Here is a 57671-nt window from a genome sequence, read left to right as displayed (position 1 = left end):
ATGATGAAAATCGGAGGAGGTGTTTGGTTTGCCGAATATTAAGTCTGCTAAGAAGCGCGTTCTGGTGTCTCAGGCCAAGGCCGCGCAGAACAAGGCCGCGAGATCCGCGCTGAAGACCGACATCAAGAAGTTTGAGGCCGCGGTGGCGGAAGGCAACCGCAGCGAGGCCGATATCGCTTACAAGGTGGCCGTCAAGGCTGTCGATCAGGCCGCTGCCAAGGGTCTGCTGCACCGCAACAATGCCGCCAACAAGAAGAGCAAGATGACCATCAAGCTGAGCAAGCTGGCTTGAGTACGGGCAAAGGGAAAGCCGTCTGATAAACAGACGGCTTTTTTCGTATTTGTTTTTACGGCAATGTGTGGTATAGTCAACACACCCGAAAAAGCGCAAGGCTGGTTATGGGGCCTTTTGAGCGTGAAAGGAGGCGGCTGCCTATGAAAAAAATTTTATCTCTGCCTCCTGTATCCTTTGTGGTGGAGGCGGCGGCGCTCTTTATGAAGGTTGGGGCCTCCCGGTCGGCGGCAGCGCTGTCCTACTTTTTGATTCTCACCCTGTTCCCCCTGCTGGTATGTGTCAACTACTTTATCGGCCTGTTCCACCTGGACCTGGAGGAGCTGCTTCGCTCCCTGGACCAGATTCTGCCCGCCGGCGCGCTGGCGGTTATGGGGGACTACCTGCGCTATGTAACGGACAGCCAGTCCTCTGCCCTGCTGCTGGCCAGCCTGATTACCATTCTCATCTCCGCCTCAGCGGGACTGCGCACCCTGCTGGCCGCTATGGACGAGCTCCACGGCCGGGCGGACGCCCACCCCTTGGGGCGGGTAGCGCTCAGTGTGGCGCTGTCGGTGCTGTTTCTGCTTACCATCTACCTGTCTGTGGTAGTCATCTTTACCGGCGAATGGTTTTTCCGTCTGTTGGAGGACCATCTGCCCCCCTACATCACCGAGCTGATTCCCCTGGCTGATCTGTCCGGGCTGTGGCAGTGGGTGCGCTATCTGCTGCTGTTCTGCTTTGTACTGCTGCTGGTGCTCATTGTCTACCGGGTGGGGACGCCCCGGGGGACCATGCGTCTGCCTGTGGTAATGCTGTCCTCCCTGCTGGCCGCGCTGGCTATCTCAGCAGCTTCGGTGGTGTTCTCCTGGTTTATCGGGATGTCCTCCCGCTACGCCCTGGTCTACGGCTCCCTGGCCTCGCTGATTATTCTGCTGGTGTGGCTCTATCTGTGCGGAAATCTGCTGCTGCTGGGGGCGGTGGTGGGCCGGGTGCTGGAAAACCGCCTGAAATAGCCCCTCACCACAGCTCCCCCACCTGGGCCCCGGTATAATACCAGGTGAGGATATCCTCAAAGGAGCTTCCGCTTTTGGCCATGGCGTTGGCCCCGTACTGGCTCATGCCCACTCCGTGGCCGTAGCCGGTGACATCAAAGGTAAACTGCGCCCCATCCCAGGTCACGGTGAAGGTGGCCGACCGCAGGGAGAACAGGGACCGCGCCTGTCCCCCGGTGAGGGTGACGCCCCCCAGCAGGATGGAGATGACCCCGCCCCCATCGTTGCGGCTGGCCTCCCCAAACCAGCCCGACGGGTCCCCGGACAGGTCCGCCCCCGGGTAGGCGTTCAGGGTGAGGGACCTCACCTCCTCCGCCCCCAGGACCACCTGGGTGCGGTAGTTGGGCACCTCGTCCCCCTCGGGGCTGTCCACACTCTTCAAATAGTCCACCGAGTTGCCCCATACCTCCACTGCGTCCACCGTCTTTCCGGCGGCGGAGGAGAAAAACAAAGCCTGGATAGGCTTTCCCTCATAAAGTATGCCCAGGCCGTCGGTGGCGGCCACCGCCCGGTCGATTTTTTCCCCGTACTCCCCGGCGTTAAGGCCCCAGCGGGCCTCCGCCGCGGAGCGCTCTATGTAGGCCTGACAGCAGGTGCTGTCGCCGCAGATGTCGGCGTCCGGGTGCTTTTCTGAACCGCTGTTTTGGCGGATGACCGTGTAGGTCCGGGCGGCGCAGGCCTGGGCCTTGAGGGCCTCCTCCTCAAAGGAGGCGGGCATCTCCGCCGCCACCACCCCCCACAGATACTCCTCCATGGTCAGCTCCACCACCTCCCCCTCCTTGGTCTGGAGGCGTACCGCCCGGCCCTTGTCCCGTGTGCCGGTGGTCATGACAGAAGGTGTGCGGTTAATGGGCAGCGCGCTCTCCCCGCCGGGCAGGTCGCCCACCTCTGAGCGCTGGTAGACCGGCTCTCCCCAGACCACCAGGGCGGGAAGAAAAAACAGCGCCACCGTTAAAAGTAGCGCCGCGCTTACAATCTGGCGCCTGCCTCCCCCTGTCTTCTTGCCGTCTCTGATCATGCCGGCCGCCTCCTTCCAGATCCTGGTGTTTTTATTCTTTGAATGCCGCCCCAAGGGCGGCTGTTACAGTCTATGGGACAGGCCGGGGAAATATGATTCCTTTGCAGATTGTGTTCTTGCGAAACGGCGTTTGATATAGTATAATTCCTGTGACAAGGTGTTTTTAAGGAGGAATTCATATGGACACCCACTTTGAATGGCAGGAAGAATATAATATTGGAGTAGATGCCATTGACAAGGAACACCAGCGCCTATTTAAGATTATCAACAAATTATTTGTCTTCCGGGAGGAGGAAAAGGACAGCCAGTGGACATGCCAGGAGGGAATCAAATATTTCAAGGGGCATACCATCAAGCATTTCGCGGACGAGGAGGCCTACATGGCCTCCATCGGCTACGAGGGGCTGGAGGAGCACCGGCGCATCCACAGAGGCTTTCGGGAGCATACCCTCCCGGCCCTGGAGCAGGAGCTGGAGCAGACCAATTACGCCCCGGACTCGGTGGATCACTTTCTGGGCGTATGCGCCGGGTGGCTGATCGGCCATACCCTGACAGAGGACCAGGCCATCACCGGCAAGCGCGAGGACATATGGGAAAACCTTCTGCCCAGCGAGATGCAGTCGTCCATTAAACAGGTTATCGTTCAGCTGATATTTGATATGTTTCATCTGGAGTCCCAGCTCATCAGCGACACCTACAGAGGAGAAAAATTCGGAAAAGGAGTCTACTACCGCCTGGTCTACGGAACCCCGAAGGATGAGGCCAAGCAGGAGATCATTCTGGTCTTTGAGGAAAAGCTGCTGGTCAATACCGTGGGAAAAATTCTGGGCGTTCAAACCAACAAGCTGGACAGCATGTTGATTCACGCCTCCCGGTATACGGCCCAGCAGTTTGTGGGCCGGGTGCTGGAGCACCTGCCCGCCGCCAAGGACTACAGACTGAAAGAGGAAAATCTGCTGTCCTATGAGCAGTTTCAGCGGATTTTCCAAAAGGAGAAGTTACAGATCAGCCTGCTGCTCAACACCGGCGGCGCGGGCTATTTCGCCTACTGCGCCATAGCGCCCCACCTGCTGGAGGAGGGGATCGCCACCCCAATCGGCCAGGAGAACGCATTGGCAGAAGTGGAAAAATATCTGAAGAGCCGGGAAACCCAGGAAAAGAAGGAGGAGGCTGAGCACAAACCAAAGATACTTGTGGTAGACGACTCCATGACGGTCCGTCAGAGCATGAAGGAACTGCTGAGCGGCGACTACGACGTCTCACTGGCGGAATCCGGAGTGGCCGCCATCCGGACCATCACTCTGAACCAGCCCGACCTGGTCCTGCTGGACTACGAGATGCCAGTGTGCGACGGAAGGCAAACCCTGGAAATGCTTCGCTCAGACAATTCCTTTGCCAAGCTTCCGGTCATTTTCCTAACCGGAAGAAGCGATCCGGAGAGCGTACAAAAGGTAATGGCCCTAAAGCCGGCGGGATATCTGCTGAAATACTTAAAGCCGGCGGATATCAAGTGCAAGATCGACGCGTTTTTTCAACGCGCCACAGGCCAGGCCTGATATAGTCGATCCAAACGGTGTAAAAGGGACCGGTTCTGAGGAACCGGTCCTTTTCTTTTGTGTTTCCTTGGGCGGCCTTTGGCCATGGCGCGCAGCCGTTCCCCGAACAGCCTGCGGCAGAGAATAGAAGGTGGGAGTCTAAACCATGCAGGGAGCAATTTACGGATATATTCGGGTATCAAGCATTGACCAGAATGAGGACAGGCAGATGATCGCGCTGGGGACCAAGGCAGTTCCGGTTCAGAACATCTATATGGATAAGCAGTCGGGCAAGGATTTTGACCGGCCGCAGTATAAAAAGATGGTAAAGCGGCTCAAGGCGGGGGACCTGCTCTACATCCTGAGTATTGACAGGCTGGGCCGCAACTACAAGGAGATCCAGGATCAGTGGCGGGTGCTCACCAAGGATATCGGCGCGGATGTGTGCGTGATCGATATGCCGCTGCTGGACACCCGCAGCGGCAAGGACCTGATGGGCACCTTTATCGCCGACCTGGTGCTGCAAATTTTGTCCTTTGTGGCCCAAAATGAGCGGGAAAACATCCGCAAACGCCAGGAACAGGGCATCGCCGCCGCAAAAGCCCGGGGGGTCAAGTTCGGCCGCCCCGCCCGGCCCCTTCCCCCCAACTTTCAAAGCACCTACCAGCGGTGGAAGTCCAAAACTATTACCGGCACCCAGGCCGCAAAAGAATGCGGAATGCCGCTTTCCACATTCCGCTACCGGGCCGGGATTTATGAAAGAAACAAGTGATTGCAATGAGAGTACTTATCATGATGGTTGAATATTGTTTGTACTTATAGTATACTTTGGGGCAGTATTTCGAAAAATCGAGATTTGTAATTTCGCCCCACAGACACTTCAGAACACGAAAGGAGGTATCCTTCTATGCACCAAAATCCATCTATGCCCCCGGCGGGCGAAGCCATCTTATCCGGGGATATTGAAGCCGTGCGCCGCATGGCGGAGGACGGGAGCCTGCTCTTTAAGAAGGGCAGAACAGTTGAGCTGCGGAGGAATATCCCAACGGTGGTAAAGCTGGATGGGAAGGAAATTATCACTTACTCCGACGCCTTCGGCTTTGCGCTGGACCATGGCCAGACGGAAATCGCCAAAATGCTGATTGACCACAATCTGGTGGACCTGAGCCCCAAAAGCGACGCCCTCTATATGACTATCCACAGGAAAAATTTTGCTCTGCTGGACTATATGCTGGACCATGGCGGGCAGTTTGGCCGGGAGAAGCGGGACATCACCCGCCTGATCCTCAATTTGTCGGATGTGTGGAGCGAGTACTGTCCGGCGCTGCTGGACCGGCTGGATTTGCCGGTTCGGGAACTGGGCGGAACAGCCCTTTGCCACGCCGCCAGCGATAACCGCCGGGCCGTTGTGACGTATCTGCTGGAAGCCGGGGTGGATGTGAACAGCCAGAACGGCGGTCAAGGCACACCGGTTCTGCGGGCGGCGACCGAAGGACATACGGAGATGGTGCGCTTTCTGGTAAAGCGCGGGGCGGACCTGACCATCACGGACGAGTATGGCTACCGGCCTTACACTGCTGCCAAGGCCAACGGGCATCAAAAAACGGCAGAGTACATTAAGACCATAGAGCCAGCGGTTACAGAAGCGGAGCAGGATGCGCTGTTTAAACGGTATCATGTACCAGCAAAGATGCGGGACTACTTTAAAACCGGCCCGCTGCTGCTGGAGTTCCCCCAGGAGGAGCATCTGAGCTGGGTCCGGCTTTTTGCCTATACAGACGTGTCGGAGATCAACTACCGGGGACAGCGGCTTCTCTCTCTGGTGGAGGACAGCGAGGACTTTGCGGTGATGCTTCTGTGGGAACCGAAGTCGAAGCAGGTCTGGTTCCTGGACATGGAGCATGACGTGTTCCATGCGGTTGCGGTTTGGGAAAAATTCATCAAGAATCCAGGCTATTATATCAATCGGGCCGTTATGTGGGAATTTGACTGACAAATGTTCTCTATCCTTGGAAACACGACCTGGGAATAATGTCCTAAAAGCTGGGCAGACTAGAGGAAAACACCGGCTAAGGATGTGACAGAACATGGTAAAGGGTATCACCCGGCAGGTGATCCTGGTTAAATCTCCCGACCCCCGCCTTTTTGAGGAGGCCATCTTTATCGTCAAGGAGGAGGCCCTGGCCCGGGAGGGGGTGAGCGCCGACAGGGTGCTTCGGGAGGCCCGTCAGGCCGCCGACGGCTATCTGAAGCAGGGCAAGGCCTGGAACCGCCGCCTGGAGCGGGCTCCCGCCGCTGTCTGGGGAGTGCTGGGGGCGGCGCTGGCCTCGGCAGGCTGGGCGGTTTGGCTGTTTTTGCTGTAACCATTTTCCCTCCGGCGCATAGTATGGAGTGAGGGGGCCGGCGGCAGGCCTCCTCACCGCAGACGTCAAGGGGCGTTTTCACCACGGACAAGAGGTTTTCTTCTTTTTCCTCCTGAATAAATGGCAGCCCGGCGGGCAGTCCGCCGGGCCGCTTTGTTATGGTCAAAGTACTTCAAAAGAATCAAAACGATTCTTTTGATTCTTTTTTGAGCTCCGGAACCGCCTCCAGGGCCAGCACAGCCCCTCCCGCCGCCGTCAGCAGCAGCCCGTCCTTCCAGGCCCCTCCGCAGGATCGGAGGAAGAGGGTGACAGGGTTCCACCGGATCATGGGGCCCAGGGCGGGAAAAATCAGGGACAAATCCAGCAGGACCGGTGACAGGAGCAGCCCCAGCACCGGGGCAAAGGGGAGCACAGCGGGCAGTGCGGTCCAGCCGGGCCGCCAGCGGGCCAGAGCCAGGGCGGCGGCTCCCCAGAACAGCAGATAGGGGAGCAGGGCCAGGACACAAACCGGGACGGCACCCGCCGCCAGCAGGGCCAGAACCCCGGCGCACAGAGCCGGGACCAGCGCCGCCGCCAGCCGGGGCAAAAGCAGGGGAAGGCTCCCTTGCAGTGGGGCCAGACGCCGGACAAAGGGGGATTCCAGCCACCGGCCCAGGTCCATGGCGGTGAGCAGGGCCCAGATGAGCAGGAAAATAGCCGTCAGCCCAGACAGAAGATTGGACACCCCGCTGTCCGCCAGAATCAGGGGGTCCAGGGGCTGGCCGTCCACTGTCTCCATAGACACCAGTACCCGGTCCTGGTCCAGCAGTACCTGGTTCAGCCGGGGACGGGTGGCCACGGTGCCCTCTGTGTCCATAATACCGCTGTCCAACAGGTATTTTTCCGCCATACCGGGGGAGACCAGCTCCGCCACGCAGGCGGATGCCGTCTCCCGCACCATGGGGTAGACGGCGGAGCCGGGACCAATGAGCAGGGTAAACAGCCCCTCCAGCTCCTGGCCGGCCAGACGGGCCTCAAAGTCCTCCGGAAGGATCAGCGCGCAGTCCCACTGCCCAGCGGCCACCTGACGCTCCGCCCGGGCCAGGTCTGCCGCATGGAAGGTGACCACCAGGCCGCTTCGCTCCGCCAGACGGTCCCAGAAGTCCTCACCCCCCGCCTCCGGAAGGACTACCCCCACCTGAACGGGGGTGGACACCTCCCTGGCGGGAAGAAGCCGGGCGGCGGCAAGGGTTGTCAGGGGCAGAAGAAGCAGAATCCAGCCCCGCCAGCCGGACAGCTGAGCGCGGAGGCTGTTTTTAAACACAATCAGAAAAAAGCTCACAGTGCCACCTCCTGACGGTCCACCCGGCGGCGGTACAGGGCCAGGGCCAGAGCTGCCATCCCGGCGGCGGACAGGCCTAAGCAGACCCAGGAGGACCAGTCCACCGGATAGCCCATAGGCCCGGCGGCCAGCTGACGCAGCCAGGTCACCGGTGAAAGCCAGCTCAGCCGCCGCACAGAGGCGGGCAGCAGCACCGGCGGGACAATCCCCCCCGCCAGGGCCAGGGACAGCACCGCAACAGTAAAAGCTATTACCCCGCAGCTTGCGGCATTTTCTGAAACCAGACAGCACAACGAGCAGAACACCGAACAAAACAGGGCCATTATAAGGCAGCTGCCAGCCGCGGCCAGGGGACTGCCTTCTCCCTCCAAAAGCAGGGTGGGCAGGGACAAAAGGAGCAGCGCCGGCACCCCGGCGGCCACGCCGCTGAAATATCCGGCCCACACCCCCCGGCCCGCGCTGCGCAGGCGGCGCTGAACACACAGCCAGTCCCCGCTGTAGATGGGGACAAACAGCGGAGCGGCGGCCAGAGAGAAGTAGGCGGTCAGGCTCAGGGCGTAGTGGAGGGGGATAGGCAGGGCCTGGGTGGCGGAGACCGTCTGAGTTTGAAACAGGCTGTTCCGGTCCATTGCCAGGGCAATATAGCGCAGATTGATATCAAAGACCACCTGATCCCGGGTGAGGCCGGGGGGAGGGGCCTGCTCATACAGCTCCAGCACGGCGTACACCCCGCTTTGAAAGGCAGACAGAATGTCACAGGCGCTCTGGCCCACCCAGAGCAGCAGCAGAGACTCCAGCGGCCTGTCTCCGGACACCACAAGGCGCAGGTCGGGGTTGTCCCCCCACATGACTCCGTGGATGAAGTCCGGAGGGAGAACCAGCACAGCGGTGACCTCCCCCCGCTCCAGGGCAGACATGGCCTCCTCCTGGTCCATGGCGGCAATCTTGCAGTACTGGGCAATGTCCTCCATATCCCCTATAAACTGCTCTAGCAGCTGGGGGACGTTGTCCCCCTCCGGAGCGGTGACGGCCAGGGTCACGCCGTTGAAGTCCACCCCCTGAGACAGCAGATCACCGGCCGTCCGGCCCCCCGCCAGGGGGAGCAGAAAGCACAAAAGGGCAAGCCCTGCCAGCAGCCATCGCTGTTGGCAGAGCCTGACCAAAGTCAGCCTGAACCACTGAATAAAATACCCCATAGCCGTTTAATAGCCGCCCATGATGGCCCACAGCACATCCTCAGGCAGGCGGGCGGTAAACAGCTGCTGCATCTGAACCACCCAGGTCATTGCCCTGTCCTGGATATCCATGGCCGCCTGTTCCAGCTCCTGCGGGCTCATCTGGGTAATCAGCGTGGGATTGCTGACACCCAGCTCGTTGGGGTGGCAGTCCACATAGTAGTCAAAGGCCAGGGTGCAGACCTCCACACCCATTACCCGCAAGGACACATTTTCAGAGCTCAGCGACAGCAGGTCAGCTTCCGCCTGATAATCGCCCTCCATCTCCAATACAAAAATGCTCAGCCCGGAGCTGTCCACCCCCAGCTTCCATTGGAAATTGTCCGCGCTCTTCCCGGGATCCAGACTCATGTCGGAGGTCACCCGGGCCAGGGTGGCGCTGTCCTGACGGACCCGGGCAGTAGTCTCGTCGGTGTAGACGCCGCTTTTCAGGCCGTGGTCGCCGGTGGACTTTACCTCAATAGAGATATCGTCGGCCTCCACATTTACGCTGAGGTCGTCCACATACATCTCCCCGCCGCCCAAACGGATGTCAATACTCAAATCAGTGCCGTCCACGCGGTCCTCATAGAACACCGCGGACACATAGCCGCCGCTGAGGCAGACCTCCAGCTCCACGTCGCCCAGCTCGTCCACGGCGCGGTGGAGGTTATCGGCTAGCTCACCATAGAAGTCCAATTCCTTCAGGACGGACATAATCTCATCAATCTGGTCCTGAGGCATCCCCATAGCCTGGTAGAGGTCTGAATAGAGGTCGTAGTAATTTACCGAGGAGAGAACCGCCGCCAAAGCGTCCGCATACTGGTCCATGGCCTCTTCGGGGATGACGACCTGATAGGCGGTGGTTTTGGCCTCGGTGCCGTTGATGTCCAAAGTCCGGGCCCCCAGCTTTTTAACCTTCGCTGCCTCCCAGAGGGCCTTGCCGGCCTGCTTAAAGTCTTCCTCCATGGCCTCCTGGTCAATCTTCTCCATCACCATGTCCACCAGCTCAAACATGTTAAAGCTGAGGTCTTTCACAGAGTCGTCCCCGGTCATTTGGGCCAGGTCGGCTCCCAGAGTCTCGGTGTTCAGGCCATAGCAGGTGCCGCCAAAGAATTGATTGGACTCCAGATACATCTCGCTGTCAAGAGCGCTCATCCCAAAGGAGAGCAGGTCCTCCTCCCCCCAGTAGGCGCCCAGTCCGGCATACAGCTGCCGGTCCGGGCCGTTGTAGTCGGTGTCCAGCCGCAGGCCCAGGCCGTTGAGGGCGGACAGGTCCATGCCCACCAGACTGCTGTTGATGCCCCTCAGCTCCAGGGCCATGTGCTGGCGGATGGTCCGGTCCTTCTGCCACTGCTCCATATCGGGCACATCCAGCTTCTCCTGGGAAGATGCATAGGCGGCAACGCTTTTGGCGATGGCTTTTTCCACCGTCCCCTTGCCGGAGGAGAAGATCCCGCCGGCAAACACAGCCACAACGGCAATCAACGCCGCAGCTGCCAGGGCGGCGGCAGCGAAAAGGGCAGTCTTTTTCTTTTTGCCGCCGCCTTCGGGGCCCTCCCAGGCGGGGGTGGCGGTGGGACTGCAGGGGGCGGCGCCCTGGGGCAGGCCGCCGTCCGGTCCGGGGGCGTTCAACGCGCCGCAGTTGGGACAAAATCGGGCGTCGTCCCGCATCTCATTTCCGCAATTTCTGCAAACCATAATAATTCCTCCATTCTGTATCTTTTTTCAAAGGGCCCGCCCTGAGGGCGGGGACCTTATGCAATCAATTTGCCCTCCTCCAGCCGCAGCACCGCGCCGCACAAACGGTCCAGCTCCTGGGGATGGTGGCTGCACCACACCAGACTGCCCCCGCCGGAGGTGTACCCCTCCAGCCAGTCCAGCAGCCGGGGGACGTAGTCCCGGTCCAGGCCGCTGGTGGCCTCATCCATCAGCAGCACCCTGGGCCGGGCCAGCAGCGCCAGGGCGATACTCACCCTCTGGGCCATCCCTCCTGACAGGGCCCGGATAGGCTTTTTCAGCAGAGGTTCCAGCCCCAGCAGCTCCAGAATATCCCCGGGCGGAGGTCCGGATACCCCGCAGGCGCTCTGCCACAGAGCAAGCTGCTGGTGTACACTCAGGTCACGGGCCAGCTCCGGGGTTTGGGGGACATACCCCAGCGCCTTTCGCAAAAACTGCCGGTTCCCCAGCACGCAGCGGCCCCCATAGAGAACATCCCCGCCGTCCGGCCTTTCAATCTGGGCGATAAGCCGCAGCAAGGTGGACTTCCCGGAACCGTTGCTGCCGGCCAGTCCCAAGCACTGCCCCGGTGGAAGTACAAAGCTGACGGGAGAGAGCACCTGCCGCCCCTGGTAGCTCTTATAAAGCTGCCGTATCTCCAGCATTTCCATCTTCCTCCCTTCTTCTGATATAATCATCAGTTTTGCCCTTATGCAGAGACGGCCTGTGGCCGTCCGCAGAAACAAATGGGCCTGCCTGTAAAGAGAACCGGCCCAAGGCCGCTCCGGTATCGGTCAATTTATCACATCCACAGGGGATAAACCGAATCGGCCTTCTGGTTGTTGGACCAGACCCGCTCCGCGTCCTGGGCGATCTGCCGGTTCTCTTTGCCGTCCCACAGCCAGAGGCCTCCGCCGCCCAGGTACAGCAGCCTTTGGCCGTCCAGCACAATGGGATAGCGCATCAGTTGGCTGAGCTCCCCGCTGATGAGGTAGGGCGTGCCCTCCCGGATCAGGGACAGGGACCAGTCACCGAAGGCGGGGGAGTGGATGGCATACGTGGTCCCGTCCTCTGATATCAGCACCTCGTTGATGCCCCGGGCCACTGTCTCCGCCGCCCCGTCCCGCCAGCGGACCAGATTTCCGCTGGGCGTAAAGTCCGTATTGTCCACATTGGTGTAGTAGTAGAGGCAGTCCTTGTCCCTGGGGCCGCCGCCCCGCTGGGGACAGGCATAATCTCCCTGTGCGGCGCGGGAGGAGAAGGTAAATCCCGCCTCTGTGCGGCGGTAGAGGTCCAGACAAGATTCGTTATCACGGTAGAGGTCCAGCACCGCCCAGCCCCCCTCCAGAACAAAGAAATGCAGGACACAGGCCGTGTCCTCCCCCAAATCAAGGGTGTTTTCCACACCGTCTACGCACTGATACCAGGCCGGGCGGCCGTCCGCCTTCCGGTACACACAGGCGCCCGCGTCAAAATCCACGGTCCAGGTCTCCGGATCGATCTCCCCGGCGGCCAGAACGCTCTTTCCCCCCGCGTACCGATACAGATTCAAGCAGCGGTTCCCGCCGGCTGACCAACCCTCCACGGTGTAATAAAAGCTGACCGCCCCGCCGTTTACACTCACGTTAAAGGGGCCCGGGTACTGACAGATCGGCTCCGGAAGCCGGACAGGCTCGCCGCCGGGCCTGCTGATGTACACGGTGACATTGTTGTCAAGTCCCTCGCCGCCTTCTTGACTGAGCTGCCCATAGACCAGGGTGGAGGCGGTATAGTCTGAGTAGATGCCACAGGCGTTCTCCACCAGAAGTTCGGGCCGGGCCCCCTGCCGCAGAGGCATTTTGTAAAGGGTGTACAGGTAGTTTTCCCCATCTATGGACTCCTCCGCATAGTAGATGGTCCTCTGATCTTCGCTGAGCTGATAGCCGCCATAGGATTTGGCAATAGAGAAGTCCTCCTTGCCGCTGTGGCAGTGCAGCTCCAGGCGGCTGTCCACGTTTTTTCCATAGAGGGCTGCCCCGTTGTCCAGCACGTGGACCCAGGCCGCATTTACAGCAATGCGCTCAGGCCGCCCACCCCGGCTCAGAGCGGGCAGGTTTACCTTGTACAGAGACTGACTGCCATCCAGGTAATAGAGGGTTTTGCCGTCGGGACTAAACTGTGCCCCGGCGCCCGCGTTGACATTTTCGCCAACCAGAGCGGGAGCCTCTCCCTCCAGGCCAGGCAGGTACATCAGCTGCCCCCCAGAGGTCACATAGGCAAGGGACTCTGTCCCGGATGTCGGGACAGGCATTCCCGAGGCCAGCCAGCCCAACAGAAACACCGCAGCGGCGGCCGCCAGAGCTCCGGCGGCCAGACGCAGTTTCTTCCGGTTCAAGAGCGCTGAAAGCATGTTGTTTCTCCTTTGGCTGTATAAATTGGCATCAGAGCTGTAGGGGCGGCCTGCGGCCGCCCGTCTGTTACAGGCAGGCCCATTTGTTCCTGCAGGCGGCCAAAGGCCGCCCCTACATGTGACAGCAAATCTGATGATTATTAAATATAGTATGGCACACCTTTGAAACAAATGCAACCCTTGTCGGAAAAAGGACACAGAAATCAACGTTCAAAAAATCTCGCCGTATTTGCAGCGCGGGACGGCCTCGACCCGCCGTTGGGTGGCAGCTTTGCAAACGGCGCGCCGGAGTCGTCGCGCCCTACGGCGTCAAAATTGAATTTCCTGGAAAAAGGGACAGGTCTGCTTTCTAGAAAATTTTAAATAAACCTTAATGAAATCATCAGGATTCCTTTAGAGCATTTACCACAACTGTATGATATGCTTTAGTACAGTTAACGGAAAGGAGCATTTTTATGCCTGAGATTTTAACGGTAACCGACCTGAAAAAGGTCTATGGTAAGGGCGGGTCGCTGACCCGGGCGCTGGACGGCGTGTCCCTGTCTCTGGAGGCAGGGGAATTTGTGGGGGTGATGGGCCCCTCCGGGTCGGGCAAGACCACCCTGCTCAACTGTGTTTCCACCATTGACCGGCCCTCCGCCGGCTCCATTGTCATTGACGGCAGGGAACTGACCCGGCTCAAGGGCAAGGAGCTGGCCAAATTCCGCCGGGAACGGCTGGGCTTTATCTTTCAGGACTGCAATCTGCTGGACACCCTCACCACCTATGAGAATATCGCCCTGTCCCTGTCCATTATCCGGGCCCCGGCCCAGAAAATCGACAGGCGGGTGCGGGAGATGGCGGAGTTTCTGGGCATCACCGACTGCCTGAACAAATACCCCTATCAGATGTCCGGCGGCCAGCAGCAGCGGTGCGCCGCCGCCCGGGCCATGGTGACCCACCCCGCCCTGGTGCTGGCCGACGAGCCCACCGGCGCGCTGGACTCCAAGTCCTCCCAGATGCTGCTGGACCGGCTGGACGCCCTGAACCGGGACCTGGGCACCACCATCCTTATGGTCACCCACGACGCCTTTACTGCCAGCTGCTGCCGCCGGGTGGTCTTCCTCCGGGACGGGAAACTGTTCCTGGAGCTCCACCGGGGAAAGGACAGCCGGAAAGCGTTCTTCCAAAAGATCATCCAGGTGGTCACCGAGATGGGAGGAGGGATGGCTGATGTTCTCTAGGCTGGCCCTGCGCAATGTGCGCCGGTCCTTTCGGGACTACGGGGTGTATCTGCTCACCCTCACCTTCGGCGTGGGCCTGTTTTACACCTTCAATTCCCTGGACGGCCAGGGGGCGCTGGTCTATCTGACCAATGTGGGCAACCCCATTGTGGAGGCCATCACCATGCTGATGGATATCTTTTCCGTCTTTGTGGCGGTGGTGCTGGCCTGCCTGATTCTCTACGCCAACCGCTTCCTCCTCCGCCGCCGCAAGCGGGAGCTGGGCACCTACCTGCTGCTGGGGCTGAGCCAGGGGCAGGTGTCCCGGCTGCTCTTTCTGGAGACCGGCCTCATTGGCCTGATCTCCCTGGCCGCCGGGCTGGCCCTGGGGGTGGCGGCCAGCTTTGGGATGTCCGCTCTCACCCTGTCCATGTTTGAAATAGACGTGTCCGCTATGCTGGCCATCAACTTCTCCCCCCGGGCGGCGGGGAAGACGGTGATCTACTTCGGCGTCATCTTCCTGCTGGTAATGGCCCTCAGCGGAGTTCAGGTGTCCAAGTCCAGGCTCATTGACCTGATTCACGGGGAGCGGAAAAATGAGGTCTTAAAGCCCCGTCCCCTGGGAGTGGCGGTGTTCCAGTTTGTTCTGGGTGTGGCCTGCCTCGCTGCCGCCTACGCCATTTTGCTGTACTTTGGCATGGCGCTGGCTATCGCCATTCTGCCCCTGTGCATCGTCATGCTGTCCCTGGGGACGGTGGGCACCCTGCTGATCTTCCGGTCCCTGTCCGGCTTTGTGATGAAGTTTGTCCAGGGCCACCCCGGGCTGTACTTTAAAAATCTGAACGTCTTCACCCTGCGCCAGTGGATCAGCAAGGTCCACACCACCTACATGGCCCAGACGGTGGTATGCATCCTCCTGCTGCTGGCTATCGGCATCACGGCCAGCTCCTTGGGCCTCAACTCCACCCTGTCCGCCATGACCGACCAGGAGGCCCCCTTTGATATCACCATTCAAAACCGCTCCGCCGACGATTCGGGCGCGGTGGACTTTACCGCTGTGCTGGAGAACGGGGGGTTTGACACCGGCTCCCTTCTGTCCGGGGAGGTGGACTTCTGCGTCTACTACAACGACACCGCCCTGACCGGGGTGGAGGACGTATCCGGCATCCTGGCCCTGTCTGATCTGAACACCCTGCTGGCCCTCCAGGGGAAGGCCCCCATTGCGCTGTCCCCCGGGGAGCACAAGCTGCTGGACGCCTGGGGAGACGGGCTGGTTACCGGAAGCCTGGGCATCTACACCGCGGTGGTGGAGGACGCCGCCGCCCGCCAGCTGGAGGTCCGCCGGCAATACTGGTCGGCCAACTACACCGGTGACAGCGCACGGACGGAGGAGCAGATTCTCCAGCTGATCCGTCCTCTCCAGCTGGAAAACCAGCTCCGGGTGGAGAGCCGCCTGTCTATCTACGCCGACATGGTGGGCAACAAGATCCTGGCCCTGTTTTTGGGGCTGTACCTGGGCTTTACCTTCCTGCTGGCCGCCGCCGCTGTGCTGGCCCTTCAGCAGCTGAGCCAGGCCGCTGACAACACCGGCCGGTACGCCATTCTCCGCCGCCTGGGAGCGGAGGAGAGGCAGGTGAAAAAGTCTGCCACCCAACAGGTGGCGCTGGCCTTCCTTCTGCCCCTGGCGCTGGCCCTGGTCCACTCCGTGGTGGGCATGAAGGCGGCCAACGACATCATCTTTACCGTGGGCAAGGTGGACAGCACCACCAGCTCAATGATTACCGCCGGGGTCATTCTGGTGGTCTACGGGGGCTATTTTCTGGCCACCTCCCTGGCCTGCCGCCGTATGGCGAAAAACGCATAAAAAGGACCCGCCCGCCCCTGATGACCGGGCGGGTCTGCTCTTTCGTCCCGCCGCAGTGAAAAAGCCTCCTGTTCTAATGTGAATTAATTGCTGTCCTTTGCCCCACAGGCATACCGCGATCAGCTCCTCATCTGTAAAAAAGCTGAGGCGGCACTGATTTCTCAGTGCCGCCTGGTTCTTTATAAATCCAGAATCACAACCCCAGAATCCGGGTGGCAATGGCAAAGTAGACCAGCAGGGACAGGGCGTCCACCACGGTGGTAATAAAGGGGGAGGCCATCACCGCCGGGTCAAAGCCCAGCCGCTTGGCCAGCATGGGCAGAGTACAGCCAATGAGCTTGGCTATGACAATGGTAAAGACGATGGTCAAAGCCACCACCAATGCCACGGTGGCATCCTTCCGGTCCACCGCCATCACCTTGCCAAAGACCACCACCCCCAGGGTAAGGGCGCACAGAACAGACACCCGAAGCTCCTTCCAGATCACCCGCAGCCAGTCGGAAAACTCCACGTCCCCCAGGGACATGGCGCGGATAATGGTAACCGACGCCTGCCCGCCGGAGTTGCCGCCGGTGTCCATAAGCATGGGAATAAACAGGGTGAGGGCGGCGTTGGCGGCCAGGGCCTCCTCAAAAAAGCCCAGAATGGTGCCGGTAAAGGTGGCGGAGATCATCAGCAGCAGCAGCCAGGGGATGCGGTGCTTCCAGGTCTCCACCACGCCGGTCTGGAAGTAGGGCTTGTCGGTGGGCAGGATGGCGGCCATCTTTTCGATATCCTCGGTGGCCTCCTCCTCCATAACGTCCATGGCGTCGTCTACAGTGATGATGCCCAGCAGCCGGTCGTCACTGTCCACCACGGGCAGGGCGGTCAGGTCGTACTTGGAGAACATCTGGGCAACCTCCTCCTTGTCCTCGTGGGTGGTGACGGACAGGACGTTGGTTTCCATGATGTCGCTGATTTTAGTCTCGTAGGTGGACATAAGCAGCCGCTTCACGGTCACCACCCCCAGCAGCACCCGGCTCTTGGTGACGTAGCAGGTGTACACCGTCTCCTTGTCCAGGCCCACCTTGCGAATGCGGGCGAAGGACTCCTCCACCGTGTTGTTGGGGTGGAGGTAGACAAACTCCGTGGTCATCAGTGACCCGGCAGAGTCCTTGGGGTAGTTGAGCAGCTGGTTAATCTGGCTGCGGGTGGAGGCGTCGGTGTTGCGCAGGATACGGCTGACCAGGTTGGCGGGCATGTCCTCAATCAGGTCCACCGTGTCGTCCATATACAGCTCGTCCAGCACCTCCCGCAGCTCCTTGTCGCTGAGGGCGCCGATCAGTTTCTCCTGGTCCTCCTCCAGATAGGCGAAGACCTCCGCCGCCACATCCTTGGGCAGCAGGCGGAACACCAGAATCTCCTGTTCCACGTCCAGCTCGTCCAGAAACTCGGCGATGTCCACCTCGTTCATATCGTTTAAAATTTCCCGCAGGGCGCGGAATTTCCGCTCCTGAACCAGCTCAATCAGCTGATTCAGATCATAATTGTCGTGCATATTGCTCTCCTCCTCTCGTTTTTTGGAAAACGCCAGGGGCGAAAAGCCGCAAAGCCACAGGCGTACCACACCTCTCTGGGGCGCGGCAAGCCTGTGGCTGCGCATGACAAGGAGAAGGAGGTCTTCCTCCCGGATCAGCTCCGGCGGCGGGACCGGGACCCGTTGGGGGCCAAGTCCGCCGCCCCTCGTTCGTGGCAGCTTTCCGCTTGATGACGACTTCGGCCTTCCATGGTGGGTCCCACTTCCTTTCGTCCAAAAATTCTGGGATTCATAACATCCTATGCCATTGTACCACCGGTTGCCCCATTTTGGCAAGAAAAAGTTCCCCCGGCAAGGCCGGAGGAACCAGGTTTTTATTCCCAGGTGACTTGAGCGGAGGTCCCCACGATATTGATGTAGCTGGATCCAATGGCCAGAGGGGCGGGCTGGCCCGAGGCGTTAAGGAAGGAGTAGTTGTCCGTCCGGCTGTCCCGCTTCCAGGTGATCTCATAAAACAGGCCGTCCCGGAGGAGAAGACCCTCCCCCTCCCCGGTGGTGCGCACCGACATACGGCCGGCTGTGTCGCCCTTAATCCGGCTTACGTCGGTATACAGCACCAGCACGTTGCTGAACCCCACCTCCTCATCAGCGGCCCCGTCCTCATAGGGGATGAGGTCGGAGCCGTCCAGGCTCTGGGCGGCAAAGTACTGGTTTGTCCCGCTGTCGTAGGTAAAGCGGCCGGTTTTGTAGCTGGAGAAGGGGACCGTCAGCGTGTGTGCCGAAATCGCGTCGGCGGGAGGCGGGTCCTTGGAGAAGGTCCAGCCCACCTCATAGCCCTCCTCGTGGTCCAGGCGGAAACGGCTGGGCATCTGCTCCAGAATCAGCTCGCTGGAGGTAAGCAGGGAGTGCTCCAGTCCGGCGGTCTTGCGCCGCTCCGGGTCCCGCCAGTACATCTTGTCGTAGGGGCCGTTGACAAAGTCGATATGAGTGACGCCCCAGCTGTCAAAGGCGTCGTAGGCCTGGGGACTGCCCCCGGCGTGGATGTAGATGGCGTCATGCCCCAGGGCCAGGTTGACGTAGTAGTCCCGGGCGGAGCGGACGCTGCCCAGATCGCCCACCCCCTCCAGGTCCTGAAACACACCCATAATCCGGGTGATGCCCCCTTCGGCCACAATCTCATACAGAACGTCCGCCCTGGACACGCCAATCTGGGGCAGAGCCTTTTTCAGGTTATTGAACATCACAGCGGCGGGACGTTTGCCGCTGATATCCTCGTTCAGCCCCTCGCCGGTGAGAGGGTTGGCGTAGGGATAGACCGGCTCAGGGGCGGGCTCCGGCTCCACCGGGGCCATGACAGAGACGTCAGGCTCGTCCGGAGGCTCAGAGGCGCTGCCCGGCTGGGAAGAGCTCCCGCCGCCGCAGGAGGCCAGCAGCGAGAAGGCCAGTACACTGGCCAGAAGCGCGGTCCACCGTCCTTTGTTCATCCAAATCCCTCCAATCGTCCCTCCTATCATACGACATCAGTTGTGGAAAGTCAACAAAAAGAATCTTGCCGTACCATGTTCAAACAGGTGTCTATCTGCTTCTGAAGGGTCTGGCTGGTGTTGGCCAGATAGTCACAGATTGCGTCAAAGCCGTCTATGCAGGGGCCCGTGTGCGGTCCAGGGCCATGGACATGAGGGCAACCGCGTTTATACCCCTGGAAATCTGGACAGCTGTTGCGTCTAAGTCAAGTAACTGCTCCTGTAAACTCATGATTCCTCCTTGATTTTTCCCCGGTGATGTGGCATAATCAGATTTGCCATTCCTCCGGGGTTGGTTTTATAGAGTGTTGGAGCTTGTCGAGGGCAACCAGCACTCTATTTTTTGTTTTCCAAAAGCAGATGTAGCCCACGGCGAAACGCCTCTCCCCGGGTAATACCGCGCTCTTGACAGTATTCCCGCAAGCGCTGTTCCGTCTCCATATCTAGTCTAACACTGTAATTGACACTTTTGGGCTTTTCCACTTTTGGTCTCCCCGTGCGAGGACTCAAATCACCACCTACTTTCTGACACGCATTTATTATAGCAAGTGCGTGGCAAAAAGTCAAGAGATTTCGCATAAAAGTAAGCCGCCTGCCGACGCAGACGGGGCAACAGCATTTAAAATATCCGCAGTTCAAAGATTTTGTGTCAAAATCTTAAATACTACTGCCCTGCAAAATTTATGATTGTCATTTTCCCGCTGATGTATTATTATATATAAAGGAAGACCATAGGCAGACGCCGGAGGCGGCTGCCCCATCTCATAGGGAGGTGTGATTATGAGCAACTATGTAATCTCCATCAGCCGTGAGTTCGGAAGCGGAGGCCGTCTGATTGGCAAGCGGCTGGCCGCTGAGCTGGGCATCCCCTGCTACGACCGGACTATCATCCAGAAGACATCGGAGAAAAGCGGGCTGTCCCCCGACTTTATTGCCCGGGCGGAGGAGCGGGCCCGCAGTCGGTTCCACCTGTCCATCGCCCCGGCAGGTATCGGCACCCCCGCCCTGGCCCACCAGGGGGTACCTGTGAGCCATCAGGCGTTTTTCGCCCAGGCGGAGGTAATCCGGGAGCTGGCAGACGAGGGCCCCTGCGTCATTGTGGGCCGGTGCTCCGACTATGTTCTGGGGGAGCGGAGCGAGTGTTTAAAGGTGTTTATCCACGCCGACCTGCCCAGCCGGGTGGAGCGCTGCGTGGAGGAGTACCATATCCCCTCCGACGACATGGAGCGGCGCATCATCCAGATGGACAAGGGCCGGGCCAACTACTACAACTACTACACCGGGCATACTTGGGGGGACATGCGGCGCTACGACCTGACCCTGAACTCCGGAATCATCGGGGTGGAGGGGGCAGTAAGCCTGATTGTAGCCCTGGTGAAGGCCCGCGCCGCTCAGGATGGGCAGTGATATGGACAAGCTGAACATACAGGTATCCGGAGAGGCGGGCTATATGGACAACTACTGCGCCGCCCTCCGGGGGGCGGGGTGCGAGCCTGTGGCCGGTTACTGTCCAGCCCCCGACCTGCGCTGCGGCGGCCTGCTGCTGTGCGGCGGCGGCGATATAGAAAGCGCCCTGTACGGCCAGGAGGACCGGGGCTCCCAGCCTCCGGACCGGAACCGGGACCGGGCGGAACTGGAGCTGTTCCGGGCCTTCTTTGAGGCAGGCAGGCCCATTTTGGGCATCTGCCGGGGGATGCAGCTGATTAACGTGGCCCTGGGGGGCACCCTGATCCAGGACCTCCCGGCCCAGGCGGTGCCCTTTCACGGCGGCGGCAAGGGGGACCGGGTCCACACGGTGCGCGCCCTGGAGGGCTCCCTGCTCCACAGGCTCTACGGTTCCGTGTTTTCGGTCAACAGCGCCCACCATCAGGCGGTGGACGCGCTGGGCCAGGGCCTTCGGGCCGTGGCCTGGGCGGAGAGCGGCTTTGCGGAGGCCGTCGATTTCCCGGGCTGCCCCGTGCTGGGGGTCCAGTTCCACCCAGAGCGGATGTCCTTTGGACGGCGGAGGCTGGACACGGTGGACGCGGCCTCCCTCTTCACCTGGTTTCTGGGGGTGTGCAGAGGGGAGGATTCCGCCTTTTTTGACGGTCTGGACAGCGGCTGACCTCCGGAAAACAGATCAATCCATTGAACGCTTACATAAGAAAGGACCATAGCGATGCACAAGTTTAACATTCGGCGGGGATTAACGCTGCTGCTGGCGGCGGGAATCTGTCTGGTGACATTGGCCACAACAGGGGCTGCGGGACAGTCGGAGGGGGCTGTCACGCCGGACTCCGGGCTCAAGGCGGGCCAGGAGACGCCGGTCAGGCCGGCGCAGGCCCCGGCGTCCTCCGTCCAGGAGGAGGAGGATACCGCTCAGGTGGAGGCCCGGCAAAGACGGGCGGCCGCCCTGCTGGCCCGGCAAGGGGTAACCGGACAGCAGCGGGAGGTCCTGTGCGCCCGCATGGGGGCGGACAAGGACCTGTTCCAGCGGCTGGAGCAGGGGGAGCTGAGCAAATTTGAGCTGACCTGGCTGGGCATGGCCAACGCCCGCCCCGACCGGCTAGACCGCTACCAAGCCTGGCTGGGGGAACACCCGGAGGACAGCGAAGAGACCGCCGTTTTTCAGGTGAACATGGACATGGACCAGGCCTTTTACAGCCTGATATGGGAGGTGGCCGACCCGGCCAGCCTGGCGGTGCTGGTGAACAAGCACTACACCCTGCCCGCAGGCTATATCCCTGAGCTGGAGGCCTTGGGCAAGAGCTACGGCGCCGGCTCCCTGCGCCCGGAGGCGGCTCAGGCCTTCCGGACCATGGCTGACGCTGCCAAGGCGGACGGCATCTCACTGCGCAGCGTATCTGCCTACCGGTCCTACAAGACACAGCGGAGCACCTATGGCCGCTATCTCAAGCTGTATAAGCAGGCTGCGGTGGACACCTTCTCTGCCCGGCCCGGCCACTCAGAGCACCAGACCGGCCTGGCCCTGGACATCAATGTGGCCAGCACCAAGGCCCACTTTGAGAACACCCCTGCCTTCGCCTGGCTGAAGGAGCACTGCGCTGAATACGGCTTTATCCTCCGCTACGACTTGGGGAAGGAGGCCATTACCGGCTACCGCTTTGAGCCCTGGCACTACCGCTATGTGGGGGTGGAGACTGCCAAGGCCATTATGGAACAGGGCCTTGCCTACGAGGAGTACCTGGCCCTCCAGCCAAACTGAACAACATGGAACGGCCCCCGGCAATGCGCCGGGGGCCGCTTGCGTCTATTCACAGTACATTCGCACCACCAGATAGACATTTTCCTCCCGCTCCGGCGGGAGTTCTTTGCCTGGGGAATAGGTTCCGCCGTTCGGGCCGCCGATGGAAATGGTCAGCAGGACCAGACCCTCCTCCCGGTCTACGACCCCCTTGTCTCTCAGGGGAGCCCAGCACGCGCCGCCGCTGACATAGGGGTTCGTGATGGTATCCAGCGTTCCTGTATAGCTGAACCCCGCGAAGTTGACCCCGGAATCAAACCACACCTGTGTCCAGCGCTGCTCCTCCTCCGACCATTCCGCGCTGTGAAGGTCCATATTGAGTACCAGAAACTGCCGGCGGGGACCAAACATCTTCCGGTCGTTGGAGCTGCCATAACACAGCTGCCAGCTCTGCTCCATACCGCTGTGAGTCCATAGCTCGGCCTGGATCGTGCAGCTGGTAATGTCGTCAGCCAAGATAACCTCATACAGATAGATGCTGTTGCTCCCCGCTCCAAGCGCATTGGCGATCTGCTGTTCTTGACGGGAGGTATCCAGATGCACCGCCACTGTCTCTCGCTGGGGGATCCATTCCGTGTTGTCCCGGACCCAAATATAGCTCAGACCGGCCAGAACAGCCGCCAGCAGGGCGGCCGCGATTATAAACAGCCACTTCCAACGTTTGATTTTCGGACCCAGCTGGGCCAGCCCCAGGCGCAGGGTGTCCCGGACCAGCTCGTCTCGGGGCTCCTCCTCCCGCTCCCCGGCCAGCAGTTCGGAGATGGTGAGACCCAGCTCCTCCGCCAGAGGCTCCATCAAGGTCAGGTCGGGGAAATTTTTGCCCAGCTCCCACTTGCTTACCGCCTGGACCGACACATAGACCCTCTCCGCCAGCTCCCGCTGGGTGAATCCCCGCTCCTTCCGAGCCTGGGCAATCAGCGCCCCCGTTTTTACGGCGTCCATTCCATCGCCTCCTCACCCCCTATCATACCCGGGCTGTGCGGATTTTGCAATCAACCCCAGGTTGAACGGTGAAAAGGTTGGGAAAAGGCAAGGGAAACGCCCCTGTTTCAACCCAGAGCCGTCACATTGGTGTCATACCTGCCGGGGCAGGGAGTCGTCCTGTTCCACCCAGTCCTTCACCACGTCCACCACGCGGTACCGGGTGTCGGTGTCGCGGATGACCACCCGCCTGATGCCGGCGTTGATGATAAGGCGGCGGCACATGGAGCAGGAGGTGGAGTGGGGGATCAGCTGTTTGGTTTTGGGGTCCTTGCAGACCATGTAGAGGGTGGCGCCCAGTACCTCGCTGCGGGCGGCGGAGATGATGGCGTTGGCCTCGGCGTGGACAGAGCGGCACAGTTCATACCGCTCCCCTGAGGGGATCTTCATAGCCTCACGGGTGCAGTAGCCCAGATCCAGGCAATTTTTCCGCCCCCGGGGCGCGCCGTTATAGCCGGTGGAGACAATCTCGTCGTGCTGGACGATAATGGCCCCGTAGAACCGGCGCATGCAGGTGGAGCGCTCCAGTACCGTGGCGGCGATATCCAGGTAGTAATTTTCCTTGTCAATGCGTTCCATGGGCGTACCTCCATGTAGTTTCTGTCTACCGACAGTATAGACTATTTTTCGCCGTGCCGCAAGCGTTTCATAAAATTCAGGGAAAATGCCGATGAAATTTACATTTTGTTTACGAATAGCACCTTGACGGAACATTTTAGAGGGTTTATCATAGTAAGGTATATTGGCAGGCGGTTCGCCTGCCGTCCCTTATTTTGCCAAGGAGGCGCTCTATGATCCGCAACGCGATCCAGCGATTTATGTATGGCCGCTATGGGAACGACCAGCTGAACCTGTTCCTGATAGGCCTCTATCTGCTGCTCTATCTGGTGTTTATGTTCACCAGATGGGATATGCTGTACTTTGTCAGCTTTGTCCTTCTGGCCCTCACCCTGTTTCGCCTGCTGTCCCGCAATATGGAGCGCAGGAGGATGGAGAACGCCAGATTCATGCGGGCGGCCGGCCCCGTCCTCAGCTGGCTGCGGCTGCGCCGCACCATCCACCGGGACAAGGAGCATGTCTATTTCAAATGCCCCAGCTGCGGCCAGCAGCTCCGGGTCCCCCGGGGCCGGGGCAAGATTACCGTCACCTGCCGCAGCTGCGGCGCAAATTTTCAGGAAAAGAGCTGAGTGTTCCGCCTCTTTCGGCCCGCCATGTTCCGGCGGGCCGTTGTATTTTGCCCAAAGCTGTGATATACTCAGATCAATGACAAGCGCCGCAGGGGCGGCCCCTGCGTATCATCAAGGCAACCCCCACAACAGAAAGGAGTACCACTATGAACGCCAGATACGACGTTGTCATCCTGGGCTGCGGCGAGGCGGGTATCTTTGCCGCCTATGAGCTGGCCCATCTCCACCCTGAGCTGAAGGTGCTGGCCTTGGATCAGGGCGCGGACATCTACCACCGCAGCTGCCCCATTGTGGCGGGCAAGGTAAAGGAGTGCATCCGCTGTCCCGTGTGCCACACCATGTGCGGCTTTGGCGGAGCGGGAGCCTTTTCCGACGGGAAATTCAACTTTACCACCCAGTTCGGCGGCTGGCTCACCGACTTTATGGAGCCGGGCCGCGTGATGGAGCTGATCGACTATGTGGACTCCATCAATGTGGCCCACGGGGCCACCACCGAGGTCTTCTCCACCGAGAGCGACGCGGCCAGAAAGCTAGCCCGGCAGGCCCTGGCCTATGACCTCCACCTGCTTCAGGCCCGGTGCAAGCACCTGGGCACCGAAAACAACCTGCGCATCCTCACCAACATCTACGAGGGCCTGATGAACAAGCTGGAATTTGCCTTTAATACAGAGGTGGCCTCCATTGAGAAGACGGAGGAGAGCTACCGGCTGATTCTGGCCAAGGGGGGCGAGGTAGCCTGCAAGTACCTGATCGCCGCGCCCGGGCGCTCCGGGGCGGAGTGGTTCTCCAACCAGTGCAAGGACCTGGGGCTGGAGCTGCTGAACAACCAGGTGGATATTGGCGTGCGGGTGGAGCTGCCCGCCGTGGTCTTTGAGCATATCACGGATGTGGTATATGAGTCCAAGCTGGTTTACCGCACCAAGCGGTATGGCGACAGTGTGCGCACCTTCTGCATGAACCCCTACGGCCATGTGGTGGCGGAAAACGTGGAGGGCATCAACACAGTAAACGGCCACTCCTACGCCGACCCCGCCCTTCGCTCTGAAAACACCAACTTCGCCCTGCTGGTGTCCAACCGCTTTACCAAGCCCTTTAATGAGCCCTACCGCTACGGCAAGCACGTGGCCTCTCTGTCCAACATGCTGGCCGGCGGGGTGCTGGTCCAGCGCTTCGGCGACCTGGTGGGGGGACGGCGCACCAACGAGCACCGCATGGGCAAGTCCACCGTCCGGCCTACCCTCACCGCCGCCGTTCCCGGAGATTTGTCCCTCACCCTGCCCAAGCGCCAGCTGGACGACCTGATCGAGATGATCTACCAGCTGGACAAGATTGCCCCCGGCACCGCCAATTACGACACCCTGCTCTACGGTGCGGAGGTGAAGTTCTACTCCGCCCGCCTCCAGCTCACCCCCGAGCTGGAGACCGCCCTGCCCAACTTCTTTGCCGCCGGCGATGGCGCGGGGGTCACCAGAGGGCTGGCCCAGGCGGGGGCCTCCGGCGTCCAGGCGGCCCGGGCGGTCTGTAAGCGGCTGGAACAGTGAAGAGGTTTTTAAAGGCGGCCCTTCTGGGCGCCGCGCCCTTTTTGGCCGCCGCTATGCTCCTGTTTGCCGCCGCCGCTATAAAAGCCTGCCTGGAGATGCCCCCGGCGGCGGCCTATGTGGACGAGGGCGTCCACACCTTTACCGCCTCCAGCGGCTACTCCACCACCCGTCAGGGGGCCTGGCAGCCGAAATACCACAGGTATGCCAGCCGGTACGTCTACGTGGTGGTCTACAGGGCCCCCGGCGGCTGGCGCTGGGAGCGGGACACTTTCGAGACGGAGGGAAAAGAGGCTGTCCGCAGCCGGGAACGGGTGGAGCGGCGGGTTCTCTCGATCCCGGAGGAGAACAGCTACATCACTGTGTCCCCGGAGCTCACTCCACAGCGCTACGCGGAGCAAAAGCGGCAGCAGTATCTGATGATAGCCGGCGCGTGTCTGGCCGTATTGGCGGTGGAAGGCGTGATTTGGCTCTGGCGGAAGGCGTAATTTGCCTTCCGCCGCAAAAGAAAATCCATTTAGGGGTGGCCTGTGGCCGCCCGTTTTTTGTGAAACTGTCCCCCAACAGGCGGCCGCAGGCCGCCCCTGCATCAGAAAGGAGTTCTCTATGCGCCCCTGGTTTACCACCGAACAGCTCTCCCCCGACACCTGGGTCATCAGCGAGTACCGTCACTGGGAGGAGACCCACTGCTACCTTCTCATCGGCGAAGACCGCGCCCTGCTTATCGACACCGGGCTGGGCATCTGCAACATTTATAACGAAGTCCGAAAGCTGACGGACAAGCCGGTTACCGCCATTGCCACCCACATCCACTGGGACCACATCGGCGGGCACAAGTACTTCCCCCGCTTCTACGCCCATCAGGCGGAGCTGCCCTGGCTCCAGGGGGAGTTTCCCCTGTCAGCGGAAACCGTCCGAGAGATGGTGCTGGACCGCTGCGAGGCGCCGGAGGACTTTGATATAAACACCTACGAGATGTTCCAGGGGACCCCCGCCCGGATTCTCCAGGGCGGGGAGACGCTGGACCTGGGCGGGCGGACCATTCAGGTTCTGCACACGCCGGGCCACTCCCCGGGGCACCTTTGCTTCTGGGAGGAGGCCCGGGGCGATCTGTACACCGGCGACCTGGTCTATCTGGACACCCTTTTCGCCTACTACCCCTCCACCGACCCGGATGCCTATCTGGCCTCTCTGGAGGCGGTGGCCGCCCTGCCCGCCCGGCGGGTCCTCCCGGCCCACCACTCTCTGGATGTCCCTCCTGCACTCCCCACCCAGATGCGGGATGCCCTGCGGCAGCTGAAGCGGGAGGGAAAGCTGCGCCACGGCGCGGGCACCTTTCAATATGACGGCTGGGCCATCTGGCTGTAAGCCGGCGGCACACTCCCATCCCACAACAGCCCCACCGGGCCTTTGCCGGTGGGGCTGTGCAGTATGTCAAAAGACTTCTGTTTTCGCCGGTTGACGTTTTGAGCACAGTGTTTCCCGCGCAAGAAAATTTGCAACCCTATGCAGCCAGTTAATTGTTTTTCAGGTTCGGAAATGTTACAGTGATAGTCACGGTCCGGACCTGTACAACACAGCCCGGTATGAAATTAGGAGGTTGTTGAGATGAAAATGAGAAAAACACTGTCCCTGGTTCTTTCGGCCGCGCTGGTTCTGGCGCTGGCCGCCTGCGGAGGAGGGGGAGGCACGCCCCAAAACAGCAGCGGCAGCGGTGAGCCTGATGCCAGCAAATCCGCCCCCGGCGCTTCTTCTTCCCAGCCGGAGGAGGTCCAGGACCCCGGCCCGACTGCCACCCCGGTTCAGCTTGGCGGCAGCATTGACAACGATAACTTTACCATGACCTTTGACTCTATGGAGCTGCTGGATGAATATCAATACAAGACCAGCGAATATTCCTCCACCTCTTTGTATGTGGAGGACGGCTATAAGCTGGTGGTGGTAAAGGGCCACTTTGAAAACAAGTCCACCGGGGCGATCTCTGACAGCTGCTTTAACCGGTCTGCCCTGGTGAACGGCACCTACGAGGTGGACGGCTATGATGTGCGCTTCAATTTTATCCGTGACAAGTACTTTGAGATTGACGCCTACACCGATCTGGACTATGTGATGTACATCAACATCCCCAATAAGCTGGCGGAGCAGTTTGAGACCGCTGAGTTTACCATTGCCTTTAACGACGACCTGTCCATTCCCGCCACCGTGTGGGGCAGCGACGGAAGTGAGTCCATTGAGGCGGACCAGTTCTATACCCTGAGCGCTGCAGCGGGTGCGGCGGCTCCCGCCGGCGGCGATGACAGCAGCAGTTCCGCTGCCGACACAAAGGGCCTGTGGAGCGTGAACTATTACGTGGATGACTTCCAGCAGCCCACCGAGGAGTGGTATATCACCAACGAAACCAGCTTTACAGGCACCTTCAGCAACAGTGCGACCACCAATTCCAAGCTGCTGGTTCAGGTGGCGGTGGACGAGTTTGAGGGAGAGGGGAAGCGGGTGGCCTTCTTCCTCTATGAATACGGCCGCAATCAGGTGAAAAACTCCTCTACAAACTATGTGGACGAGTATACGATCACCATGCGCGGCGCGGACGGCACGGATACCAGCCTCTCCGGAACGGTGTACTGCGGCGGCGACCGCCTGTTCATCGACGACAAGTATGTGGACACTGTGCTGAACGCCATGAAGGGCGAAGGTACCCTGAGCTTCCATATTGTGGAGGATGAGCACACCACCACCAGCTATTTGTTCTCGATGGAGACGGATAATTTTGGAAGCCTCTACGAGAGCGTAGCGGCTGAAGGCCGCTGACCCAGGCCGGCAGACGGCGTAAGCGATCAAAACAGCATCAGGCGGAACGAGAAGGGCGGACCTGCAGGTCCGCCCTTCTCTGGAATTTACTCAAAGATTGTGTCGGCGATGCTGATCTCTTGGCCGCAGCGGTTGTCAATGTCGGCGCCGTTGCCGGAGAACAGCGACTCAGGGAAGGAGATGGCCGTCTCGGTGGGGACCCGCTCCAGCAGGACGGCGGTGGTGTTGTTCCGGAAAACATCCTCCATATAGCGGGAGTCCATAAAGCTCCCGGTGTCGGCGTTGAAGTGGATGCCGGTTTCGTTGTCCTCAAAGGTGCAGTTCCAAGCGGAGGCAATGTTGTCCTGCATCAGCAGGCCGGTGCGCCAGCCGGTAAAGCGGCATCCCTGGAGGAACACCCGGGAGGAAGAAGAGAAGCCCACGCCCTCTCCGCCGCCCACAAAGTCCAGGTCGTAGAGCCAGGAGACCCCGGTCGCCTGGCCCGTTATGCGGACGGGGCCGGTGAAGGCGGTGCGCCCTTCCTCCTCCCCCGCGCCGTAGAGGTTGACCCCCCGGGGGATGGTAATGCCTCCATCATAGGTCACCGGGGGCAGGTGGATCTCCACCGTGTTCATATGGTTGCCCTCTGTGATCACGTCCAGGCTGTCCAGGAGGGCCTGTACCTCCTCTACGGTGTTCAGCGGGGTATTCTCAGGGGTAAAGAGGTAGAGCTCCATAGGCTGGGCCTGCATGGTCTGATAGAGGCGGATAACGTCTCCATTTTTCATTTCAATGGTCCACCGGAGGGTCCCCTGACCGCTGCCGGCGTAAAAGTGAATGGAGGAAACCAGGGCGGCATCGGGGGCGTAGTCTTCCCGGGGGACCGGTTCGTCACAATACCAGGGCAGCTCTTCGTTCTCTGTCTCGATAAAGGCGGCGGTGACCTGCTTTACCTGATCCATAAACTCTTCCTTGGCGTTGGTGCTGTTCTCCATGCGGTTGATGTACAGGCATTGGGGGAAGGTGTACAGCATGTCCCCCACATCCGCCGGCTGGTTGACCTGATGGGCCGGATTAAAGCGGTCGTTTATCCAGCCAGCCAGCACCCGATAGGTCGCGCCGCTGTTGGTATAGATGACCTCGGCGGTGCCGTTGTCATAGACCTTGGGCCGGGTGTACAGCCAGCCCGCCACAGCCAGCGCCAGGATAAGAAGGGATGCGAGGGCGCTGTACAGCGCCCTCCTTGACAGACGACGGGGAGGCAGTACCTCTTTGTGCTCCTTGACGCTTTGGGCGCAGTGGGGGCAAAAGGAGGCCTCCTCCGGAAGCCGGGCGCCGCAACGGGGGCAGATTTTTAAAACATCAGCCATTGTTTTGTGCTCCTTCTCTATTCAAAAATAGCGTTGGCAATGCTTACCTCATGCCCGCATCGGTTGTCAATATCTGTGCCGTTGCGGGAGAAGCGGGTGCCCTCAAAGTACAGGGCCTGGTCGCTGGGGACACTCTCCAGCAGTACGGCGGTCTCGTTGTTCTGGAACAGGTTGCCGCTGTACATGTGGTCATTTGGGTTGTCGCTGACCGAGTTGAAGTGGAAGCCCACGGCGTTGTCCTCAACGGTGCAGTTTTTCATGTTCACCCAGGAGTTTCCATAGCACAGCACACCGGTGCGCCACCCGGACAGGCGGCAATCGGTGAAGTTGATCCGGGCGGAGGCGGACACCCCCACGCCCTCCCCCGCGCCCACAAAGTCCAGGCCGCTGAACTGGCAGATGTAGCCCTTCTGGGCAGTGGCCTGAAGGTTGCCGGTGAAGGTGGTACGGCTCCCGTCCGGGCCCTCGCTGCCCATCAGATTTATGGCCCGCTCCGCCAGCACAAGGCTCCCTTCGTAGCTGACAGCAGGCAGGTGGATGTAGACGATAATATTTGCGGGAATGGTCCCGTTGACCTCATCTACCAGGGCCTGTAAATCCTCCAGGGTGTCCATAGGCGTGTCCTCCGGGTAGAAGTGCCGGGTGGGGACCACCCCCAGCTCCATCCGCTGGTACAGGCGGATGGTGTCGCCGTTTCTCATGCGGATGGTCCAGCGCAGCTCCATGTCGCCGCTACGGTCGGTGTAGGTAAGGATGCTGGTACGGGCGGCCTCCGGGGCGAAGTCGTAGATACAAGGGGGCGTATACTGCCAGGGCTCAGGGCTGTCGCTGCCCTGTAAAATCTCCACGGTGATGTCCCCCACCTTGCGGAGAAAGGCCTCCTTGGCGTTGAGCCCGGTGTCCACATGGTTGACAAACAGCCGGGAGGGCTTGTTGGAGGTGGTTCCCTCCTCCAACTCCTCCGAGTAGTCGGTCATAGGCTGGAATCGGTCGCCGAAATAGTTGAGGAGGAGCTGATAACTCCCGTCGCTGTCGGTGTAGATGATCTCGGCGGTGCCGTTGTCGTAGACCCTGGGCCGGGTGCACAGCCAGCCCGACAAGGCCGCAGCCAGAACAATGAGGACCGTCAGGGCGCTATATAGCGCCCTCCTTGGCATATGCCAAGGAGGCTTGATCTCAGTGCGCGGATTGACGCTTCGGGCGCAGTGGGGGCAGAAGGAGGCCCTCTCGTGGATAGAGGCGGAACAGTGAGGACAGAATTTCATCTCAAATCGCCTCCATCAGGCGCAGTACGTCCTTGTACCGCTTGGCCGGGTTGACTTGGGTACACCGCTGGATCACCCGGCCCAGCCGCCCCTCCGCCAGTTTTTTGGAGGGGTGCTGTCCGGTGAGCATCACATTCATCAGCACCCCCAGGGAGTAAATATCCGTCCGGGTGTCCGACTGGCCCAGGCCGTACTGCTCCGGGGCAGCAAAGCCGGTAGTGCCCAAAATCTGGGTGTCCGCTTCGGCCTCCGGCTTGTGGAGGCGGGCGGCGTCAAAGTCAATGAGCACCGCGTTTCCCCCACGCAAAATCACGTTCTCCGGCTTGATGTCCCGGTGGACGGCGGCCATGGAGTGGAGCACCCACAGCCCCTGGCACAGCTGCCTGACGATCTGCCCGGTTTCCAAGGAGGTGAACAGAGCGCCTCCAGCAGAAAATCCAAGGTGTCCCCCTGGATGAACTCCTCAATCACAATGTTTTTCCCGTCCTGCTCCGCCGCCTCGTAGACCAGGGGCAGATAGAGACAGGAGCAGTTCAGCAGTCTTTGATAGACCTCCCCGCTGCCGGTGAAACGGCGGAGGATAAACCGCTGGCCGGAGTCCCGGTGCCGGATCAGCCGCACACTGCCCCGGGGACTCTCCTTCAAAAGGCGGACCTCCTCAAACCGGGTCCGCAGCTGTTCTGATAACCATGCGTAAATGGTAATCACCCCAAAATTTAAAACCCTATGCAGCCAGCATATTGTATTTGCCCGCAGAGTTTTGTACAATGTTAAGTATATTATATCTGCTTTTTTAAGAGAAGTAAAGGGGATGACAGGGTATGCAGGAGAAATCAACAGGGGACCTGAACCAGGAGCTGATGACCCAGCCCAACCTGGACCGGTATATCACAGAGAACGAGGCGTACTTCACAGATGTGGACATGACCGTGTTTCTGACAGAGCTCTATAACAGGTGCGGCCTGTCCAAGGCGGAGCTGGCCCGGCAGGCCGAAATGAGCGAGGTCTATCTGTATCAGGTCTTTTCCGGGCGGCGCAGGCCCTCCCGGGACCGTCTGCTGTGCCTGTGTATCGGCATGGAGGCCAGCCTGGAGGAAACCCAGCATCTGCTGAGGCGGGTGGGCTACGCCCCCATCTACCCCAGGCTGAAACGGGACGCCATCATCAGTCATGGCATCCTCCACCGCACCCCCCTGGAGCAGATCAACGACAAGCTGTTTGCTGAAAATGAGAAGACACTGTTTTAGATAATATCTACCCAAGTTAGGCACGAATAGCGGCCCAAATAGCGATACAGCGAACGTGTACCGCAGCGATAAAAGCATCTGAGGTTTTGGCGCAGCGAGTGGCAATGCCCCTCCAACGTTTCAGGGATAGAAAGCAGTTTTCTACCAAGTGACGCAGCTTATAGAGATATTTATCGTAGTCGCGCTGTTCTTTCCGATTCTTCTTCGGCGGAATCACGGGTTCCATCCCTGCCGAAGCCGCATAGGACAGGATATTATTTGTGTCATAACCCCGATCCGCCAGCAGAGTTTCTGCGGAAATACCCTCTATCAGATGGACAGCTTCTTTACAATCCGCTCGGATACCTTAGTCTTTCTGCCGATTTCTATTAAAAAATGAAAAACACCACATAAAAATGTGGTGTTTTTCGCCTGCATCTTTTTTTGCGACACAAGTTGGTGCGGCTGACGGGAGTCGAACCCGTACGCCCATCCGGACACAAGCACCTCAAGCTTGCCAGTCTACCAATTCCAGCACAGCCGCAAAGCGCGGCCTTTTTTAGACCGCTTGGTTATTATACTGTCATTGTGATGATTTGTCAACGGTTTTTTCAACTTTTTACAGGGTGGCTAAAGCAGGAACATAATTGGGTCAAGCGGCAATCGAAGAAACAATCCCTCCGGAAGCCTGAGTCCGGAGGGACATTTTTTATCTCTCGACGGTTTTCCCCAAAAAAATGGACAGGCCTTGATTATACTGGAAGAAACTGGAAGGGAGAGGAACAGCATGGGCGATTGGTACAGCCGGCCGGCGGCGCAGGTAATGAAGGAGCTTGAAGGACGGCCCCAGGGGCTTACGGAACGGGAGGCGGCCCAGCGTCTGGCAAGATACGGCCCCAACCAGCTTGCCCAGCCTCAGCCGCCCAGTCTGCCGGTTCGTATTCTGGGACAACTGAAGGACCCCATGATCCTGGTCCTGCTGGGGGCGGCGGCCCTATCCCTGCTGGCCAGCGGCGGGGAGGACTGGCTGGACGGGGTTATCATTTTAGTTATTGTGGTGGTCAACGGCATCATTTCCATCACCCAGGAGGACCACGCCCAGCAGGCCCTGGAGGAGCTGCGGCGCATGTCCTCCCCACAGGCCATCGTACTGCGGGAGGGCAGGCCTCACCGGGTGGCCGCCACCGCCCTGGTGCCAGGGGACGTTATTATTCTGGAGGCCGGCGACCAGGTGCCAGCCGACGCGAGGATCATGGAGTGCAGCCGCCTTCAGGCTGACGAGTCGGCCATGACCGGGGAGTCGGTACCGGTGGAGAAGCAGGCCGTTGGCTCGCTGCCGGCGGACACCCCCCTGGGGGACCGGGTAAATATGCTGATCTCAGGCACCCTCATCACCGCCGGACGGGGGACCGCCCTGGTGGTGGCCACCGGTATGGACACCCAGATGGGTCAGATCGCCGGACTGCTGCTGGCCAGCGGCGAGGGAGACACCCCCCTCCAGAGACGAATGGGGGAGATATCCAAATCCCTGTCCTTCCTGTGCCTGGCGGTGTGCGCCATGATGTTTGGGGTTGGGCTGTTTCAGGGAAAAGGAATGCTGGATATGTTTCTCACCGCCGTCTCTCTGGCGGTGGCCGCCATTCCGGAGGGGCTGCCCGCCATTGTCACCATTGTGCTGGCTTTAGGCGTCCAGCGGCTGGCGGGCCGAAACGCCATTGTGAAAAAGCTCCCCGCCGTGGAGACCCTGGGCTGTGCCGGAGTGATCTGCTCGGATAAGACGGGTACCCTCACCCAGAACCGGATGACGGTACAGCAGGTGTGGATCACCCCCGGCGCCCGGCGGCGGGACGCTATGCTGGCGGGCTGTCTGTGCTGTGACGCCCGGCTGGCCTGGAAGGCCGGGGCCCCTACCGCCTCCGGCGACCCCACCGAGGGGGCGCTGGTGGTAGCCGCCGCCCGGGACGGGGTGGACCAGACCAGGGAGCTGGAGCGCTGGCCCCGGGTAGCCGACATCCCCTTCGACTCCAACCGCAAGCTGATGACCACCATACATACCAACCCGGAGGGCGGCTGGGTGGCGTTGGTGAAGGGGGCGCCCGACGTACTGCTGGAGCGGTGCGTGGATACCCCCGGCGGACCCCTGACCCGGAGCGACCGGGCCCGGGTGCTGGCCGCCAATGAAGAGATGGCCAACAAGGCCCTGCGGGTAATCGCTGTGGCCCGAAAGGCGCTGTCTGTGCAGCCAAAAAATCCGGAGCCGGGCAATGTGGAACGAAACCTCACCTTTCTGGGCCTGTTCGGTCTGATGGACCCGCCCCGGCCCGAGGTGAAGGCGGCTGTGGCCAAGTGCCACCTGGCAGGCGTCCGTCCGGTGATGATTACCGGCGACCACCGGGCCACCGCCATTGCCGTGGCCAAGGAGCTGGATATCGCCCGCCCTGGCGACTGGTCGGTAACCGGCGCGGAGCTGGACTTTATTCCCCAGGAGGTGCTGGAGGAGGATATTGAGAAGTTTGCCGTCTTTGCCCGGGTATCCCCGGAGCACAAAATGCGCATTGTCCGGGCCTGGCAAAAGCGGGGCCAGGTGGTGGCCATGACAGGGGATGGCGTAAACGACGCCCCCGCCCTGAAAGCCGCCGACATAGGCTGCGCCATGGGCAAAACAGGCACCGACGTGGCCAAGGGGGCGGCGGATATGATCCTCACCGACGACAACTTTTCCACCATTGTCTCCGCCATTGAGGAGGGCCGGGGGATTTACTCCAACATCCGCAAGGCCATCCACTATCTGCTCTCCTGCAACATTGGGGAAATCTTTACCATCTTCGCAGCTACCCTGCTGGGGTTTGGGCAGATGCCTCTGGTACCGGTGCAGCTGCTGTGGCTCAACCTGGTGACCGATTCCCTTCCCGCCCTGGCCCTGGGAGTGGAACCGGTGGAGGAGGGCGTGATGGAGGAGGAGCCCCGGGACGCTAACGCCGGACTTTTTGACAAAAAATTCTCCTTCCGCCTGGCCTGGCAGGGGCTGATGGTGGGGGGACTGACCCTGGCGGCCTATTTTCTGGGCTTTAACCGGCTGGGAAGTCCCGGGATGGAGGGGGCGGCGGCCAACACCATGGCCTTTGCCACCCTTACTCTGTGCCAGCTGTTCCACGCCTTCAATGTCCGTAGTGAGGACCGCTCCCTGTTCGCCCAGGGTGTATTTTCCAACCCCGCTATGAACCGGGCCTTTCTAGCGGGACTGGCCATGCAGCTGTCTGTGCTGTTGATTCCGCCCCTCCAGGGGGTGTTCTCTGTCACGGCAATGTCCCCCGCCCAATGGTGTACCGTCCTGGCCCTGGCCGCCGCGCCCATCCCTATCTGCGAGTGGGCCAAGGCCGCCGACCGCAAAAAGACGGCAGAACCTGCCGAGGACGAGTTGGGCGTGAAATAATGTAAGAGCACAGCCCCACCGGCAAAGGCCTGGTGGGGCTGTTGTAGGATGGAAGCGCCCAAAGTCAGAATAGAATTTGCAGCAAGCTTCAAAATTTCTGCTGCCGAAGCTGTAGGGGGCCGCGATCCCGGCGGGCCGTTGGAAACAGCTTCCAACCAGCGGCGGGCCAAGTCGTCCCGCCCTACAAACAAAGTTAAAGTTGGATTTTCTGAACATTGATTTCCATTCACATTTTTCAAAATGATTTCCATTCACATTTTTCAAAAGCCCTTGACAAGTGAAGCCAAAGATGGTATGATAACGACTGTCTCTGAATGAAGGCAGTTCGGAGAGGTGTCCGAGTGGTTTAAGGAGCTGGTCTTGAAAACCAGTGACTCGCAAGAGCCGTGGGTTCGAATCCCACTCTCTCCGCCACGACGTTGGAGCAAGCTCTGTTTTGCTTGCTCTGACTTTTGAAAAATTAGAGCCCGGCTGTTCTGCCGCCCCTTTCATTTTGATGAGGTCAGAGAATATAAAGTTCATATACCGTTTATACTTGTAGCTATGCAGAAGTACCCAAGTGGCTATAAGGGGCTCCCCTGCTAAGGGAGTAGGCGGGTAAAACCGTGCGGGGGTTCGAATCCCCCCTTCTGCGCCAACCTGTGTCGCCAAAAAGGATGCAGGCGAAAAACACCGCGTGAAAATGCGGTGTTTTTCATTTTTCAAGAGAAAATGCCGCAAAGACTGTCAAAAAGTTGGGACTTGAAATTATTGGAAGCGTTATTTTGAAATAACGTGAAAAAGATGCAAATCGGCCCTGAATTGGCCGATTCTGAAGCTGGAGGGGGTCGAACTCTCGAGCGATGCTCAAAACCTCCAAAAACAAAGAAAATCAACCGCCCCTGACCTGTTGGAAGTAATCCAATGGGCCAGGGGCGGTTTTTTGTTTCCCATCTTACTCAGGAGGAAAATCAATATGGCATACCGAAACACATATCTTCGCATCCACACTGCGGGCTATGTTTCCCACTGGGTATACGAGACAGCCCAGGCTGCGTTTAAAGAAGAAAGCCGCCGCCGTAGTGCGCCGCATCTTCGCCATGACATTGGAAGGATACGGCCCCTATCAGATTGCTGCCCGGCTGTCTGCTGACAAAATCGAAATTCCTTCTGTTCGTCTTGCCCGGTATGGAGAAGGTGTGAACAAAAAACAAAGCTGTCAAAGACCCTTACGGATGGGGCTCATCTCTTGTCGTGCATATTCTTAAAAAACAGGAATACTTATCCTCCCCGGTTTGATAGCGGACGGGTTGATTCGGCCCATGAAATTTGGTCTGTGGGCGGGAAGGGCCGAACAGGTCGCCCCAGTTGTAGTGGATGCCGGTGCGCACGCGCCACCGGTCGCCGGTGCTCCAGGCGTAAAAATCCGGGTTACACCCGATGCCCACAAGGTCCCAGTCAATGGATAGAGCGCCCTTCCCGTCCTCAAACCGCCTTGCAAGTGTCAGATAGTCATACCAATAGCCCGGACGTTTGCGGACAAAGCCATAGATTCGGAACTGGCCGCGGTCCGCCGCCTACTCGTCATTATAGGGAAAGTTTGGAAACCGCCGGGCAGTCTGCTTCTGCCAGCCCTTTACCGCCTCAAATGTCTCCGGGTCCTCTCGCTCCAGAGTCTGGAGCCGGGGCAGAATGTGTTCCGCCAGCAGGTGCCACCGCGCAAGCCGGCGCTCCTGTGCGGGGAGAAGGGGCCGCTCCAAAGCAGGAAGGACATATCGTTGAAGCTTGTCCGCCAGCACCAACAGCGCCTGGGGCAGCCGCTTTTCTGTTTTGGTCTGATAGCGAATTGCGGCTCTGGGACCGGGGGCGGCCAGCAGGCTTGACGGCTCCGCCGGGTCCGCCGCCACCTGACCAATCAGAAAATTGGGGGCCGGACCCTGCGCACAGGTCACTCGCCACGAGGTGTGATAATAGCCGTTCCACTCATACCAGTCGGGGACGCATCCGGTGCCGATCAGATACCAGTTGATGGACAAGTCTCCCTTGCCGTCATCAAAGTAACGGTCAACCGGCAGATAGTCGTACCAGTACCCTGGACGCTCCCGGATAAAACAGTATGTCCCTCTCCAATCGCTGGAAAATTTAAAATCCGGAAAGTGTTCCGCCATCATTTTAATCAGCGGCCCCTTCACCGGAACACTGCGCACAGCCATAGCGCAGCCTCCTCCATCAATCAGGGCCGGGAAGTACTCCCCGGCCCTCTGCGTTTATTCCTGATCCTTTGCGTCTGCTGATATATGCGGCTTTCTCTCAGTCTTCCCGTTTCTTGTCCTCCAACAGCTCTTCGACCTTTTGCTTTGCTTCCTCCAGGTCTTTGCAGCCGTCAAGGACCATGCGGATCATCTTAATAATCTTATCAAACTGCTTGTCAGTCATTTGTAGTGCCTCCATATGATTCTCGCCTCACTGCTTGGGCACAGTCTTGGTGATGGTGGCCTTGGGGTCCTCGGTGTCAAAGACGGTCTTGGCGGTGGCGGCCAGGCCGGCGATTCCCTGGAGCTCGGAGGGGATGATGATCTTGGTGGCCTTGCCGTTGGCGGCAGCCATAAAGGCCTCCAGCGCCTTGATGGTGAGTACGCCCTGTCCGGGGGCGGCCTCGTTAATCAGGCGGATGGCGTCGGCGGTGGCCTGCTGTACCTTCAAAATGGCCTGGGCCTCGGCCTCGGCCTCCAGAATCTTGGCCTGCTTGGCGCCCTCGGCCTGGAGAATGGCCGCCTGCTTGGCGGCGTCGGCCCGGAGGATGGCAGACTGCTTTTCGCCCTCGGCCACCAGAATCTGAGACTGCTTCTGGCCCTCGGCCTGGAGGATGGACTCCCGGCGCTCACGCTCGGCCCGCATCTGCTTCTCCATAGATTCCTGGATATCCCGGGGAGGCATAATGTTTTTCAGCTCCACCCGGTTGACCTTGATGCCCCAGGGGTCGGTGGCCTCGTCCAGAAGGGCCCGCATTTTGGTGTTGATGTGGTCCCGGCTGGTGAGAGTCTGGTCCAGCTCCAGGTCGCCGATAATGTTGCGCAGAGTGGTGGCGGTCAGATTCTCAATGGCGGACATGGGGTTCTCGATACCGTAGGTATACAGCTTGGGGTCGGTAATCTGAAAGTAGACCACCGAGTCGATCTGCATGGTCACGTTGTCCTTGGTAATGACGGGCTGGGGGGCGAAGTCCACCACCTGCTCCTTCAGTGACACATTTTTGACAATGCGCTCCACAATAGGTACCTTGAAGTGGACGCCCGCTCCCCATACGGCGTGGAAGGTGCCCAGCCAGGTAATGACGTAGGCCCGGGACTGCGGCACGATACGGACGATACTGGCCAGCAGCGAGAACACCACAATGCCAATGACAATCACAATAAGGGTTGGAATGATGTATTCCATAATGTTATTTCCTCCTTGTTTAGTTCAATTTGTGTTTTTACAAAAGCTCTACAATGACTTTTACGCCCTCGATACGCAGCACCCGCACATTTCTCCCTGCGGGGATAACCACATCCTGGTCAGACCTGGCCGACCAGACCTGGCCCTTTACCTTCACCTGGCCCTGGGCCTGGGAGTTGTCAATGGTCTCGGTAACCAGGGCGGAGGCGCCGATCACCCGGTCAGCGTTGGTGGCAGACAGCTTGGGCCTGAGGAATTTGCCGCTCAGCGGCTTGAACAGTGCCAGTGCCAGGGCGGACACCCCCAAAAACACTGTAATTTGCAGCCAGAGCCCGGCGCCCAGGGCCGCCGCAAACAGTCCGGCCAGGGCCCCCACGGCAAACCAGACGGAGACCAGCCCCACCGTTATCGCCTCTCCTATGGCAAAGGCGATAAACGCGGCCAGCCAGAAAATTCTCATCGCAAGTCCTCCCTTCAAATTCAGTGGATACAGTTTCCCATGCTTATCATATCACACTGCCGGGAAAATTACCACCGGGCGGGCGGAATTTTATTCTTTCATTTCTGTGTCAAGGGGAGGGCAGTTCCTCCAGCGTGGCGGTGAGCCGGCGGCGGTAGGCGGCCACGGCCTCCCGCGGGCCCGTCAGGGTTACACTGCCGTTCAGCCCCAGCAGCCATCCGAAAAATTGGGGACTGATGACCACCGGCAGCGTAACGGTAAAGTGCTCCTCGCCGTCGGGCACCAGGATCACGTCCTGACCGAAGCGGTCCCACACAAGGCTGGCCTTGTCCCGCCTGCCCCGGAGGGTGACCTGCATCTCCTGTCCGCTGTACATGCCAAAGTGCTTCTGGCCATACTCGGCCAGCTGAAAGTTGGGGTACTTGTCCCGCCCCTCCCGGTCCAGACCGGTGACCACGATCTCGGTCATCTTGTCCACCCGGTAGTGGCGCAGCTCCTGATGGGCGTGTTCAAAGGCCACCAGATAGTAGTTTTCGCTGTTCCAGATCAGGCCGTAGGGTGAGACCACATACCGTTTTCCCTCCTGACGGAACACCTTTTTCCGGGCGATATCGTAGTCAAAATACTTAAATGTGATGGCCTTCTGCCCCGCAATGGCGGCGTGGAGCTTGTCCACATTGTAGTAAATGCTCTCGTTCATCACCTTGATGCGGCCGGAGACGTAAACCTGCCGCTGGAGCTGGCCCGCCTGGTGGACGCTGGCCAGTCCCTCAAGCTTTCGGATCAGAGCGTCGCTCTTCTTCTGGGTGATAAAGCGGGAGGACTGCACCGCGTCCATGAGCAGCTTGACCTCGGGCAGTTCAAAGTCCCGGTCCCCCACAAACCAGCCGGGGACCTTGCCCTTTCGGGACTGAATGTCCAGCCCAAACAGGCGCAGGGCCTCCAGGTCGTCATAGATGCTTTTGCGCTCGGCCTTGATATCATTCCGGGCCAGCTCCTCAATAATCTGGGGCACGGTGAGGGGGTGGTCCTCGTCGGTCTGCCGCAGGAGCAGGCGGTAGAGATAGAGCAGTTTTGTCTTTTGATTGCCGCTTTTTGACATAGTCGGTATCCTCCTTTCCGGGTTTCACGCCCCAGCATAGCAGATATGTTGTCCCATAAAACGGACTTTTCAAGCAGGGGCCGCCGCCCTCGGCGGCCCGCTGTTCCTTTTTGGGGAACCTTCGTCAGCTCCACCCCTCCCAAACCTGAGGGCAGAAGCCCACGGTGGCCTGTCTGCCGTTGCGGACCACAGGGGTGCGCAGAAGGGAGGGGTCCTCAAAGAGCTTTTCCAGCTTGGCCTGGTCAGACGCCAGGTAAGATACCAGCGCCGCGTCCGGGTGCCTGGGGTCCACCATGGCCTCCAGCCCCACCGCGTTTTTCACGCTGGTCAGCTCCCCCAAGCTCATCCCCTGTTTTTTTAAGTCCACCGCCTGGAATTTCACCCGCCGCTCCTTGAACCACCGCTCCGCCTTTTTGGTGTCGAAGCACTTGCTTTTCCCAAAAATCTGGATATTCATGTCTCTTCTCCTCTCGTCAAAGCACTTCAAATCTCGCCGCAGAAAGCCGCGTAAGCGGCCTGGATTTGGACTTCATAGGCGGCATTTGCGTTTTTTCAAGTGTGATGACTATATCACCGGTCATTCTTCCAGCAGTATACCATATTTTGTTACTGCAGACAAGATTGAAAGAGGCTGTCCCGAGCCATACTAACCACCATGAAACGACGGAAGGATGGCGAACTGTTTGAAAGCTGTCATAATGGCGGGCGGGGAGGGCACCCGGCTGCGGCCCCTGTCCCTGGGCAGTCCCAAGCCTATGACCCCTCTGCTGGGCCGGCCGGTGATGGAGCACATCATCAATCTGCTGAAAAACCATAAAATCACGGACATCTGCGTCACACTGTGCTACAAGCCCCAGGCGGTGATGGACTATTTCGGCGGCGGGGAACAGCTGGGCGTGCGGCTGACCTACTTTGTGGAGGATGAGCCCCTGGGAACGGCGGGCAGCGTGAAAAACTGCATGTCCCACTTGGGGCGGGAGGACTTTTTGGTTATCAGCGGGGACTGCGTCTGCGACCTGGACCTGTCCCAGCTGGTGCAGTTCCACCGGGAGCGGAAGGCCCAGGCCACCCTGGGCCTGTACCGCCACCCCAACCCCCTGGAGTATGGGCTGGTCCTCACCGGCGGGGATGGCCAGGTGGAACGCTTTGTGGAAAAACCGGGCTGGGGCCAGGTGTTTACCGATCAGATTAACACCGGTATCTATGTTCTGTCCCCCGCCGCCATGGACCGGGTGCCTAAGGACACAGTGTGGGACTTTGGCAAGGACCTGTTTCCCGCCCTGCTCCGGGAGGGGGCGCCCCTCTGCGGCCTGCCTCTGGAGGGCTACTGGTGCGATATGGGGGACTGCAAAGCCTATTTGGACTGCGTCTGCGACGCCCTGTCCGGCAAAGTGAAGCTGGATATGGGTCTGCCCAAGCGGGAGGGGGGCGTCTGGTCTGCCCGCCCTCTGCCCAAGGGGCTGAACCTGGTGCCCCCCTGCTGGATCGGCGAAGGGGTGTCTTTGGGGGAGGGCTGTCTTGTGGGCCCCCACACCGTGCTGGACCGGGGAGCCCGAGTGGGCGGCCGGGCCATGGTTCAGCGGTCCATTTTGCTGGAAGACGCCTCCGCCGGTTCCCGAACCACCCTCTACGGGGCCATCCTGTGCAAAAATGCCTCCACCCAAAAGGGGGCCGTTCTCAACGAAGGGGCGGTTTTGGGGGAGAACGCCCTGGCCGAGGAGGGGTGCACCCTGCTGGAGCGGGTCAAGCTGTGGCCCGGACAGACCGCCCCTGCCGCCTGCCGTCTGGCCCGCTCCATCACCAGCGGAAGCCAGAAGGGGGTGCTGCGCTTTGGGGACAGCGGGACCATCCGTGGTATCCTGGGGGAGGACATGGGCCCGGAGGCCCTGCTCACCCTGGGCAGTATTCTGGGGGCGGAGGGCCAGGTGGGCCTGGGCTGCTCCCCCACCCCCGGAGCCGGGATGCTGGCCAGGGCGGCTGCGGTGGGGGTCGCCGCCGCCGGCGGCGAGGCGCTGACCCACTCCCTTGCCAGCCCTGTCCAGGGGGCGGGACTGGCCGTCTTTCAGCAGCTGCCCGTCTCCCTCTTTGTGGAGGAGAGCGGAAATACTGTTTACCTCCATCTCTTTGATCGAAACGGCCTGCCCCTGGGCCGGACCAGGGAGCGGAAGCTGGAGCACGCTCTTCTCCAGGGGGAGGTCCGCCGCACCCGTGGGGACAAGGTGGGCCGGCTGCGCCAGCTGGAGTATTCCCAAGAGCAGTGGGCCAAGGGGGTGGCGGAGCTTGCCGGACTGCGCCGTCCCGCCCTGCGGCGGGCGGTGGCGGCGGTGGGTGAGTCCACCCCGGAGGACCGGGCCCTTCGGGCGGCGCTGGCCGCCCTGGGGTGCAGGCTGGAGCGGGAGTGGCGCCCCGGCATCCCCGCCTTCCACGCCCAGCGGGGGGGCTTCTCCCTCACCGCCCAGGACGAACAGGGGGCCATGGTGGACCCGGGCCAGCTGCTCACCCTGCTTGCCCTGATTGAGATGGAAAACGGCTCGGGAAAGGTGGCCGTTCCCGCCGCGGCCAGCGCGGCCATTGAACTGGTGGCCGCCGGCTATGGCGGCACCGTTCTGCGCCTGGACCGGGACGGGGACCAGGCTCGGGAGCTGTACGCCGCCCAGCCCTGGCTGCGTCAGGCCCCGGCGGCGGCGGTCCGCATCTGCGCCCGGATGGCTATCTCCGGACAGAAGCTGGAGACGCTGGTGTCCAAAACGCCCCGCTTCTCCTCCTGGCGGCGGGAGGTGCCCCTGTCCTCCGACCGGGGGCGGGTTATGCAGGCCCTGGCCCGGGAGCAGTCCCGCAAGCCCTCCGGGGAGGGACTGCGCATGCGCACCGGCAGCGGCTGGGTCTATCTGACCCCCATTGCCCGCCGGTCCGCCCTGCGCATTACCGCCGAGGGCCCCGACCTGGAGCTGGCCGCCGAGCTGTGCGACTTCTACGCCGACCGGGCGGCGGAGCTTGACCGGGCCATTTCTGAACAATGTGTACAAGATGAGGACACACAGCCCTGATTTTGTTCTTTAGAAACGCATAGTATACTTTTGTGGAAATGTGTGGTATACTATAAATAATTTCCAGTATTGTCTCCCTGCAGGGGCGGTCTGCGGCCGCCTGCTGACAGGCAGAATAATACAGGCGGCCGCAGGCCGCTCCTACACCTGATTTAAACGCCGAATGGGGCCGGAAGGCCAAACCTTCCGCCCCGGCGTCTAAATATATCCCTCTGGCCCCACCCGTAACGCAGACGGGGACCGGCCCGGGGAATCGTACGGCAGATATCCATTGGAAGGCGAAGGGACCGCGTACCCAAACCGGCGAGGCAGGGCCGGAGCGGGGCAGTTCTTCGTCTGATTGTGTATGGATTTTTCTGTCGGGATACATCAAACAAGAGTAAAAAGGAGTTATCATGGCAGAAAAACTGAAAATTATTTCCCTTGGCGGTCTTAACGAGATCGGCAAAAACCTTACTGTCTACGAGTACGGCGGCGACATCATTGTGGTGGACTGCGGCATGGGCTTTCCGGATGACGACATGTACGGCATCGACGTGGTTATCCCGGATGTGAGCTATCTGATTAAAAATCAGAACAAGATCCGGGGCATCTTCATCACCCACGGCCACGAGGACCACATTGGGGCTCTGCCCTATGTGCTGCGGTCGGTCAACGCCCCTATCTACGCCACCCGCATGTCCGCCGGCCTTATCAAGCTGAAGCTGGAGGAGCACCGCCTGCTGGACCGCACCAAGCTCATCACCTGTGAGTCGGGCCAGGTGGTCAAGGCGGGGCGGTTTACTGTGGAGTTCATCCATGTGAACCACTCCATTGCCGACGCGGTGGCCTTTGCCATCAAGTGCCCGATAGGCACCTGCGTCCACACCGGCGACTTTAAGATTGACGCCACCCCCATTCAGGGGGGCATGATGGACCTTGCCCGGCTGGGCGAGCTGGGCAAGGAGGGGGTGCTGGCCCTGCTGGCCGACTCCACCAATGTGGAGCGCTCCGGCTATACCCGGTCTGAGCGCAGCGTGGGGTCCTCCTTCGACTCCCTGTTCCGGGGGTGCGAGGAGCGGATCATTGTCACCACCTTCGCCTCCAACGTGGACCGCATCCAGCAGGTGATCGACGTGGCCGCCCGGTATGGGCGCAGGGTGGCTGTAACCGGCAGGTCCATGGAAAACGTGATGAAGGTGTCCGCCGAGCTGGGCTATATGAACATCCCGGACGGCATCCTCATGGACCTGAACCACATCAAATCCCTGCCCAAGAACCGGGTGTGCATCATCACCACCGGAAGCCAGGGGGAGACCATGTCCGCCCTGACCCGTATGGCCTTTAATACCCACCGCCAGGTGGACCTGCTCCCCGGTGATCGGGTGATTATCTCCGCCTCCGCCATCCCAGGCAACGAAAACGCCATTGGCAATGTGGTCAACGAGCTGTACCGCAAGGGCGTGGAGGTGATGAACGAGCGGGACCTGGCCCTCCACGTGTCCGGCCACGCCTGCCAGGAGGAGCTGAAAATTGTCCACGCCCTGGTCAAGCCCAAATTCTTTGTCCCCGTCCACGGGGAGCAGCGGATGCTGCAAATTCACGCCAAGCTGGCCCGGGAGATGGGCATGGAGCCCAACCACATTCTCATCAGCGAAATTGGCCGGGTGATGGAGTTTACCCATAACTCCGCCAGGCTGGCTGGGACAGTGACCGCCGGGCAGGTCTTTGTGGACGGCTACGGCGTGGGTGATGTGGGCAGCGTGGTGCTGCGGGACCGCCGGCACCTGGCCGAAGACGGTATGATTGTGGTGGCCCTGTCCATGTCCGGGGAGAACGGAGCTCTGATCTCCGGGCCGGACATCATTACAAGGGGTTTTGTCTATGTGAAGGAGTCTGAGGGGCTGCTGGAAGAACTGCGTCAGGTAGCCCTGGAGGCCATCCGGGATGTGGACACCCGCTACAACACCGACTGGTCCGCCATCAAGGGTGCCATCAAGGCCGGCCTGTCCGGCTACCTCTACAAAAAGACAAAACGCTCCCCCATGATCCTGCCTGTAATCATGGAGGTATAAAAAAGCCTCCCTCACAGAGGGAGGCGGCACGGCGAAGCCGTGACGGAGAGAGTTTTGCCGGAAAAGGTATAAAGCCGCCGGTTAACTCCCTCAGTCACCGCCTGGGGCGGCGGCAGCGCCCTCCGGGAGGGAGCCTGAAAAGACTTTTTGATATACTGAGAAGTGCAGGGACCTCGAGTATTTGAGGTCCCTGCACTTTTGTTTTATTCTTCGGCGGCCTCCGCCATGGCCAGGTACATCTCCTCACACTTGCGCTGGGCCTCCACCAAAATGTTGATGGCCTCCTCACTGGCCCGGACCATGGTATAGTACATCTCTTTGTAATCCTCCATGGGACTACCCCTTCCCAGAGGCAGCACAAGGCCGCCTCCCTGTTTTCTCAACGGTTCTGCCTGCGGAGGGAGTACACAGGAGAAGAGGTGAAGCTCCCTCCACAGGTTTTCCCGCTGAGACAAACAAAAGCGGCGCAGGATACTCTATCCCACACCGCATATTTCAAGACACAAGCTCATAAAACCCTTGAAAAAAAGAGAAACCTGGGTTATAATGTGAGCTGGTGCAGCAATGCTGTTGTGTGGGTGGTTGGAGCACTCGCACAGGGGCGCAGGGGGGCTAGCCCCTGCGTCCTGCCCTTTTATTTGCCTCATGAGACTACTATAGCATATTTTGTCAAAAGGTTCAAGGTATTTTTTTCAAAAGACAAGTTTCCTTCTGCCTGTAGGGGCGGCCTTTGGCCGCCTGCTTTCATGGGCGGGCCTGTCTGTTTCCGCGGGCGGCCGCAGGCCGCCCCTGCAGTAAGAAAGCCTCCCTCAGAGAGGGAGCCAAAAAGGACAATCGGAAATTTTTTGACACGCTGAAAGCCCCGAAGAGCATTGCTCTCCGGGGCTTTGGCGGTTAATCCTTCTCAATATCCATCATTTTGTCCACCCGGCGCTGGTGTCTTCCGCCCTCAAATCCGGTGTTTAGAAAGACATCCACAATGCGCTCAGCCACCATGGGCCCTGTGATCCCCGCGCCCAGAGCCAGCATGTTGGCGTTGTTGTGGCGGCGGGTCAGCTCGGCGGACAGGATATCGCCGCACAGGGCGCAGCGGATACCCTTTACCTTGTTGGCGGAGATGGAAATTCCGATTCCGGTGGTGCAGATCACAATGCCCATCTCGCACTGCCCGCTGGCCACCGCCTGGGCGGCGGGCACGGCAAAGTCCGGATAATCGCAGCTGTCGGCGCTGTTGGTGCCAAAGTCCTCGCAGGTGATGCCCTTGGCGGCCAGGTAGGCCTTTAGGTGCTCCTTGAGCTGGTAGCCGCCGTGGTCAGACGCGATCGCGATCATAAAAAATGTTCCTCCCATCCAATAGGCCCGGGGGCCGTTCTTTCTTTCTATTGTAGCTCTTTTTCCTCCATTTTTCAAGGGACGGGAAAATTTTTGCCGGCCATGTATAACCAACCCTCCAACTGTCCAAAATAGGCTTCGGAGGTGGTTTTTTGAAAAACCGGAGCTTTTTAAACAAGCTGGGCGATTTTGCCATGGGAAAGGGCTTTTACATAGTCCTGTTCCTGTGCATCGCCACCATAGGAATTTCGGGCTATTATCTGCTGAAAACTGTTGTCAACGACACCCGCGCCGCGGCGCCCGTGGGGGGAGACGCCTCTGTGACCATTCCGGACCAGAGCGCGGCCAAGCCTTCTGTCCCCACTCCCAGCGCCAAGGACGACACTCCTGTTACACCCGCACCCTCCACAAGCAAACCCCAGTCAGCCTCTCAGCCGGACGATCCGGCCCCCGTGAAGGACACAACCCCTGAACCGGATACTCAGAACAGCAAGGAGACCATCTCCAAGGTGTTCACCTGGCCGGTGCAGGGCACCGTACTGCGGGATTTCAGCGTGGAAACCCTGTCTTTTGATCCCACCCTTGGGGACTGGCGCACCCATGGCGGACTGGATATCGCCGCCGCCCAGGGGGTAAAGGTGCTGTCCATCAGCGCCGGCACCGTGGAACAGGTGTATACCGACGGCCTTATGGGCACCACCGTAGTGGTCAACCACGGCGGCGGGCTCCAGTCCTGGTACTGCAACCTGGCTGAGGATGTGATGGTAGAGGTTGGAGATTCGGTAGACATCGGCGGCGAGCTGGGCACCGTGGGCTCCTCCGCCATCGCCGAGGTGGGAGTGAGCTCCCATGTCCACCTGGAGACCCTCCTCAACGGCCAGCCGGTGGACCCCAGAGATTATCTCAAATGAAGAAAGGCCCCCTTTCATCAGGGGGCCTTTCAAATTGTCAAAAAGCCTCCTTTCATCAGGGGGCTTTCAGCGTGTCCAGAATATTTTGGGCAAAACCCTCCAGCCGCTGTGCAATCCCGGGCAGGGCCAGGGCCTGGCCGGGGTTGTTGGCCGTTTCGATCAGGGCAAAGTTTTGGGGCAGATAGAAGGACTTGTTCATGTTCATAGCGGCAATCACCTGCCGGGCCACCACGTCCCCGCCGGAGTAGCCTGACACCACGATAGCAAAGACAGCCTTGTCATAAAACCGGGTTTGGCGGAACAGGGCGGTAAGCCGGTTGATAAAGGCGGTGAGGTTGGCGGACAAAGCGTCGTTGTAATTGGGACACAACAGCACCAGGGCGTCCGCCGCCCGGACGGCGGGGTAGACCTCATCCCGCATCACGCCGCCGTAGAAGCAGCCCCCCTGCTCGCCGAAGTGGAGGCACATGGTATAGGGACAGCCGGAGCAGTCGGACAAGGTGCCGTTGCGTAGGCCGATCTCATGGACGGCACACTGTCCCTCCAGCTTCTCCCGCACCCGGGCCCACAGGTCCATGGTGTTGGAGGTGTGGTGGCTGGAGGCGTGGAGGACCAGCACCTCGGGCCGCTCCTTTTTCAGGAAACATTCCGTCTCTGCCCGTTGCGTCAGCTCGGCGGCGGCGTGGCGGTAGGCCCCCATCCGGCCGGTGTTCAGGTTTTTGGCCTGTACCTCAAAGTTGGCCAGAGAACCGGTGGCCTCCACCAGGGGCCGCCCCACCAGGGCGCAGCCCGCCAGGTTCAGGGCCAGAGCGGCCTCAGCGGCGGCGGATTTGGTGTACAGCTCTCCCGCCCCGTCTACAATCAGGCCGCCGGTGCAGCCCTGAAGAAGCCCCGGCTCCCTCCGCAGCCGGGAGAGCATGCGTATGTATTCCACATTAACGCCCGTATCCCCCAAAGCCAGGGCCAGCAGCAACCGCTTCCCCTCCAGGCCAGTCAACTCCTCCGCTGTGCGCAGAACACAAACCTCCCGCCCGGCCAGGGCGCACTTTAAAACGCCGTCCAGCCGCTGGCCCGCCCAGCCGGAGTCGGGGGCGGGATAGAGCAAAACAAGGGACATGATTTCTGCCTCCCTACTGTTTACAAACCAAAATTTCCACTTCTGTGCCGGCAAATACCTCCTGGATCATTTCCGACACCTTTTCCCACTCCAGCCGGTCCAGCCCGCAGCCGATGACCGGCATCGCCACCCGGCGGATGTCCTTTTCCCCGCACAGCGCCTTCATACACTCCAGCGCCCCCCGCAGGCTGTTGTAGGTGGGCTTTTGGAAATATCGCTCCTTGGTAATCAGGTTAAAGACGCGCCCGGCCAGGATACAGCCGGAGCGTTTTTTCTCCGCCTGCCACCGGGCGAGATAGTCCGGATAGTGGTCCTTCAGCTTCCGTTTCATGTCAAACCGCCTGTTGAACTCCACAGCGATGCCCTTTCCCAGCGCAAAGTCCGCACTGATACAATGGGCCAAATAGTAGTCCTCCGGAACGGAAAACAGGTCCCGTTTTTCTTCTCTGAACTCCATAAAGCAGCCTCCTGTAAACAACGGCGTTATAGGATGGTTTTCAAATGCTCCGCCGCCTCCCGGATGTGGCCAAAAAGCTGGTCCGGGATATGGGGCAGCAGCTCGGTCTCCACTCCGGCGGGGGTGTAGCGGTTCTTCACGCCCATGTACACCCCGTCCAGGAAGACCGATCCGCAGTGCCACGCCCCCCGGAGGGTGAGCAGCAGCGACAGCGCCCCGGAGGACAGGGCCGGGGCCACGTAGGGCTTAAAGCCGATCTCCCGCATTTTCAGGTTGGCGGTAACGGTGAGCTGGGTCAGCTCCCGGGAGATCTCCTCGTCGTAGTTCTGGATGGAGTTGGCAACCCACAGCCCTGTGCCGTGGGGGCCGTAGGAGCGTCCCTCGGTGAGGAAGGAGGCCAGCCTGGGGTCCCGCCTGGCAAAGTAGGCCGCCCGGGCGTTCATCACTCCCAGGCCAAAGCCCTGGACCTGCTCAGGCCGCAGGCCCTGGCCGTCCCAGGCGCCGTTCCCGTCCTTGTTGCTCTCCAGATAGGCGGTCTTGGCCAGGGGGTCCACCGGATCGGACACAGCGCACCACAGCCCCTGAAAGTCCTTTTCCCGGGCCAGCTTGGCGTAGTGCTTCACAATGCCCGCGTTGGCCTCAAACTGGGCCATGCGCACATCCTTCACCTGGGAGCCCACCGGCGGGATGCCCTTGGAGGCCACAAAGACGAACATGTCGCAGTCAAAGAGGTTTTCCTGGGAAATAACCTCCACCTCGGGGAAGACGTTGTAGTCCCAGGGCAGATTGATCTGGCCCATCTCAAACTCCCACCGGGCGGTGATTTGCTCGGACAGGTCACAGATGCCAATGGAGGAGATCACATCTCCCCCCAGCAGCTTCAGGCCGGTGAGGAGGGTGGAGCCCACATCCCCGATAGCGACGATGTTCACCCGCTTTTTCCCCGAGCTGGGGGACCATTTGACCAGCTTCTCCCAGCCGGGGCGGCTGATGTTGACGGCGGTGACCCTGCCGTCCTCCACGGCCCGGGCAATTCGCTCGTCCACCTGGACCTGGGCCAGGCGGGAGGCGTCCAGCGCCTCCAGGCCGTGTCCGGCCCCTGTCAGCTGGCCGAGATGGGTGACCTTGAAGGAGGCCCGGCCCAGCACCGGGTCGCCGGGAACGGCGGCGAACAGACGCCAGCTGTTGGAGGGCTCCGCCTCAGGCCCCAAGCCCTCCAGCGGGATCAGGGAGACCAGGGTTGCGCCGTTAAAATTGTAATAATACATGATAATATCACGTCCTGTAGATTTGATTTACGGGTCAAAAAAGGTCTGTGCGAAGGCCTCAAAGGTGGGGCGGGGGTATGGGGCGCGATGGGTTTCTGCCGGGTCATGGCATTGGACCCAGGTGACCCAGTTGCCGTGGTCCCGGCCGTGCCGCCCATAGAGCTTATCGTAGAACCGCTTCACGGCCGGATTTGTGGAGAGAGGGGAGAGCAGGTGATTTTCATCATAGTGGATATAGAGGCTCTTGCTCTTGGTAGACAAGGCTGCCGGGTCCTCAATAGCGTTCAGCAGCTTGACCACCCCATCCCAGTCCCGGGCCTGGACGGCGGCAAGAAAATCCCGGGCCTGGGCGCGCTCCCGCTGGAATTTTTGGCGCGTTTCGGCGGACAGATTGTTACACACATCCTCTGTGCGGTTCACATACTCCATGAAATAATCTGCAAAGGTCCGCTTCAGATAGTCCTCCTTGTAGGTGGCAAAGGTGCGCGGCTCCCGGAAGGCCAGACCGGCGTCGCAGTCGGCGGTGGCACAGTGGATATACCCCCGGTGGGAGCCGTTGAGGATGATAAAGATGTCCCCGGAGCAGCCCTCGTTGGTGATTTGATACTGGCCGTAATGGAGGAGCGGGAAGATAATAGTCTGGTCGATCAGCCGGTCCAGCTCGTCTCCCCACTCCTTCCGGTGCTCGTTCTGCCACCGTTGGTCCTTCCAGGAGGGAGTGTCGGGAAAGTAGTCCAGATACAGGGACCAGTCGTCGTCGAAGTCCTCCCAGTGGACGAAGCGCTGTACCACGTCCTGAAATTTCTCCTCCTGGCCGTCGCTGTAGATGCAGGGCTGCTGGAGGTATTGGGCGAACTCGTCCTTGGGCAGGGAGAGAGGAAACAGCCCGTAGGCCGGGCCGGCCCCGCCGTTGCCCAGCTGGGTGAGATAGGCCCGGTAGTCCTCTGGGAGGGTGACCTGGGTCAGTTCCTCCCAGGCCGCCAGCTCCTCCGGGGGGAGGACGGGGTTCAGCAGATGGGCGTGGCCCCAGCAGGCGAACTGGGCCAGGTCCATGTCCCACCGGCTGGCGGTGTCCAGCACAGCGCGGATATTTGGAATGTCAAGCACAGAAAGGACCTCCTTACTGATTTTGCCTCAAAAGCTGCTCCAGGTCGTTTTCCAGGTAGACGGAGGCAGACAGGGTGGGGTCGTAGTGCAGGCAGGTGCCCTTGTCGGGGCACAGGGGGAGAATCACAGCCTCGGGCAGGCGGGCCAGGGTCAGGTTGCGGCCGTAGAGGATGCGGTACTCCTGCTCCAGAGTGCGAATGATATCCAGCGCCCCCTCCAGACAGGCCTTGGACAGCTGGAACACCGCCTCCCGGGCACAGGGCTCCTGATAGACGGGGCTGGCGTAGGGCAAAATGTGGTTGATGCCGGGCAGCAGTCCGGGCACCGGAGAGCTGGACCGCCGGACGGTGTTGCCCCCGATAAAGGGGTAGAGGGTGGCCTCAATAAACCACTGGCGCAGGGTGGGCAGAAAGTACACCGAATCCACCGGCCTCTCCCAGTGGTCCATCAGGTCCTTGCCATAGCCGGACAGCACCCCCACCAGTACCATGCGGATGGGCACCCCCTCCCGGCGGAGAATGGGGTCCAGAGCCTTGAAGCGGAAGCCGGGGTGCATCAGGTCGTCCACCAGAATCACAGGCCTGTCGAAGGATTTGATGGTCCTGATCTGGCTGGAAATGGGGGCGTAGTAGGGGAAGGGCTCCATCACGCTCTCAGACAGGTCGGGGGAGTAGACCCTGTCGGTGTGGATGGTCTTGGTCACTGTATTGGGCACCGTCTTGCCCCGCAGGAGCTTGCCGTAGGGGACGCACATGTTCTCCCCCAGCACCCTGGGGGTGGTGGGAACGGCGGGGACATTGTTATAGGCGGTGATTTTCTCCAGCAGGCGCTGGTGGATAATGTCGGCAGACAACGTAAGCAGCAGGGAGCCGGGATAGAGCCGGGCCAGAGCCCGCTGCAAGCTCTGGTGGCTGCGGCGGATGGCCGCCAGCACCCTGGGATTTCGGGACAGGGGGTCCTGGATGGTGGTCTCCAGGTTCTGGATGAGGGTGGCGGGGGCGTGCATGTCGGTCTCCCAGATGGGCTGGCCCTCCTCCCGGACTAAGAAGCCGGTGCGGATCAGCACATCCTCCAGCTTGTCGTCCACCTTCCGGTCGTGGGGACAGAAGACGGCGTAGACACAGTCCTCCTCCAGCGCCCGGGCCAGCAGCTCACACAGCAGCAGCTGGCGGTAGTCCTTAAACCGCTCCGACTCCACAACGGACAAAGCGGTAATAAGCAGGGTGTTGCCCGCCGCCCGCAGGCGGACCCGGTTGGCCAGCTCTGTGTCCCCCAGGGCGGCAAAGAGCTGGGAGGTGCTCAGGGAGCGGTAGGCGATATAGCCTAAAATCTCCCCCTGGCCGGCCTGGCGCAGCAGCAGCATCCAATCCCCCCGGTCGAAGACGGCGGCGCACACCGGCCCCCGGTCGGACAGGCCGGCGGTGAGGCTGTCCATCAATATGGGGTCGGGCTGGCCCACCCACTGGAACTCCAGGTCGCCGGTGCCCAGCATGGGCTTCTCCTGGCTGTCCCGGAGGTAGAGTCCGTTTTGATAGATAAAGTCCTGGATGACCGGGTCGATAAAGTTGGAGATATCCCGGTTCAGGTCCACGTTTTCCCGGATGCGGGTGGAGCTGATGTCCTCCAGGTGGGGGGGGAGCTGGAGCTGAATCACCTCGCCGGTGATGGGCAGCGGGGCGGGCAGTTCCTTCTCCCCCGCCCGGCGGAAGATGACGTGGTTCATCTGGTGGATGGAGAAGGGCTGGGGCTGGGCCTTGTAGGAGGAGGCGTTGGCCACCACGTCGCTGCCCGCCACAATATACACCTTCTGGTCGGGGAACAGGTCTGTCAGCCGCCGCAGGTCAGCGGGGTTGGCGATATTCACCGGAATGTCGTCGGGGAAGAGGTGGACGTGGAAGTCCCCCGCCACCGACAGGTTGACAATCTGCCGGCGGATCAGGTGGGGCTGGGCCTTTTTGGACCAGGAGAACTCGTCCACCGCCAGATATACCTCAAAGCCCAGGTCCCGGATGGCGTGGACAATGCCCTTGTGGGACAGGGTGAAGGGGTCAAAGGTGCCGGGGAAGAAGGCGATTTTCCGGGGCTTTTCAAAGGTGAAGGGGCCGTAGTCCAGCCGCCGCAGGGCGATAAAGCGGTTGATATGGGCCAGGGCCGCCGCCCGGTAGAAGAAGGTGAGGCCGTCCTGCCGGGAGGACTCCTGGGTGAGGAAGAGCAGCTTGCGGTAGCTGAGGGAGAACAGGTGTGCCTTCTCCTCTATACCCAGGATGGGGCTTTCAAACAGCAGCTTGCCGGTGACCAGCAGCGCCTCCTGGCGCACCGTCTCCCGGTAGTGGGCCAGGCCCTGGAGGAGCAGGCCCAGCAGCTCCCGCCGCCGCCGGGTGTAGACCTCCCGCTTTTCTGAAAAACGCTGCTGATAGGCGGGGTAGTGCTGAAGCAGCACCGCAATGGTGTTCAGCGCCCCGGCCACGGCGGAGTCGTTGGGGGAGCCCAGCAGGCCCTTGAGCCACAGCACCTGTTCGTCCAGCTCGCTGGGGTGGAGGTACAAGGCGGCCTCCCCCAGGTACTGGGGGATATATTTGGAGATCTCATACTGGCCCATCTCCAGGCCCTTGCCCAGCTCCACCACCACCTCGTTGCGCTGCTCCCGGCGCAGCAGGGACAGGGTGTGCACCAGGGCGGAGCCAGCAGTGTGCCGCACCACCACCCGCTCAGACACCTTGACCAGGTTGGAGAAGTGGGTGGCGATATGGAGAACGTGGGCCTCCATCCCGTGCTCCACCTGGTCCCGGAGCAGCTCCACGCCGGCCACCTTCACCACCCAGGGGGTGGCGATTTTCAGGTTGTCCAAAAAGACCTCGCTGGTAATATCGGTGTGGTACAGGGTATGCTCCAGGGCGGACACGTCTCGTCCCGCCCGGCGGAGGATACGGCATTTGAGAAACACTGTGGTCAGCTGGCTGGAGGGGACAGCCTCCACCAGGTCGGCAATGCGGGCCATCTGGGGGTGGCTGCGGGGGATGTTGCGCACCGTCTCCCGCAGGAACTGGAGGGCGGCGGTCACCAGCCTGGGGTCGTCCACGGCGGAGAAGTGGGCGGCAAAGTCCACCAGCTTTGCCCGGGTCTCCTCTCCGTAGTGCTTGGGGGGCAGATAGCGGGCGGCGTCCAGCAAGGTAAAGGCGGTGTCGTCGTCGGTGTGCTCCGGGTCGTTGTAATACTGGAGCAGGGCGTCTAAGAACCGGGGGATGTCCCCGGGCCGGGCGTGGTTGAGCATGGACTCCACCACCAGCTTTAACGTGTAGCTGATATGGGAGCGCTGCTGGGGGGTGGTCTTGTGGTCGGGGAAGATAATCATATCCAGATACTGGCCCCACAGGGTGAAGGGCACCTCCTCCGCCGGGTCGTTCTGGGCGTGGCTGGGAATCTCTTTGCGGTATACCAGGTGGAACCGGGCGATAATCTGGCCGATCAGGGCGCCGGCCTGGCGGCGGATGTCACCCTCGCGGTGCATCAGCAGCTCATAGAGGAAGGACAGGGCCTGGGTCTTCTGGCGCACGGACAGATAGGTAAAGTACTCCTCAAACACATTGAGGTAGGCTCGCAGCTGCTGCCAGCTCTTGGTGGAGCGGGCGGCCTCAATGATGTTGCCGAAGCGCTGCTCGTTGGACAGCATGTGCATCAGCTGCAGGTTGTGCTCCACCGACAGCAGGATCAGGCAGTTCAGGGTCTCCTCCGGCCCCATCAGGGCGGGGTCCTTGGCCGGACTGGGGGCCTGCTTTTTTCCGGTGAGGTCCACGTCCACCCCCAGGCGGCGCATGTAGTCCTCAAAGTCGTGGAGCTTGCCGTAGACAAACTCATACCGGCGGCGTTTTTTCCGGTCCACATTGTCCAGCTTGGACAAAATCACCTGGAAGGACTGGTCCAGGGGGTAGAGAATGATGATCTCCTCACCCTGGGGGCCCCGCTCCGACTTGGAGCGGAAGTCGGCGTAGATGAGCAGCAGGGACTCCACCGACAGCGACTCCAGCTCCAGGTCCCAGGTGGAGTGGTTGGAGGCGATATGGCTGATGTCGTCCATCTTCCGCTCCAGCAGCCACTGATCGGTGTAGTAGTAGTGGAGGTAGGGCACCCGCTCCCCGGGGCGGCAGCCGAATTTGCCCACATCGTGGACGGCGGCGGCGGCGGAAATGAGGGCCAGATCCACCTCCACCCCCGCCTCCGCCAGCCCCCGGGCGGCGGTCATGGCGATGTAGTGGACGCCGGAAATGTGGCTCAGCGTTTTAAAGGGAGTGTACTCCAGCCCCAGGCGCATCAGCTCATAGAGGAATTCTCCCCGCCATGCGGCCAGAAACCGGCGGTACTCCCGGGCCTTGTCACAGGCCTCATACTCCTCCTCTGTGAGGAACTGAAAGTCCATCATAGGGTCAAAGGGAAGGGCGGAGCGCTCGTAGTCCAGCAGAAGCTGGAGGACGGTGAGATAGAACAGCGCCCCGTTCTCATACCGGGGGGCCTCCGGGGCAAAGCCGCTGCCTGGGTACATCACGCCGCAGATATACTGGTAGCAGAAGGGGCCCCAGCCCTTTTCCGGGGCCTGAGGACATATCCGGTCCAGGATGGGGGTACACAACTCCAGAACGCGGGCGCAGCTCAGCCGCTCCCGGATGGGAAACAAAGCGGCCAGACCGTCGGTCCAGGCGGGCGCCTTCATCATCTCCTGAAGGGCCCGGCGGTTGGACAGCCCCCCCGGCCTGCGGGCAGCCAGGGCCTCGAGGATATCACGGTTCAACTGTCGGATCATTTTGTTCATACCGTCACCTCATCAGCCGCCCCAAAGCGCTGGAGCGGCAAAATTTTCTCATGATAATTGTAGCACAATCCATTCCGTTTGGAAAGGGATAACTGTGTAGAAACACGACATCAATGTTCAGAACATCCAGCCGGATTTGCAGTGCGGGACAGCTCGGCACGCCGTTGGCTGGAGCTTTTCCTCGCGGCGCCCCGGGGCCGTCCCGCCCTGCAGCTCCAAAATTGATTTCCCCAACATAGAAAAACAGGCGCATACCCCCAGTGTTGGAAAAATTTTTCAAAAAACCCTCCATTTCAAATGTGAATAAATCTTGACAGAAAAGCGGTTGGCCTTTACAATATAGAAGGACAAATATTGAAAAACCTGTGGGGATGTTTTTCAGTTGCCGCAGGGGAGGGCAGGCAGCCCGCCTGTCCGGCCCCTTGCGGCCTTTTACTGCAAGCCTGTACCGGAATCGGAACCTCCGGCGGCAGGCGCCGCGGCGGTCCGCCGCGTCATGAAAAATTTGGAGGTGTAACAAGACCCAATGATACCCTATATCATCGCAGCGGTGATCGGGCTGGTGATTGGCGCG

At 60.4% G+C, this 57671-nt stretch carries 50 protein-coding genes, 3 tRNA genes and 2 pseudogenes (1 of these 55 only partly in view); 25 read left to right on the top strand and 30 right to left on the bottom strand.

Features of this window, described 5'->3' with window-relative positions:
• Positions 1–28 precede the first annotated feature (28 nt).
• The gene (rpsT, locus tag NFS22_RS08450) at positions 29–292 is read left to right on the top strand and encodes a 30S ribosomal protein S20 (protein WP_251317281.1); all 264 of its coding nucleotides are present in this window, start codon (positions 29–31) and stop codon (positions 290–292) included.
• A 143-nt stretch (positions 293–435) separates the two neighbouring features.
• Positions 436–1287, top strand: coding sequence for a YihY/virulence factor BrkB family protein (locus tag NFS22_RS08445; protein WP_251317280.1), 852 nt, complete (start codon positions 436–438; stop codon positions 1285–1287).
• 4 nt (positions 1288–1291) lie between these two features.
• On the opposite strand, the gene spoIID is transcribed toward NFS22_RS08445, so the two are convergent.
• Positions 1292–2344 carry a stage II sporulation protein D gene (gene spoIID, locus NFS22_RS08440; protein WP_251317279.1) on the bottom strand — a complete coding sequence of 351 codons (1053 nt, stop codon included), beginning with the start codon at positions 2342–2344 and terminating at the stop codon, positions 1292–1294.
• 179 nt (positions 2345–2523) lie between these two features.
• Between spoIID and NFS22_RS08435 the strand changes: the two genes are divergently transcribed.
• The 4 genes from NFS22_RS08435 (at position 2524) to NFS22_RS08420 (ending at position 6242) form a co-directional block, all read left to right on the top strand.
• Positions 2524–3900 carry a hemerythrin domain-containing protein gene (locus NFS22_RS08435; RefSeq protein ID WP_251317277.1) on the top strand — a complete coding sequence of 459 codons (1377 nt, stop codon included), beginning with the start codon at positions 2524–2526 and terminating at the stop codon, positions 3898–3900.
• A 145-nt stretch (positions 3901–4045) separates the two neighbouring features.
• Entirely contained in the window at positions 4046–4651 is a 606-nt protein-coding gene (locus NFS22_RS08430) for a recombinase family protein (RefSeq protein WP_251317276.1), read from the top strand.
• Between the two features lie 135 nt (positions 4652–4786).
• Complete coding sequence (locus tag NFS22_RS08425) at positions 4787–5872, top strand: ankyrin repeat domain-containing protein (protein WP_251317275.1); 1086 nt, start codon at positions 4787–4789, stop codon at positions 5870–5872.
• Positions 5873–5966: 94 nt separating this feature from the next.
• Positions 5967–6242: a translation initiation factor 2 gene (locus NFS22_RS08420; protein ID WP_251317274.1), complete on the top strand. Its 276-nt coding sequence runs from the start codon at positions 5967–5969 to the stop codon at positions 6240–6242.
• 181 nt (positions 6243–6423) lie between these two features.
• Here the strand turns inward: NFS22_RS08420 and NFS22_RS08415 are convergent, their stop codons facing one another.
• The 5 genes from NFS22_RS08415 to NFS22_RS08395 form a co-directional block, all read right to left on the bottom strand.
• Positions 6424–7563: a hypothetical protein gene (locus NFS22_RS08415; protein ID WP_251317273.1), complete on the bottom strand. Its 1140-nt coding sequence runs from the start codon at positions 7561–7563 to the stop codon at positions 6424–6426.
• Positions 7560–8759: an ABC transporter permease gene (locus tag NFS22_RS08410; protein WP_251317272.1), complete on the bottom strand. Its 1200-nt coding sequence runs from the start codon at positions 8757–8759 to the stop codon at positions 7560–7562. The genes NFS22_RS08415 and NFS22_RS08410 overlap by 4 nt, the downstream gene beginning before the upstream one ends.
• 6 nt (positions 8760–8765) lie before the next feature.
• Complete coding sequence (locus NFS22_RS08405; protein WP_251317271.1) at positions 8766–10478, bottom strand: zinc ribbon domain-containing protein; 1713 nt, start codon at positions 10476–10478, stop codon at positions 8766–8768.
• 56 nt (positions 10479–10534) lie between these two features.
• Entirely contained in the window at positions 10535–11161 is a 627-nt protein-coding gene (locus NFS22_RS08400) for an ATP-binding cassette domain-containing protein (protein WP_251317270.1), read from the bottom strand.
• 137 nt (positions 11162–11298) lie between these two features.
• A complete protein-coding gene (locus tag NFS22_RS08395; protein ID WP_251317269.1) occupies positions 11299–12885 on the bottom strand; it encodes a TolB family protein in 1587 nt (528 codons plus the stop codon).
• Positions 12886–13340: 455 nt separating this feature from the next.
• Here NFS22_RS08395 and NFS22_RS08390 point away from each other — a divergent pair, with 455 nt between their 5' ends.
• Positions 13341–14108 carry an ABC transporter ATP-binding protein gene (locus tag NFS22_RS08390; RefSeq protein ID WP_251317268.1) on the top strand — a complete coding sequence of 256 codons (768 nt, stop codon included), beginning with the start codon at positions 13341–13343 and terminating at the stop codon, positions 14106–14108.
• Positions 14098–15951, top strand: coding sequence for an FtsX-like permease family protein (locus NFS22_RS08385; protein ID WP_251317267.1), 1854 nt, complete (start codon positions 14098–14100; stop codon positions 15949–15951). The genes NFS22_RS08390 and NFS22_RS08385 overlap by 11 nt, the downstream gene beginning before the upstream one ends.
• Before the next feature lie 193 nt (positions 15952–16144).
• On the opposite strand, the gene mgtE is transcribed toward NFS22_RS08385, so the two are convergent.
• On the bottom strand, positions 16145–17488 hold the full coding sequence (gene mgtE, locus NFS22_RS08380; RefSeq protein ID WP_251317266.1) for a magnesium transporter: 1344 nt from the start codon (positions 17486–17488) through the stop codon (positions 16145–16147).
• A gap of 353 nt (positions 17489–17841) precedes the next feature.
• Positions 17842–18951 carry a DUF3048 domain-containing protein gene (locus NFS22_RS08375; protein ID WP_251317265.1) on the bottom strand — a complete coding sequence of 370 codons (1110 nt, stop codon included), beginning with the start codon at positions 18949–18951 and terminating at the stop codon, positions 17842–17844.
• 819 nt (positions 18952–19770) lie between these two features.
• Here NFS22_RS08375 and NFS22_RS08370 point away from each other — a divergent pair.
• From NFS22_RS08370 to NFS22_RS08360, 3 genes are read left to right on the top strand one after another with little or no spacing between them, the layout of a single operon-like run.
• Positions 19771–20397, top strand: coding sequence for a cytidylate kinase-like family protein (locus NFS22_RS08370; protein ID WP_251317264.1), 627 nt, complete (start codon positions 19771–19773; stop codon positions 20395–20397).
• 1 nt (position 20398) lies between these two features.
• Entirely contained in the window at positions 20399–21094 is a 696-nt protein-coding gene (locus tag NFS22_RS08365; RefSeq protein ID WP_251317263.1) for a gamma-glutamyl-gamma-aminobutyrate hydrolase family protein, read from the top strand.
• 54 nt (positions 21095–21148) lie between these two features.
• Complete coding sequence (locus NFS22_RS08360) at positions 21149–22195, top strand: M15 family metallopeptidase (protein WP_251317261.1); 1047 nt, start codon at positions 21149–21151, stop codon at positions 22193–22195.
• Positions 22196–22240: 45 nt separating this feature from the next.
• On the opposite strand, the gene NFS22_RS08355 is transcribed toward NFS22_RS08360, so the two are convergent.
• Positions 22241–23176 (bottom strand): helix-turn-helix domain-containing protein, encoded by a 936-nt coding sequence (locus NFS22_RS08355; RefSeq protein ID WP_251317260.1) that lies wholly within the window; start codon positions 23174–23176, stop codon positions 22241–22243.
• 132 nt (positions 23177–23308) lie between these two features.
• Complete coding sequence (locus NFS22_RS08350) at positions 23309–23794, bottom strand: deoxycytidylate deaminase (RefSeq protein WP_251317259.1); 486 nt, start codon at positions 23792–23794, stop codon at positions 23309–23311.
• Between the two features lie 212 nt (positions 23795–24006).
• Here NFS22_RS08350 and NFS22_RS08345 point away from each other — a divergent pair, with 212 nt between their 5' ends.
• The 5 genes from NFS22_RS08345 (at position 24007) to NFS22_RS08325 (ending at position 28748) form a co-directional block, all read left to right on the top strand.
• Positions 24007–24402, top strand: a complete 396-nt coding sequence (locus tag NFS22_RS08345; RefSeq protein WP_251317258.1) for a hypothetical protein — start codon at positions 24007–24009, stop codon at positions 24400–24402.
• A gap of 146 nt (positions 24403–24548) precedes the next feature.
• Positions 24549–25943: an NAD(P)/FAD-dependent oxidoreductase gene (locus NFS22_RS08340; RefSeq protein ID WP_251317257.1), complete on the top strand. Its 1395-nt coding sequence runs from the start codon at positions 24549–24551 to the stop codon at positions 25941–25943.
• Positions 25940–26428 carry a hypothetical protein gene (locus NFS22_RS08335; protein WP_251317256.1) on the top strand — a complete coding sequence of 163 codons (489 nt, stop codon included), beginning with the start codon at positions 25940–25942 and terminating at the stop codon, positions 26426–26428. Before NFS22_RS08340 ends, NFS22_RS08335 begins: the two co-directional genes overlap by 4 nt.
• Positions 26429–26546: 118 nt before the next feature.
• Complete coding sequence (locus tag NFS22_RS08330) at positions 26547–27308, top strand: MBL fold metallo-hydrolase (RefSeq protein WP_251317255.1); 762 nt, start codon at positions 26547–26549, stop codon at positions 27306–27308.
• 240 nt (positions 27309–27548) lie between these two features.
• Entirely contained in the window at positions 27549–28748 is a 1200-nt protein-coding gene (locus tag NFS22_RS08325) for a hypothetical protein (RefSeq protein ID WP_251317254.1), read from the top strand.
• An 86-nt stretch (positions 28749–28834) separates the two neighbouring features.
• Here NFS22_RS08325 and NFS22_RS08320 read toward each other — a convergent pair whose 3' ends face one another.
• The 4 genes from NFS22_RS08320 to NFS22_RS08305 are packed head-to-tail and all read right to left on the bottom strand — an operon-like array spanning position 28835 to position 32007.
• Positions 28835–30097, bottom strand: a complete 1263-nt coding sequence (locus NFS22_RS08320; RefSeq protein WP_251317253.1) for a zinc ribbon domain-containing protein — start codon at positions 30095–30097, stop codon at positions 28835–28837.
• Between the two features lie 17 nt (positions 30098–30114).
• A complete protein-coding gene (locus NFS22_RS08315; RefSeq protein ID WP_251317252.1) occupies positions 30115–31362 on the bottom strand; it encodes a right-handed parallel beta-helix repeat-containing protein in 1248 nt (415 codons plus the stop codon).
• A gap of 1 nt (position 31363) precedes the next feature.
• Positions 31364–31768, bottom strand: coding sequence for a protein kinase domain-containing protein (locus NFS22_RS08310; RefSeq protein ID WP_251317251.1), 405 nt, complete (start codon positions 31766–31768; stop codon positions 31364–31366).
• Positions 31672–32007, bottom strand: coding sequence for a protein kinase family protein (locus NFS22_RS08305; RefSeq protein ID WP_251317250.1), 336 nt, complete (start codon positions 32005–32007; stop codon positions 31672–31674). Before NFS22_RS08305 ends, NFS22_RS08310 begins: the two co-directional genes overlap by 97 nt.
• A 176-nt stretch (positions 32008–32183) precedes the next feature.
• On the opposite strand from NFS22_RS08305, the gene NFS22_RS08300 reads away from it, so the two are divergent.
• Positions 32184–32609 carry a helix-turn-helix domain-containing protein gene (locus tag NFS22_RS08300; RefSeq protein WP_251317249.1) on the top strand — a complete coding sequence of 142 codons (426 nt, stop codon included), beginning with the start codon at positions 32184–32186 and terminating at the stop codon, positions 32607–32609.
• A gap of 16 nt (positions 32610–32625) precedes the next feature.
• On the opposite strand, the pseudogene NFS22_RS08295 reads toward NFS22_RS08300, so the two are convergent.
• Both NFS22_RS08295 and NFS22_RS08290 read right to left on the bottom strand, forming a co-directional pair.
• Positions 32626–32955, bottom strand: a pseudogene (locus NFS22_RS08295) (transposase); the annotation flags it as partial.
• A 90-nt stretch (positions 32956–33045) separates the two neighbouring features.
• Positions 33046–33132, bottom strand: a tRNA-Leu gene (locus NFS22_RS08290).
• A gap of 243 nt (positions 33133–33375) precedes the next feature.
• Between NFS22_RS08290 and NFS22_RS08285 the strand changes: the two genes are divergently transcribed.
• The 4 genes and pseudogenes from NFS22_RS08285 to NFS22_RS08270 all read left to right on the top strand — a co-directional run.
• Entirely contained in the window at positions 33376–36021 is a 2646-nt protein-coding gene (locus NFS22_RS08285; RefSeq protein ID WP_277614757.1) for a cation-translocating P-type ATPase, read from the top strand.
• Between the two features lie 327 nt (positions 36022–36348).
• Positions 36349–36435 (top strand) — tRNA-Ser (locus NFS22_RS08280).
• Between the two features lie 131 nt (positions 36436–36566).
• Positions 36567–36658, top strand: a tRNA-Ser gene (locus tag NFS22_RS08275).
• A 406-nt stretch (positions 36659–37064) separates the two neighbouring features.
• Positions 37065–37296: pseudogene (locus tag NFS22_RS08270) on the top strand (recombinase family protein); the annotation flags it as partial.
• 281 nt (positions 37297–37577) lie between these two features.
• Here the strand turns inward: NFS22_RS08270 and NFS22_RS08265 are convergent.
• From NFS22_RS08265 to NFS22_RS08245, 6 genes are all read right to left on the bottom strand, one after another.
• Positions 37578–38213, bottom strand: a complete 636-nt coding sequence (locus NFS22_RS08265) for a hypothetical protein (protein WP_251317246.1) — start codon at positions 38211–38213, stop codon at positions 37578–37580.
• Positions 38214–38310: 97 nt separating this feature from the next.
• The gene (locus NFS22_RS23710) at positions 38311–38436 is read right to left on the bottom strand and encodes a hypothetical protein (protein ID WP_277614756.1); all 126 of its coding nucleotides are present in this window, start codon (positions 38434–38436) and stop codon (positions 38311–38313) included.
• A gap of 27 nt (positions 38437–38463) precedes the next feature.
• The gene (locus tag NFS22_RS08260; RefSeq protein WP_251317245.1) at positions 38464–39438 is read right to left on the bottom strand and encodes an SPFH domain-containing protein; all 975 of its coding nucleotides are present in this window, start codon (positions 39436–39438) and stop codon (positions 38464–38466) included.
• A 37-nt stretch (positions 39439–39475) separates the two neighbouring features.
• Positions 39476–39898 (bottom strand): NfeD family protein, encoded by a 423-nt coding sequence (locus NFS22_RS08255; RefSeq protein ID WP_251317244.1) that lies wholly within the window; start codon positions 39896–39898, stop codon positions 39476–39478.
• A gap of 109 nt (positions 39899–40007) precedes the next feature.
• Complete coding sequence (locus NFS22_RS08250) at positions 40008–41000, bottom strand: helix-turn-helix transcriptional regulator (RefSeq protein ID WP_251317243.1); 993 nt, start codon at positions 40998–41000, stop codon at positions 40008–40010.
• 124 nt (positions 41001–41124) lie between these two features.
• Complete coding sequence (locus tag NFS22_RS08245; protein WP_251317241.1) at positions 41125–41457, bottom strand: arsenate reductase family protein; 333 nt, start codon at positions 41455–41457, stop codon at positions 41125–41127.
• 226 nt (positions 41458–41683) lie between these two features.
• Here NFS22_RS08245 and NFS22_RS08240 point away from each other — a divergent pair, with 226 nt between their 5' ends.
• Both NFS22_RS08240 and NFS22_RS08235 read left to right on the top strand, forming a co-directional pair.
• The gene (locus NFS22_RS08240; RefSeq protein WP_251317240.1) at positions 41684–44047 is read left to right on the top strand and encodes a sugar phosphate nucleotidyltransferase; all 2364 of its coding nucleotides are present in this window, start codon (positions 41684–41686) and stop codon (positions 44045–44047) included.
• 395 nt (positions 44048–44442) lie between these two features.
• Positions 44443–46101: a ribonuclease J gene (locus NFS22_RS08235; protein WP_251317239.1), complete on the top strand. Its 1659-nt coding sequence runs from the start codon at positions 44443–44445 to the stop codon at positions 46099–46101.
• Positions 46102–46304: 203 nt separating this feature from the next.
• Here NFS22_RS08235 and NFS22_RS23705 read toward each other — a convergent pair whose 3' ends face one another.
• Both NFS22_RS23705 and rpiB read right to left on the bottom strand, forming a co-directional pair.
• On the bottom strand, positions 46305–46433 hold the full coding sequence (locus NFS22_RS23705) for a hypothetical protein (protein WP_277614755.1): 129 nt from the start codon (positions 46431–46433) through the stop codon (positions 46305–46307).
• Between the two features lie 562 nt (positions 46434–46995).
• The gene (rpiB, locus tag NFS22_RS08230; protein WP_251317238.1) at positions 46996–47433 is read right to left on the bottom strand and encodes a ribose 5-phosphate isomerase B; all 438 of its coding nucleotides are present in this window, start codon (positions 47431–47433) and stop codon (positions 46996–46998) included.
• A 152-nt stretch (positions 47434–47585) separates the two neighbouring features.
• Between rpiB and NFS22_RS08225 the strand changes: the two genes are divergently transcribed.
• Positions 47586–48344, top strand: coding sequence for a M23 family metallopeptidase (locus tag NFS22_RS08225; RefSeq protein WP_251317237.1), 759 nt, complete (start codon positions 47586–47588; stop codon positions 48342–48344).
• Positions 48345–48399: 55 nt separating this feature from the next.
• Here the strand turns inward: NFS22_RS08225 and NFS22_RS08220 are convergent, their stop codons facing one another.
• The 6 genes from NFS22_RS08220 to NFS22_RS08195 are packed head-to-tail and all read right to left on the bottom strand — an operon-like array spanning position 48400 to position 57377.
• A complete protein-coding gene (locus NFS22_RS08220) occupies positions 48400–49461 on the bottom strand; it encodes a flavodoxin family protein (RefSeq protein WP_251317236.1) in 1062 nt (353 codons plus the stop codon).
• A 13-nt stretch (positions 49462–49474) separates the two neighbouring features.
• Entirely contained in the window at positions 49475–49918 is a 444-nt protein-coding gene (locus NFS22_RS08215) for a macro domain-containing protein (RefSeq protein ID WP_251317235.1), read from the bottom strand.
• Between the two features lie 26 nt (positions 49919–49944).
• Complete coding sequence (locus NFS22_RS08210) at positions 49945–51186, bottom strand: Rossmann-fold NAD(P)-binding domain-containing protein (RefSeq protein WP_251317234.1); 1242 nt, start codon at positions 51184–51186, stop codon at positions 49945–49947.
• Positions 51187–51213: 27 nt separating this feature from the next.
• Complete coding sequence (locus NFS22_RS08205; protein WP_251317233.1) at positions 51214–52293, bottom strand: SMI1/KNR4 family protein; 1080 nt, start codon at positions 52291–52293, stop codon at positions 51214–51216.
• 13 nt (positions 52294–52306) lie between these two features.
• Positions 52307–57097 carry a cytidyltransferase-related domain protein gene (locus tag NFS22_RS08200; protein WP_251317232.1) on the bottom strand — a complete coding sequence of 1597 codons (4791 nt, stop codon included), beginning with the start codon at positions 57095–57097 and terminating at the stop codon, positions 52307–52309.
• Between the two features lie 4 nt (positions 57098–57101).
• Positions 57102–57377: a hypothetical protein gene (locus tag NFS22_RS08195; protein ID WP_251317231.1), complete on the bottom strand. Its 276-nt coding sequence runs from the start codon at positions 57375–57377 to the stop codon at positions 57102–57104.
• Positions 57378–57623: 246 nt separating this feature from the next.
• Here NFS22_RS08195 and rny point away from each other — a divergent pair, with 246 nt between their 5' ends.
• Positions 57624–57671 carry the 5' end (the start) of a ribonuclease Y gene (rny, locus tag NFS22_RS08190; protein WP_251317230.1) on the top strand. Its footprint extends 1500 nt past the window's final position, so the window shows 48 of its 1548 coding nt (coding positions 1–48); it begins with the start codon at positions 57624–57626; the stop codon falls past the right edge of the window.

Source organism: Flintibacter muris (assembly GCF_943192995.1).
Lineage (GTDB): Bacteria > Bacillota > Clostridia > Oscillospirales > Oscillospiraceae > Lawsonibacter > Lawsonibacter muris.
This window is presented reverse-complemented; position numbering and strand designations above follow the sequence as displayed.

Coding starts and splice junctions, on each gene's coding strand:
- NFS22_RS08220 (WP_251317236.1), bottom strand. CDS start 49,461: ATGTCCCTTGTTTTGCTCTATCCCGCCCCCGACTCCGGCTGGGCGGGC.
- NFS22_RS23705 (WP_277614755.1), bottom strand. CDS start 46,433: ATGGAGGATTACAAAGAGATGTACTATACCATGGTCCGGGCCAGTGAG.
- NFS22_RS08330 (WP_251317255.1), top strand. CDS start 26,547: ATGCGCCCCTGGTTTACCACCGAACAGCTCTCCCCCGACACCTGGGTC.
- NFS22_RS08265 (WP_251317246.1), bottom strand. CDS start 38,213: ATGGCTGTGCGCAGTGTTCCGGTGAAGGGGCCGCTGATTAAAATGATG.
- NFS22_RS08370 (WP_251317264.1), top strand. CDS start 19,771: ATGAGCAACTATGTAATCTCCATCAGCCGTGAGTTCGGAAGCGGAGGC.
- NFS22_RS08315 (WP_251317252.1), bottom strand. CDS start 31,362: ATGAAATTCTGTCCTCACTGTTCCGCCTCTATCCACGAGAGGGCCTCC.
- NFS22_RS08410 (WP_251317272.1), bottom strand. CDS start 8,759: ATGGGGTATTTTATTCAGTGGTTCAGGCTGACTTTGGTCAGGCTCTGC.
- NFS22_RS08235 (WP_251317239.1), top strand. CDS start 44,443: ATGGCAGAAAAACTGAAAATTATTTCCCTTGGCGGTCTTAACGAGATC.
- mgtE (WP_251317266.1), bottom strand. CDS start 17,488: ATGCACGACAATTATGATCTGAATCAGCTGATTGAGCTGGTTCAGGAG.
- spoIID (WP_251317279.1), bottom strand. CDS start 2,344: ATGATCAGAGACGGCAAGAAGACAGGGGGAGGCAGGCGCCAGATTGTA.
- NFS22_RS08365 (WP_251317263.1), top strand. CDS start 20,399: ATGGACAAGCTGAACATACAGGTATCCGGAGAGGCGGGCTATATGGAC.
- NFS22_RS08325 (WP_251317254.1), top strand. CDS start 27,549: ATGAAAATGAGAAAAACACTGTCCCTGGTTCTTTCGGCCGCGCTGGTT.
- NFS22_RS08260 (WP_251317245.1), bottom strand. CDS start 39,438: ATGGAATACATCATTCCAACCCTTATTGTGATTGTCATTGGCATTGTG.
- NFS22_RS08435 (WP_251317277.1), top strand. CDS start 2,524: ATGGACACCCACTTTGAATGGCAGGAAGAATATAATATTGGAGTAGAT.
- rpiB (WP_251317238.1), bottom strand. CDS start 47,433: ATGATCGCGATCGCGTCTGACCACGGCGGCTACCAGCTCAAGGAGCAC.
- NFS22_RS08390 (WP_251317268.1), top strand. CDS start 13,341: ATGCCTGAGATTTTAACGGTAACCGACCTGAAAAAGGTCTATGGTAAG.
- NFS22_RS08285 (WP_277614757.1), top strand. CDS start 33,376: ATGGGCGATTGGTACAGCCGGCCGGCGGCGCAGGTAATGAAGGAGCTT.
- NFS22_RS08375 (WP_251317265.1), bottom strand. CDS start 18,951: ATGAACAAAGGACGGTGGACCGCGCTTCTGGCCAGTGTACTGGCCTTC.
- NFS22_RS08395 (WP_251317269.1), bottom strand. CDS start 12,885: ATGCTTTCAGCGCTCTTGAACCGGAAGAAACTGCGTCTGGCCGCCGGA.
- NFS22_RS08245 (WP_251317241.1), bottom strand. CDS start 41,457: ATGAATATCCAGATTTTTGGGAAAAGCAAGTGCTTCGACACCAAAAAG.
- NFS22_RS23710 (WP_277614756.1), bottom strand. CDS start 38,436: ATGACTGACAAGCAGTTTGATAAGATTATTAAGATGATCCGCATGGTC.
- NFS22_RS08405 (WP_251317271.1), bottom strand. CDS start 10,478: ATGGTTTGCAGAAATTGCGGAAATGAGATGCGGGACGACGCCCGATTT.
- NFS22_RS08420 (WP_251317274.1), top strand. CDS start 5,967: ATGGTAAAGGGTATCACCCGGCAGGTGATCCTGGTTAAATCTCCCGAC.
- NFS22_RS08210 (WP_251317234.1), bottom strand. CDS start 51,186: ATGTATTATTACAATTTTAACGGCGCAACCCTGGTCTCCCTGATCCCG.
- NFS22_RS08445 (WP_251317280.1), top strand. CDS start 436: ATGAAAAAAATTTTATCTCTGCCTCCTGTATCCTTTGTGGTGGAGGCG.
- NFS22_RS08320 (WP_251317253.1), bottom strand. CDS start 30,097: ATGGCTGATGTTTTAAAAATCTGCCCCCGTTGCGGCGCCCGGCTTCCG.
- NFS22_RS08200 (WP_251317232.1), bottom strand. CDS start 57,097: ATGAACAAAATGATCCGACAGTTGAACCGTGATATCCTCGAGGCCCTG.
- NFS22_RS08430 (WP_251317276.1), top strand. CDS start 4,046: ATGCAGGGAGCAATTTACGGATATATTCGGGTATCAAGCATTGACCAG.
- NFS22_RS08255 (WP_251317244.1), bottom strand. CDS start 39,898: ATGAGAATTTTCTGGCTGGCCGCGTTTATCGCCTTTGCCATAGGAGAG.
- NFS22_RS08340 (WP_251317257.1), top strand. CDS start 24,549: ATGAACGCCAGATACGACGTTGTCATCCTGGGCTGCGGCGAGGCGGGT.
- NFS22_RS08250 (WP_251317243.1), bottom strand. CDS start 41,000: ATGTCAAAAAGCGGCAATCAAAAGACAAAACTGCTCTATCTCTACCGC.
- NFS22_RS08350 (WP_251317259.1), bottom strand. CDS start 23,794: ATGGAACGCATTGACAAGGAAAATTACTACCTGGATATCGCCGCCACG.
- NFS22_RS08345 (WP_251317258.1), top strand. CDS start 24,007: ATGATCCGCAACGCGATCCAGCGATTTATGTATGGCCGCTATGGGAAC.
- NFS22_RS08360 (WP_251317261.1), top strand. CDS start 21,149: ATGCACAAGTTTAACATTCGGCGGGGATTAACGCTGCTGCTGGCGGCG.
- NFS22_RS08355 (WP_251317260.1), bottom strand. CDS start 23,176: ATGGACGCCGTAAAAACGGGGGCGCTGATTGCCCAGGCTCGGAAGGAG.
- NFS22_RS08385 (WP_251317267.1), top strand. CDS start 14,098: ATGTTCTCTAGGCTGGCCCTGCGCAATGTGCGCCGGTCCTTTCGGGAC.
- NFS22_RS08300 (WP_251317249.1), top strand. CDS start 32,184: ATGCAGGAGAAATCAACAGGGGACCTGAACCAGGAGCTGATGACCCAG.
- NFS22_RS08400 (WP_251317270.1), bottom strand. CDS start 11,161: ATGCTGGAGATACGGCAGCTTTATAAGAGCTACCAGGGGCGGCAGGTG.
- NFS22_RS08215 (WP_251317235.1), bottom strand. CDS start 49,918: ATGGAGTTCAGAGAAGAAAAACGGGACCTGTTTTCCGTTCCGGAGGAC.
- NFS22_RS08425 (WP_251317275.1), top strand. CDS start 4,787: ATGCACCAAAATCCATCTATGCCCCCGGCGGGCGAAGCCATCTTATCC.